Source organism: Flavobacterium sp. CSZ (assembly GCF_015350725.1).
Lineage (GTDB): Bacteria > Bacteroidota > Bacteroidia > Flavobacteriales > Flavobacteriaceae > Flavobacterium.
The window spans coordinates 173,014-230,684 of the sequence record NZ_JADKPQ010000008.1 but is presented as its reverse complement, the minus strand read 5'-3'; the positions used below and the strand labels follow the sequence as shown (position 1 = coordinate 230,684).

Annotated in this window: 39 protein-coding genes (1 of these 39 running past the window's edge); 25 read left to right on the top strand and 14 right to left on the bottom strand. The window is 36.0% G+C overall.

From position 1 onward, the window contains the following. The 9 genes from IRZ78_RS11585 to IRZ78_RS11545 all read left to right on the top strand — a co-directional run. A protein-coding gene (locus tag IRZ78_RS11585; RefSeq protein ID WP_194616696.1) for a TolC family protein crosses the window boundary here: on the top strand, positions 1 to 798 show its 3' portion. The gene continues 444 nt to the left of window position 1, outside the view; 798 of the gene's 1,242 nt are visible here — the last part of the coding sequence; the start codon falls outside the window, past its left edge; its stop codon occupies positions 796 to 798. 18 nt (positions 799 to 816) lie between these two features. Then, complete coding sequence (locus IRZ78_RS11580) at positions 817 to 1,635, top strand: hypothetical protein (protein ID WP_194616695.1); 819 nt, start codon at positions 817 to 819, stop codon at positions 1,633 to 1,635. 60 nt (positions 1,636 to 1,695) lie between these two features. Beyond that, on the top strand, positions 1,696 to 2,802 hold the full coding sequence (locus IRZ78_RS11575; protein ID WP_194616694.1) for a hypothetical protein: 1,107 nt from the start codon (positions 1,696 to 1,698) through the stop codon (positions 2,800 to 2,802). Between the two features lie 73 nt (positions 2,803 to 2,875). Then, positions 2,876 to 4,156, top strand: coding sequence for a glutamate decarboxylase (locus IRZ78_RS11570; RefSeq protein WP_194616693.1), 1,281 nt, complete (start codon positions 2,876 to 2,878; stop codon positions 4,154 to 4,156). Next, positions 4,153 to 5,175, top strand: a complete 1,023-nt coding sequence (locus IRZ78_RS11565; protein ID WP_194616692.1) for a hypothetical protein — start codon at positions 4,153 to 4,155, stop codon at positions 5,173 to 5,175. The genes IRZ78_RS11570 and IRZ78_RS11565 overlap by 4 nt, the downstream gene beginning before the upstream one ends. Before the next feature lie 88 nt (positions 5,176 to 5,263). Next, the gene (locus IRZ78_RS11560) at positions 5,264 to 5,692 is read left to right on the top strand and encodes a DoxX family membrane protein (RefSeq protein WP_194616691.1); all 429 of its coding nucleotides are present in this window, start codon (positions 5,264 to 5,266) and stop codon (positions 5,690 to 5,692) included. A 267-nt stretch (positions 5,693 to 5,959) separates the two neighbouring features. Further along, entirely contained in the window at positions 5,960 to 6,175 is a 216-nt protein-coding gene (locus IRZ78_RS11555; RefSeq protein WP_194616690.1) for a hypothetical protein, read from the top strand. A gap of 672 nt (positions 6,176 to 6,847) precedes the next feature. Then, a complete protein-coding gene (locus IRZ78_RS11550; protein ID WP_121319401.1) occupies positions 6,848 to 7,684 on the top strand; it encodes a sulfite exporter TauE/SafE family protein in 837 nt (278 codons plus the stop codon). A gap of 4 nt (positions 7,685 to 7,688) precedes the next feature. Then, complete coding sequence (locus tag IRZ78_RS11545; protein ID WP_228520443.1) at positions 7,689 to 8,078, top strand: DUF1634 domain-containing protein; 390 nt, start codon at positions 7,689 to 7,691, stop codon at positions 8,076 to 8,078. A 185-nt stretch (positions 8,079 to 8,263) separates the two neighbouring features. Here IRZ78_RS11545 and IRZ78_RS11540 read toward each other — a convergent pair whose 3' ends face one another. Continuing rightward, positions 8,264 to 9,679: a PLP-dependent aminotransferase family protein gene (locus IRZ78_RS11540; protein ID WP_194616688.1), complete on the bottom strand. Its 1,416-nt coding sequence runs from the start codon at positions 9,677 to 9,679 to the stop codon at positions 8,264 to 8,266. 63 nt (positions 9,680 to 9,742) lie between these two features. After that, positions 9,743 to 10,126 (bottom strand): hypothetical protein, encoded by a 384-nt coding sequence (locus IRZ78_RS11535; protein ID WP_194616687.1) that lies wholly within the window; start codon positions 10,124 to 10,126, stop codon positions 9,743 to 9,745. A 330-nt stretch (positions 10,127 to 10,456) separates the two neighbouring features. On the opposite strand from IRZ78_RS11535, the gene IRZ78_RS11530 reads away from it, so the two are divergent. Beyond that, positions 10,457 to 11,479, top strand: a complete 1,023-nt coding sequence (locus IRZ78_RS11530; protein ID WP_194616724.1) for an LLM class flavin-dependent oxidoreductase — start codon at positions 10,457 to 10,459, stop codon at positions 11,477 to 11,479. Between the two features lie 189 nt (positions 11,480 to 11,668). Here IRZ78_RS11530 and IRZ78_RS11525 read toward each other — a convergent pair whose 3' ends face one another. Continuing rightward, on the bottom strand, positions 11,669 to 14,059 hold the full coding sequence (locus IRZ78_RS11525; RefSeq protein WP_194616686.1) for a TonB-dependent receptor: 2,391 nt from the start codon (positions 14,057 to 14,059) through the stop codon (positions 11,669 to 11,671). Between the two features lie 302 nt (positions 14,060 to 14,361). On the opposite strand from IRZ78_RS11525, the gene IRZ78_RS11520 reads away from it, so the two are divergent. Beyond that, on the top strand, positions 14,362 to 15,642 hold the full coding sequence (locus tag IRZ78_RS11520; RefSeq protein ID WP_194616685.1) for an acetyl-CoA C-acetyltransferase: 1,281 nt from the start codon (positions 14,362 to 14,364) through the stop codon (positions 15,640 to 15,642). Between the two features lie 164 nt (positions 15,643 to 15,806). Here IRZ78_RS11520 and IRZ78_RS11515 read toward each other — a convergent pair whose 3' ends face one another. Further along, positions 15,807 to 16,418: an NAD(P)H-dependent oxidoreductase gene (locus tag IRZ78_RS11515; protein ID WP_194616684.1), complete on the bottom strand. Its 612-nt coding sequence runs from the start codon at positions 16,416 to 16,418 to the stop codon at positions 15,807 to 15,809. 108 nt (positions 16,419 to 16,526) lie between these two features. Here IRZ78_RS11515 and IRZ78_RS11510 point away from each other — a divergent pair, with 108 nt between their 5' ends. The 5 genes from IRZ78_RS11510 to IRZ78_RS11490 all read left to right on the top strand — a co-directional run bounded on the left by IRZ78_RS11510 (position 16,527) and on the right by IRZ78_RS11490 (position 24,328). Continuing rightward, a complete protein-coding gene (locus IRZ78_RS11510) occupies positions 16,527 to 16,904 on the top strand; it encodes a helix-turn-helix domain-containing protein (protein ID WP_228520441.1) in 378 nt (125 codons plus the stop codon). Positions 16,905 to 17,040: 136 nt separating this feature from the next. Next, positions 17,041 to 17,991, top strand: coding sequence for a hypothetical protein (locus IRZ78_RS11505; RefSeq protein ID WP_194616683.1), 951 nt, complete (start codon positions 17,041 to 17,043; stop codon positions 17,989 to 17,991). Positions 17,992 to 18,299: 308 nt separating this feature from the next. After that, a complete protein-coding gene (locus tag IRZ78_RS11500) occupies positions 18,300 to 21,221 on the top strand; it encodes a PQQ-dependent sugar dehydrogenase (RefSeq protein WP_194616682.1) in 2,922 nt (973 codons plus the stop codon). Positions 21,222 to 21,568: 347 nt separating this feature from the next. Further along, entirely contained in the window at positions 21,569 to 23,479 is a 1,911-nt protein-coding gene (locus IRZ78_RS11495) for a fumarate reductase/succinate dehydrogenase flavoprotein subunit (protein ID WP_194616681.1), read from the top strand. A gap of 102 nt (positions 23,480 to 23,581) precedes the next feature. Next, positions 23,582 to 24,328, top strand: coding sequence for a succinate dehydrogenase/fumarate reductase iron-sulfur subunit (locus IRZ78_RS11490; RefSeq protein WP_194616680.1), 747 nt, complete (start codon positions 23,582 to 23,584; stop codon positions 24,326 to 24,328). Between the two features lie 124 nt (positions 24,329 to 24,452). On the opposite strand, the gene IRZ78_RS11485 is transcribed toward IRZ78_RS11490, so the two are convergent. From IRZ78_RS11485 to IRZ78_RS11475, 3 genes are all read right to left on the bottom strand, one after another. Beyond that, on the bottom strand, positions 24,453 to 25,784 hold the full coding sequence (locus tag IRZ78_RS11485) for a S41 family peptidase (RefSeq protein ID WP_194616679.1): 1,332 nt from the start codon (positions 25,782 to 25,784) through the stop codon (positions 24,453 to 24,455). A 3-nt stretch (positions 25,785 to 25,787) separates the two neighbouring features. Continuing rightward, a complete protein-coding gene (locus tag IRZ78_RS11480; RefSeq protein ID WP_194616678.1) occupies positions 25,788 to 26,228 on the bottom strand; it encodes a MarR family transcriptional regulator in 441 nt (146 codons plus the stop codon). A 426-nt stretch (positions 26,229 to 26,654) separates the two neighbouring features. After that, positions 26,655 to 27,404 (bottom strand): dihydrodipicolinate reductase C-terminal domain-containing protein, encoded by a 750-nt coding sequence (locus tag IRZ78_RS11475; RefSeq protein ID WP_194616677.1) that lies wholly within the window; start codon positions 27,402 to 27,404, stop codon positions 26,655 to 26,657. A 739-nt stretch (positions 27,405 to 28,143) separates the two neighbouring features. Here IRZ78_RS11475 and IRZ78_RS11470 point away from each other — a divergent pair. The 6 genes from IRZ78_RS11470 to IRZ78_RS11445 all read left to right on the top strand — a co-directional run bounded on the left by IRZ78_RS11470 (position 28,144) and on the right by IRZ78_RS11445 (position 35,181). After that, positions 28,144 to 28,578, top strand: coding sequence for a DUF1810 domain-containing protein (locus IRZ78_RS11470; RefSeq protein ID WP_065449721.1), 435 nt, complete (start codon positions 28,144 to 28,146; stop codon positions 28,576 to 28,578). Positions 28,579 to 28,759: 181 nt separating this feature from the next. Continuing rightward, positions 28,760 to 29,077: a hypothetical protein gene (locus IRZ78_RS11465; protein ID WP_228520440.1), complete on the top strand. Its 318-nt coding sequence runs from the start codon at positions 28,760 to 28,762 to the stop codon at positions 29,075 to 29,077. A gap of 279 nt (positions 29,078 to 29,356) precedes the next feature. Continuing rightward, a complete protein-coding gene (locus IRZ78_RS11460; protein WP_194616675.1) occupies positions 29,357 to 30,052 on the top strand; it encodes an ATP-binding cassette domain-containing protein in 696 nt (231 codons plus the stop codon). A 29-nt stretch (positions 30,053 to 30,081) separates the two neighbouring features. Next, entirely contained in the window at positions 30,082 to 32,376 is a 2,295-nt protein-coding gene (locus IRZ78_RS11455) for a TonB-dependent siderophore receptor (RefSeq protein ID WP_194616674.1), read from the top strand. Between the two features lie 5 nt (positions 32,377 to 32,381). Beyond that, positions 32,382 to 33,833 carry a DUF3526 domain-containing protein gene (locus IRZ78_RS11450; protein ID WP_194616673.1) on the top strand — a complete coding sequence of 484 codons (1,452 nt, stop codon included), beginning with the start codon at positions 32,382 to 32,384 and terminating at the stop codon, positions 33,831 to 33,833. A 1-nt stretch (position 33,834) separates the two neighbouring features. Then, positions 33,835 to 35,181: a DUF3526 domain-containing protein gene (locus IRZ78_RS11445; protein WP_194616672.1), complete on the top strand. Its 1,347-nt coding sequence runs from the start codon at positions 33,835 to 33,837 to the stop codon at positions 35,179 to 35,181. Positions 35,182 to 35,310: 129 nt separating this feature from the next. Here IRZ78_RS11445 and IRZ78_RS11440 read toward each other — a convergent pair whose 3' ends face one another. After that, positions 35,311 to 37,239: a glycoside hydrolase family 97 protein gene (locus IRZ78_RS11440; RefSeq protein WP_194616671.1), complete on the bottom strand. Its 1,929-nt coding sequence runs from the start codon at positions 37,237 to 37,239 to the stop codon at positions 35,311 to 35,313. Positions 37,240 to 37,450: 211 nt separating this feature from the next. Next, entirely contained in the window at positions 37,451 to 38,500 is a 1,050-nt protein-coding gene (locus IRZ78_RS11435; protein WP_194616670.1) for an aldose epimerase family protein, read from the bottom strand. Between the two features lie 137 nt (positions 38,501 to 38,637). Here IRZ78_RS11435 and IRZ78_RS11430 point away from each other — a divergent pair, with 137 nt between their 5' ends. From IRZ78_RS11430 to IRZ78_RS11420, 3 genes are all read left to right on the top strand, one after another. Continuing rightward, entirely contained in the window at positions 38,638 to 39,546 is a 909-nt protein-coding gene (locus IRZ78_RS11430) for an AraC family transcriptional regulator (protein ID WP_194616669.1), read from the top strand. A 128-nt stretch (positions 39,547 to 39,674) separates the two neighbouring features. Continuing rightward, complete coding sequence (locus IRZ78_RS11425) at positions 39,675 to 41,084, top strand: sugar porter family MFS transporter (RefSeq protein ID WP_194616668.1); 1,410 nt, start codon at positions 39,675 to 39,677, stop codon at positions 41,082 to 41,084. An 18-nt stretch (positions 41,085 to 41,102) separates the two neighbouring features. Then, positions 41,103 to 44,414, top strand: a complete 3,312-nt coding sequence (locus tag IRZ78_RS11420; protein WP_194616667.1) for a DUF5107 domain-containing protein — start codon at positions 41,103 to 41,105, stop codon at positions 44,412 to 44,414. Positions 44,415 to 44,788: 374 nt separating this feature from the next. Here IRZ78_RS11420 and IRZ78_RS11415 read toward each other — a convergent pair whose 3' ends face one another. The 5 genes from IRZ78_RS11415 to IRZ78_RS11395 form a co-directional block, all read right to left on the bottom strand. After that, positions 44,789 to 47,056, bottom strand: coding sequence for a GH92 family glycosyl hydrolase (locus IRZ78_RS11415; RefSeq protein ID WP_194616666.1), 2,268 nt, complete (start codon positions 47,054 to 47,056; stop codon positions 44,789 to 44,791). Between the two features lie 236 nt (positions 47,057 to 47,292). Continuing rightward, on the bottom strand, positions 47,293 to 49,632 hold the full coding sequence (locus IRZ78_RS11410) for a glycoside hydrolase family 95 protein (protein ID WP_194616665.1): 2,340 nt from the start codon (positions 49,630 to 49,632) through the stop codon (positions 47,293 to 47,295). Between the two features lie 66 nt (positions 49,633 to 49,698). Next, a complete protein-coding gene (locus tag IRZ78_RS11405) occupies positions 49,699 to 52,638 on the bottom strand; it encodes a discoidin domain-containing protein (RefSeq protein ID WP_194616664.1) in 2,940 nt (979 codons plus the stop codon). 192 nt (positions 52,639 to 52,830) lie between these two features. After that, the gene (locus IRZ78_RS11400) at positions 52,831 to 54,363 is read right to left on the bottom strand and encodes a RagB/SusD family nutrient uptake outer membrane protein (protein WP_194616663.1); all 1,533 of its coding nucleotides are present in this window, start codon (positions 54,361 to 54,363) and stop codon (positions 52,831 to 52,833) included. Between the two features lie 25 nt (positions 54,364 to 54,388). Further along, the gene (locus IRZ78_RS11395; RefSeq protein ID WP_194616662.1) at positions 54,389 to 57,415 is read right to left on the bottom strand and encodes a TonB-dependent receptor; all 3,027 of its coding nucleotides are present in this window, start codon (positions 57,413 to 57,415) and stop codon (positions 54,389 to 54,391) included. Between the last annotated feature and the right edge of the window lie 256 nt (positions 57,416 to 57,671).

The following is a 57,671-nucleotide window of genomic DNA, read 5'->3' as shown; positions in this document are numbered from 1 at the left end:
CGATTTTATCATAAAGCACTACAATTGCGCTATGAGCTTTCTCAAAAAAAGATCTTTACCCTTACAGATAAAACTTTTTTTGATGCAATACTACAACAAGATCGGCAGGAAATTGAATCCTTAAGTCTGCAATACGAACTGGCATTATTAAAAATCAAACAGCTCATTAACCTGGACAGCACACCTGATTTTGATATCGAAGAAATTCCGCCTTTTGCCCCTGCTTACAAAATGCTTACAGAAGCATTTCCTAAAGCAATTCTGGCAGATCCCGGAATAAGCAGTAACAAGTTAGAAGTTGCAATTGCGGCAAAGAATATAGCTATTGCAAAAACTTTTCTTTCACCTACCATAAGTTTTCAGGGAAGTTCTTTTTATGCTTTCAATAATAACAATAATTTGTCTGGAATTCAGAACTATTTAGGCTTGCGTGTTGCTGTTGCTGTATTGAATTTAAAAGGGCAAAATGCCAATATCGAACGCGCTGTTATCAATTTTAATTACCAAAAAACGCAGCTCGAAAATCAGAAAAAGACTTTATTCAATACCGTGGTTTTTATTATAAATGAATTGACAAATAAAGAAGCTGTCTATCAAAATATGCTCATTACCCTTGATAAAACCACGCTTTTATTAAGCGAAAGCAAAAAAAATTTAGAAGCAGGAAACTCTACTTACGAATCGTATTTACTGCTCCGAAACTGGAACAGACAAAATGCGCTGCAAGCTGTTGTACTAAAATACGACACTATAACTCAGGGAAAACTGCTGGACTTTTATACAGGATCAACTTTATAACGACTAAAACGAAAAATTATGAATGCAATATTTGATAAACTAAAAAATCGTTCTCCTAATACTTCAGAAATTCCTGAACCACCAATAGAGAATGCTCCTCAAGAGATCGTAATTGTAAAACCTATAGAAGAAGATGCTTTTATTCCGGCTGAAGTGAAACCTTTACCCCTTACTACTGATACCAAAACAGCTTTTGAAACCCTGATCGAAAAAGAGATTGAAACCATGCTGCAATTCATCATTCGAAAAGGAAAAAAAATAGCAGCTGAAATAGGCTCATTGTCCGAAACCAAAAAGCTATCCCATAAAATAGTTTTGCACGAAATGCTCAGAGAAACCATACATCCGGTAACACCAAAAAGTATTGATTATGTCAATCAATATCGCGATAAATCGAATTCGAGGGTGGTATTATTAAGAATAAAAATAGTACGCCAATTTACTCTAATTGCGACAATTAGTGTTCTCCTGACCGTTTTAGGATATGGCTTAATTGAATCCGACATTTTTACAGGTAAATACACCTTTACAGATATTGCTTTATTCATTATAAATCAGCTTTATATAGTGGCTACAGCATTTTTGGGGGTAATGTTATACTTCTTTCCAAAGCTCATCAAACAATTAGACGGAAGCACTTTAACAGTACATAAAATTCCTTTTTACTGGATGGCCATTTTACTTGGCAGTCTAAGCGCGATATTATTGATCAACACAAAAGTATTTGCCCCGTATCTTATAGATGATACCCTCCTCCACAACCTTTTTATTGCGTTAGCTTGTGGTTTTGTGGCCGATATTCTCTATGGCAACATTCAGGCAATTGCACAACTATAGCTTCAGCCAAATCGGGTTTCGAAGCCTAAGATCTAATTTTTAATCACAAAAACTACAATCATGAAAAAACTATTTTTATGGTATTCAGGAACGGATACCACAGCCGAAAGTATGCGTAATTTTTTTAATATCACAGAAACAGATACTATTAAAGTTGAATACATAAATGGTCTGGGAACAGAGGGAAACATCTCTAAAACCAATACATTGCAAAATAATGATGCAGCAAATGAACCTGGACTCATTAATAAATTTACTAATTATATTTACAAACTATATACTAGAGCCAAAGGAGCGCAAGAGCATGATCAAGTGGCTCAAATTGAACATTTTTTTAAAATTACAGAAAATACAAATTCTGATGAAGAAGTCGAACTCATCATTGGCGGTCATAGTCGCGGTGCTGCTGTTGGTATCCTGGGACTTATCGCATCCTTATATGAAACGTGTAGGCTTAGTTCATTCGAAAACAGTTCAATAAAAAAAATTACATTCATTGCTGTTGATCCTGTTCCGGGTTCTTCAAAAGTTCTAGGCTCATCGGCTTTAGGTTCAAAAAACGATCTATTGGGTTTTGAAACAATAGGAGGCGAAAATAAAATTAAAACGGCATTGGATTTTATTGCAACTCGCAGCAAAAAACCAAACTTATTCAAAGTAATCTATTATCCAGCCCGGTTTGATATGAGAAACGAATTCAAAGCTGATCAATATTGGCTTGACTTTTATGAAAACCAATGTAAGAATTTAAACATTGTGAATCCTAAAAATGACAAACCTGTCATTGAAACTAAATTTTATATAGGTGGATTTAGGCATTCGGCAATGGTCGATAAAACTGAAGAAATTAGTGAACTATACGATGAAATCAATTGTCCTACCAATTTATTGAAAGAAATCGTATATCACGAACTAGAAATTTCCAATAGTGATCTTAATGCAATTCAGGAAGGCATTATAAAAACAGAAAATGATGTATTGGCTTTGGTTTCAAATATCAAAAACTTAAAATTAACAGAAAGAACCACAAAGGATTCATATCCATTAGAAATTAAGGCTGAAAAAATTCTTTATTCCGGAGAATCTCTAGAACAAATTATTAGAAATCGTGCAAAAAACAATTCCGCTAAAATTAATAAAAAGAACAACAGGTATTTAGGCCTATAAAGTTTATCAAAAATATCCCTATCCTACCCTTTTAGGGATATTTTTCTTTTTAAGATCAAAACCCCATATTCTCATGAAAAAGAATCGCAACCATTTACCAGATACCTTTCCCGAAAAAGGAAACAAAGCAGCAAAAGTTTACAACGCGATTTGCTCAGAACTTGCTATGGATGGAGACGTGCATCTGGATCTGGGCAGTTTTAGTACTACCAAAATGCATCCCTATGCAAATAAATTGATTACAGAACAATTAGGGAAAAATTTTATCGATTATGGCGAATACGCGCAAAGCAAAAAAATCCATGATAGAATCGTTGCCTTACTTTCAGGATTGCTAAATGTACCGGATCCTCATTCAATAAAAGGAACTTCTACTTTGGGATCTTCAGAAGCGATACATCTGGCCCTGCTTTCGCATAAATGGAATTGGAAAAAAAGACAACAATCCTTACAGCTCGATACAACTAAACCCAATATCGTTTACAGCAGCAATGCCCATGTTTGCTGGGACAAATTTGCATTGTATTTTGATGTTGAACCCAGAAAAATTGCCATTTCTTCTTTCCATCAATATCCTTTAGAAGAAATTCTAAAAAACATAGACCAAAATACCATTTGCGTAGGCGCCATTGCAGGAAACACCTATACCGGCAGTATTGATCCTATCGAAGAACTTAATAACAAAATCCTCGAAATCAATTCCACAAACAATTGGGATGTTGGTATTCATGTAGATGCGGCCATTGGCGGCTTTGTGCTTCCGTTTCTAAAAGAACAAAACCTGCAATGGGATTTCCGTTTGCCTTTGGTTCAAAGCATCAATCTGTCCGGACATAAATTCGGGTTGGTATATCCCGGAATTGGCTGGCTGCTTTTTAGAGATGCTTTCTTTTTACCCAAAGAACTCATTTTTTCCTCGCATTATCTTGGTAAACCTATAGACACCTACACCCTAAATTATTCTAAAGGAGCTTCGATGATTCTGGCGCAATATTTTTCGATACTTCAAAACGGAATTTCCGGCTATAAAAAAATAATAAACCGTTGCTGCAAAACAGCCCAAATTATCAGAGACCGACTCAAAGAATCCAATTATTTCGAAATAATAGACGAAGGCCAGTTACCAATTGTAGTATTCAAATTAAACACTACAAATGCAATCGACCTATACGGGTTTCAATCGCAGCTAAGAGCCAGAAACTGGATGCTTCCCGTTTATAACGCACCCGGAAATTTCGAACCCAATAAACTCATGCGAATTGTTGTAAAAGAGAATTTCGATACTACAATGGTAACACTGTTATGCGATGATCTTATTGCTATTTATCAAAACTTAAACCATTATCGTTTATGAAAAAGTTTTACTATTCAATGCTATTTTTTTTAGCCACCACATATTCTCTAAAGGCAAATTTGTACAAAGAAAACCCAAAATCCAGCAATCCGTTAGTGGTTATCGTATCCATTCATCTTAATAAAATTTATGATATCAATACCGTAAACAAAACCTATATGATCGATGCTTATTTGGTTCTTTCCTGGCGCGAAGCCACAATTTCGGATGTATTTTACCAAAATAATAAAGCCAAAATCATATACGAAAACGAAGAATTTCCTAAAAACATAATTGTTCCCTCATTCGAATTTATCAATATTCTCGGTAATCGCGAAATCATCAATAAACGATTAATCATCAATCCTGATAAAACCCTTATATACAACGAACGTTTTCACGGAAGGTTTACCTCTGTCATGGATTTTCATAAATATCCCCATGATAAACAATGTTTTACCATACAATTAGAATCATTCTCGATGGAAAAAGAAGACCTCATTTTTACCAATCCGCAGCTTTTTCCAAAAAAACTCGATCCCTCATATATGGAAGAATGGAATATTTTAGGCCAACGCGATTACGTCAATAAAATGGTTTATAATCACTTAAGTGCCAGCAAAAAAGGAGAAGAATTCTCCAGATGCAATTTTGAAATCTACGCCCAACGAAAAATAGAATATTACATCTGGAAAATAATATTACCAATCGCAATCCTGGTTGTCGCATCGTGGTTGGTTTTCTGGGTAAAAGATTTTGCAAATCAGCTCAATATCTCTTTTACATTGATGCTTACAATGGTAACATTCAATTTTTTCACCTCATCATTATTGCCAACATTGCCCTATAATACGTTTATCGAACTCGTTATAATATCCGGCTATATCTCGATTTTCCTGACCTTAATCGCCATAATTTTCAACTACGCCTATTCAAAAAACGATCGTACAACCCTAAAAATAAATAACTTTTTTCAATTATTTTTTCCTTTACTTTATATTCTTTACATCCTGATTTGCATTTATATAATTTTCTTTTAAAAAAATAATCTGGGCTGTAGTGTTTATAAAAACTGGACTATACAGTTACTTGCCATCTTATTATATTTACGTAAAAATACATCCAAAAATGAAAAGCATATCAATACCACAAGCAGGCTTAATTTTACGAATAGTGCTAGGAATCACCATGCTTTCAGCCGTTGCAGACCGTTTCGGACTTTGGGGCGCACCAGGTGATCCCGGAGTTGCCTGGGGAAACTGGGAAAATTTTATCACCTACACCCATACCCTAAACCCTTTCGTTAGTAAATCCTTTGCAGGAATATTAGGCGCTTTGGCCACATTCTTCGAAATCGCATTTGGACTCTCCTTAATCATCGGATTCAAAACTAAATATGCCGCTTTAGGAACCGCAGGATTAATGCTCCTTTTCGCGATCACGATGGCAATTTCGGTTTCTGTAAAAGCACCTTTTGATTATTCTGTGCTTACAAGTGCCGCAGGCGCTTTATTACTTTCTACAATTGGCAGAACTTCTTTTGCGCTTGACAAATAAATAAAAATTCTGGTTGAATAATTAGAAGCTAATCCAGCCATCCGCTGTATCTTTTGTGGTGAACCCCACCACAAAAGGATGCCGCTCCTGTCTGGGCTAGGGCACTCATTTTCATAAAATATTCTGAGATTTATATCGAGAAATCAAAAAACACACAAAACACTAATAATGAGTATTTTATAAAACACAATAAAGAATCATGTAAAGGATTAAAAACCTAAACCTCTAATTTTAAAATAATTAATTATTAACGAAATAAATAAAATTATGAAAACGCTAATCAAATCAAAAATCGCATTTCTTTTTATTTTAATCGGACTTTCATTTTCCTGCAAGAAAACCGACACCATTCCGGCCGATAATACCTATGTTGACTCTACCGAAACAACAATTGATAGTGTAGACGCTACAATAGACACAGCAACTGTACCTACGGATACATCTGCTATAAAAAGAGATTCTATCGCAAACGCAAAAAAATAGATCATGATCCCATTTTATAAAGGATTCAGACTATTATTTTATAAAAACTCCATCATAATGATGGAGTTTTTTTGTGTTTTTTTAGATTGTGCGTATTTTGCTTTTAATGGCGCACGGATGATACGGATTCGCTGTGGCGAAAACGCAGATTTACACGGATTTTTTATTTTACTCATGATAGCTACCCGCAATCTTGTCATCCTGAGGAACGAAGGATCACGCACGGAACTCTACAAAGATTGGCGATTTAGTTTGCAGCATTTCTCGTGCAATCTTTCGTTCCTCAAGATGACAAACTATCCGAAAATATTATTATGAAAACGAGTACCCTAGCCCCGATAGATTCTGCAAAACCTTTTTATTTTTTTTCTTTAAAAAATAAAAAGATTGGAACGGATTGCTTCGCCAATTCGCACTTTCAGGCTCGGGTCCGGGATTAGCTCCTGAAAAAAAAGATTTGGTTTTATCATGGAAATCGAAATGACAAAATTGTGCATAGTTGAAGGAACTCTTAGAAATTTAAAAACGAAACGAAACACAATATCTCATTAACTAACAACCTTTTACACTGACACAAATTAAAGACAACTCATTTTTAAGGTATATTTAAGCTCCTAAATTCTTCCCGAACAAATATCAATTCGTAAATTAGCGCCAACAAAATTTATCCCAATGACAGTACTTACATTTACCTTGATTATGATTCTTGGTGCTTTTTTAGCAGGTTTTATTGGTTCATTATCAGGCTTGGGTGGCGGAATTATCATAATTCCCCTTTTAACAGTCATTCTTGGCGTTGACATTCATTATGCAATTGGTGCAGCTTTGGTTTCTGTAATTGCAACTTCCTCAGGTTCAGCCGCAGCTTATGTCAGGGAAGGAATCACGAACATGCGATTGGGAATTTTTCTCGAAATTGCCACAACAATCGGAGCCGTTTGCGGAGCTTTACTTTCGACCATCGCTCCTACTTCATTCATAGCCGTATTATTCGGACTTACTTTGATTTTCTCGGCTATAAATTCACTTCGAAAAAAAGAAGAACATATTGTTTTAGAATCATCTCCTTTGGCTAAAAAATTACGACTTGAAGGAACTTATCCCACTCATGACGGGCAAGTAGTACATTACGGAACCAAAAACGTAGTAGGCGGTTTTGGAATGATGGGAATCGCCGGTATGATGTCAGGTTTGTTAGGTATTGGTTCAGGCGCTTTTAAAGTGATTGCCATGGACAATATCATGAGAATTCCTTTTAAAGTTTCTACCACAACAAGTAATTTTATGATGGGTGTTACCGCAATGGCAAGTTCTGTAATCTATATCCAGAAAGGATATATCGAACCTGGAATTTGTATGCCGGTCGTTATTGGTGTTTTGTTTGGCGCAATGGCTGGAGCAAAAGTACTTGTAAAAACCAACCCTAAAAAACTAAGAATCTTTTTTGCGTGCCTGATTTTTGTGCTTGCAGTAAACATGATATACAACGGACTTAATGGAAAAATCTAAGACAATGCAACACGAAAAATTTGGAGAAAAAGATTTTCAATCCATCATTGGTAATTTATTGCGCTATGGCGTCTGGATCTCATTATCTGTAGCCTTTATTGGCGGAATCGTCTATTTGATGGGTCACAGTAATGATATCGAAAACTATTCTGTTTTTAAAGAAAATGACCGTAATATATTCGAAGTAATTTCAACCATCTATAATGGAGCCATTCAGGGAAATGGAGAATCGCTAATCTTTGTTGGGATCATCTTACTTTTCCTTACGCCTGTATTACGTGTTTTACTATCGCTGTTTTCTTTTCTTTTAGAGAAAGATTATTTGTATGTAGTAATTACATTAATCGTTATTGTAATCATTTTGATAAGTGTTTCTTTTGGATTTTCGCATTAAATAACAATTCGTAATTTTTTATTAAACACATAGAAACATAGGTTTTATGTGTTTAATAAATAAGAATGCAAAAAGAAATTCATTTCTTTCACATAGCGCTAGCTATGTGAATTTTAAATAAGTGAAACGCCTTTTTATCAGTTCAAAAATTCTATGTCTCTATGTGTTTAAAAAAACACAGTTCATTAAAGACTATTTTTTACTAATTGCCCTAATCGTTTTAGATCCAGTTCTACTTTTTCTTTCCATTCTAAACCAAAATTAAGCCGCATACAATTATTGTATTGATCATGTTGGGTAAAAATTCTGCCTGGAGCAAAACCTATTTTTTGCTGGATTGCCGTATCGTACAAAACAGCCGTATCAATACTTTTATCCAGTTCAAGCCAAAGAAAAGAACCTCCCTGCGGTTGCGAAATTTTAGTGTTTTCAGGAAAATGATCTTCAATGGTACGCTGAAAATGCAATGAATTGGTGTATAATGTACTTCTTAAGTTCCTTAAATGGTGATCGTATCTTCCGTGCTCTAAGAAATCGGCAATTACTTCCTGATACAACGAAGGCATACAAACTGTCTGAGCCATTTTTTGCCTGATGATTTTATCCTTAAATTTCCCCGGTGCCACCCATCCTACACGATATCCCGGTGCCAATGTTTTAGAAACTGATCCGCACCACATGACAATTCCTGCTTCGTCATAATACTTGCACGGCTTTGGCCTGGCGGTTCCAAAAAATAGATTGCCATACAAATCATCTTCTATTAAAGGAATATTATGATGCGTGAGCATTTTTACCAGTTCTTCTTTATGTTCATCAGGCATTAAACTCCCTAAAGGATTGCTGAAATTGCTCATAAAACAGCAAACATCAACTTTATGAATCACCTTCTTTAAAGCCTCTAAATCTACTCCTGTAGTAGGATGTGTTGGTAATTCGATAATATTAAGTCCCATATTCTGGGCAATCTGAATAATTCCAAAATAAACCGGACTTTCAATCGCAATAGTATCTCCGCGTTTGGTAACGGCCATTAAACAATTAAAAATCGCATTCATAGCTCCCGAAGTAGTCACAAAATCATCTTCAGTCAATTTCCCTTCTAGTACAATGGCCCATTTTGCTACATTTCGTCTCAAATTGGCGCTTCCCTGAACAGGTTCGTAACTTGTTCCGCTTTCGGCCAGATTGCGTACGACTTTTGTAAGACCTTTATTAAGCTTCGCAATAGGCAACAAACTCGGATCAGGAACTCCAATCGAAAACCTTGTTATATCTTTATCACTTAAACTATCAAAGACCTTTGTTATCAAATCCTCAGAAGTTGTTTTTTGTTCTGATAACTTCAGTTTATTCATTGAAGGAAGCAATAATTTTCTATTTGAAGTTTTACTAACATAAAAACCTGATTTTGGTCGGGATTCTATCAACGATTTACTTTCTAATTCTAAAAATGCTTGTTTTATGGTATTCATACTTACATTGTGCAATTTCTGAAAAGCACGAATAGACGGAAGTTTATCCCCAATTTTTAAAGTTTCGGAGAAAATTTGTTCCTGAATAGTATTTGCAATTTTTAGATATAAAACCTCTTTTGCCATTTTTTTTGATCGTTATCTGTATCCTGTAAATTTACTAAAATTTAATCTGTAACCTTTATGATATTAATTGCAAACATTCAGCCAGTTGAATAATTTTTCGGCAGCATTCTGAATTTTATTGGTACGTGTTTCAGGATCTTTAAATGCGGTAAAAAAAGCATTTTGGGCATGAAATTTTAAATCCTGCTCTGCCTCAACGCTGTAAAATTCCTGCTCCCAATATGAGTTAATTTCCGGTTTTCCTGCTTTATTAATTGCAACAAAAGCATAACCAATTACGCGATTATCAAAAGAGGCAATACTTAAAGGAAGACCAAAATGGGATGATGATTTCGCAAATTTGTTTTCGCTATCCTTCACCTTACTTTGGTAAATATTTACAACAGATTTTAAAGAAGATATATTAATTGAATCAAATTGAATATTGGTAGTTTTCGTGGTATCCATTGCTGTAGTCGTTTAATTTCTTAACAAAATTAGGGAGTAAAAAAGATTAGATACAGATACAAAAATCATTTAATTTAAGGGTACAGATGACAAAATAATTATAGACTTAAAAATTGTAACTCGCAGATAAGTTTAAAATAACACGAATTTCACGAATTTGCACAAATCATAATTGGTTACCCTTAGTTTGTGAAATTAATTTCACAAACTAATTCGTGCAAATTGGTGAAATTCGTGTTTCAAATTGATTGATATTTATTCCGAATCCTACTCCTTAAAGCCGTTTTTTTGATAACAGAAAAAATAATTTTTAATACCTTTACTAGTATGATAGAAATTGGTATAGACAGTTTTGCTTCGGCGATGTACGGAGACAACAACACTTTGAGTAGTGTCGATGCGATGGAACAATTACTGCAAAGAATCGAGCTGGCAGATCAGGCCGGACTTGAGGTTTTTGGAATTGGAGAGCATCATAAAAAGGAGTTTTTAGATTCGGCTACAGCCGTAATATTAGGCGCTGCTGCTGGCCGGACAAAACGCATCAGGTTAGCAAGTGCTGTTTCGGTTTTAAGTGCCGCTGATCCCGTTCGGTTGTATCAAAATTTCTCTACACTGGATCTAATCTCAAAAGGAAGAGCCGAAATTGTTGTAGGCCGTGGATCTGCAATTGAAGCCTATCCCCTTTTTGGCTATAGCTTCAATGATTACGATGCCCTTTTTAGTGAAAAATTAGAACTTCTTTTACAAATTAGAGCTAATGAATTTATCACCTGGTCGGGAAAATTCCGTCCGGCTTTGAATAATCTCCCTGTATATCCCAGAGCTTTACAGGAAAAATTACCTATCTGGCTGGGCGTTGGCGGAACTCCGGAATCTTTTATTAGGGCAGGATCTTTGGGTTTACCTTTGATGGTGGCTGTAATTGGCGGACAAACACATCGCTTTAAACCTTTGGTCGATTTGTATCGCGAAGCCGGAAAAGCCGCAGGTTACAAACCCGAAGAACTAAAAGTAGGTTTGCACTCGCCAGGTTTTGTGGGCAATACAACCGAAAAAGCTATCGAAGAATACTATCCGGGTTATGCCGAGCTTTGGACTAAATTAGGAAGAGAACGCGGCTGGCCTCCCGTAACCAAAGACAAATTTGACGGGCTAATCGATGACTTGGGTGTTTTAATTGTGGGAAGCCCGGAAAGAGCAGCAGAGAAAATTCTGCGTCATAGCGAATCGCTTGGCGGAATCTCGAGATTTACCTTCCAAATGGATAATGCAGGACTTACACACACCCAATTAATGAACGCTATCGAACTTATCGGATCTAAAGTAATTCCGTTGATTCATAAAGGATAATATTTGCCACACATTAAAAGATTAAAAGGATTTATATATTAATAAAACTTTGAACCTCTGTCGCTTTGAACCTTAAAAAGAAAAAGCATCAGTCGGAAACTGATGCTTTTTTTGTTTTCAAATATAGATTATCACATTAAAAAAACCTGCGAAAACCCGTTAAACCCGCACAATTCGTAGGCTAAAAAATTAGAATTTATACGTTACACCCACTCTAAAGTTTCTTGGTGCTTCTGTTTGCCAGTAGTACGCTTCAAGCCACTCATAATAAGAACCGCTGTAAAGATATTTATCCAAAATATTAAACACGTTTGCAGTAATTTTTATTTTTCCTGTTTCATAAGATAAACCTCCATCAAGTTTAAAATAGTCCGGTAATCTTTCTGATGCTACACTCCAGGTATCCGTTTCACGTCCTGCAAGATAAGTACCGCCAATAGAAGCGCCTAAACCTTTTAGTTTTCCGTTTTGAACCGTATAATTTAACCATGCATTGGCTGTATGTTTAGAATATCCAGCAACAACAGAACCTTCTTTTATAGTTGTAACGTCAGATTCAAGTACAATAGATTCTGTAAAAGCATAATTAGCAATTAAATTAAGGCCATCAAAGATTTTTCCTCTTAGGTCAAATTCAATACCCTGAGCTCTTTTTTCTCCAAGGACAACACTATATTGCTGACCACCTGGAATATTATTCGGGTCAGAAGTAAGCTCATTTTTCTTTAAAATATTGTAAGCAGATAAACTGGTATTCCAAGAACCGTCAAACCAATCTTTTTTGATACCAAATTCAACATTATTTCCTGTAAGTGGTTTCACTTTACCATCTTGAACAATACCTGACTGTGGTGTAAAAGCCTGATCGTATAATCCGTAAACAGCCAAATCATCTGTTACAGAAAAACTAACTCCTACACGTGGTGTAATATGGCTGTCTTCCTGTGTTTCTCCAAAACTTGACTGAGTAATCCAGGTATATCTTGCAGCAAGTGTTAATCTTAATCTGTTTTCAAGAAAACCAAGTTCATCCTGAATATAGGCCGCTGCATATTCTGAAGTTATTTTTCCTCCAGCTCTTACCGAAAGCGGCGTTGTACGATCAAAAGCAGGCATACCATTTACTGGTGGTCCGTAATTTGGATTATAAACATTAAAAGGATTCGCTGGAGTATCAAGCTTATGAGATTGTCCCCAATCTGCCATATAATCTTTACTTCCTAAATCTACTCCACCCAATACTTTATGTGTAATTGGTCCGGTAGTGAATTTTCCGTTTACAAAAATCTGACCTAAGTACATATTGCTTTCTGCATCCCAAATACTAACATTTCTTATAATGTTGCCTACTCCTAATGCATTTTGTTCTGAACCTACAGCACTTGGCCATGAACTATATCCTTCTTGCAGATATTTAAAATAAGAAGTTTGTGCCGTCAGTTTCCAGTTCTCATCAAACTTATGCTCAAACATAAGGTATCCGTTATGATCTTGTATATTAGTATCCGGCAATCCTGGTTGTGTCATAGTAAACCCAACTGGTAAAGTGGCATATCCTTGAGATTTAGGACCAAATACATAATAAGAACCAACCTCAGTCATGTTGGCATACTGAAAATTATATTCAGCCGTAATTTTTGTTTTATCATCAACCTGATAGGTAATAACAGGAGCAATTACATAACGATCATTGTGCTCATATGCTCTGTGAGAACCTTTATTTTGTGCTGCCGCATTAAAACGGTACAATAATTTTCCTTTTTTATCCAGTTTCCCGTCAAGATCAATATTTGCTCGGTAAAAATCATAACTTCCCGCAATTACAGAAGCTTCACCTTTAGTAATTCCGGTTGGTTTTTTAGTCACCACATTATAAAGTCCGCTTGGATCACCGCTCGAAAGCATAAATCCTGCCGGTCCTTTTACAAACTCAATATGATCTACAAAGCTCATGTCTTCTGTAAGAGGTCCCCATGAAGAAGAAACTACATTAAAACCATTACGGAAAGCCTGAACCTGAGAACCACGCATTTTAATATTCGTATATAAATCTCCCCAATGTTCTGAACGTACAGCACCACTCACGTTTCTGATCACTCCATCACTCATACTTGTAATTTGCTGGTCTTTTAAAGTCTGAGCGCTCACAATTTGAATATTTTGTGGAATTTCAAGTACCGGAGTCTGAAGACGCAAGGACAAAGAAGGCTTGTCTTGCTTGTACTTATTTTTGGTAATTACTACTTCGTCAAGATCTTCCTGACTTTCAGAAAGCATAAAGTTTTTAGTTACCGTTTGTTTTGCATTTACAGTAATTTGAGCTTCTACCGGATGAATACCCATAGCGTGAATAATAATAGTATACGTAGCCGGCTTAACGTTTTTAATTTCGTATTGCCCGTTTTCACTGGTTACGGCACTATATCTTGTTCCTTTAAGAGCAACAGAAACACTTTCTGCCGGAACGTTTCCGCTCAAAGAAACTTTTCCTGTTATTTTTCCTGCGTCCTGAGCCATCATTTGCAATGAGGTTAAAAACATCAGGCAAAATAATGCCCTTTTAATAGTCAATATATTCATTTTTTATCTCGTTTTGATTTCGAGGGCAAAAGTAACAGCTAAATCCTTCTTAAGCAAAATTATTTTTAATTATTCTAAATAAGAACTCCGATTAATCTTATGATTTCCTAAACAAAATTTTTAAAGCATTATAAACATCTAATTTTCAAGCCCATTAACTTTATACAATCATTTTAAAATTATTTCGATAAAAATGAGTTTCCGGCTAAAAACCGGATATTTTTATCTAAAACATTCAAATTATAACCAACTCTGCTTATCTTTAATCTGGAAAAAATCTTCCGGAAACAAAAATCATAGCTATGAATACCACGTCTACCATTAGAAAAGTTGCCATTGTTGGGTACAACCGAATTCCGTTTGCGAGAGCGAATACAGCTTACGCCAAAGTTGGAAATACAGAAATGATGACGGCCGCGCTTGACGGACTAATCGATAAATACAATCTAAAAGGAAAACTATTGGGAGAAGTTGCTGGCGGTGCCGTAATCAAACATACTTACGATAGTAATTTGATTAGGGAATGTGTCATGAAAACAGCTCTTGATCCCGCAACTCCCGCCTGCGATTTGCAACAAGCCTGCGACACCGGGATAGAAAGCGCGATTTATATTGCCAACAAAATTGCTTTGGGACAAATAGAATCCGGAATTGCCGGCGGTGTAGATTCTATAAGTGATATGCCAATTGCGGTGAGCGAGAAACTTAGAAAAACTTTACTAAATGCCCGAAAAGCAAAATCTTTAGGCGAAAAAATAAAACTCTTTCTACAATTGCGCCCAAAAGATTTAACGCCTCTCGTTCCCAGAAATGAAGAATCGCAAACGGGACTTTCGATGGGCGGACATACAGAAATTACTGCCAAACATTATCAGATTTCGCGTGAAGATCAGGATAATCTGGCGCTTAAAAGTCACCTGAATATGGCGAAAGCGTATGACGAAGGATTCTTTGATGATATGATAACTCCGTTTCAGGGACTTGAAAAAGATAATAATCTAAGAAAAGACAGTACCATAGAAAAGCTGGCCAAATTAAACCCTGCTTTTGATAAGGTAAACGGAACACTTACGGCAGGAAATTCGACTCCGCTTACAGATGGAGCATCTTGTATCCTTTTAGCCAGTGAAGAATGGGCAAAAGAACAGGGACTTCCTGTTTTGGCTTATATTACTTTTGCCGAAGTTGCTGCTATCGAATATGTCAAAAACCAACAAAATCTCCTATTAGCGCCATTATTTGCGGCAAGCAGAATGCTGGATAAAGCAGGATTGACTTTGCAGGATTTTGATTATTATGAAATTCACGAAGCTTTTGCAGCACAAGTTTTAGCCACTCTAAAAATTTGGGAAAGTCCTGAACTTAGTGCCCAATTAGGTTTAAAGAAAGCTCTGGGTGCCATTGACAGAAATAAACTCAATGTAAAAGGAAGCAGTCTTGCCGCAGCACATCCTTTTGCCGCAACCGGAGGAAGAATCATTGGGGTTATGGCAAAATTATTAAATGAAAAAGGTTCCGGAAGAGGATTTATCTCTATTTGTGCTGCCGGAGGTCAGGGAATAACAATGATTATTGAGAAATAATACCGTAGATTTCTATGCGTAATTATCTTTGTCAAAGTTTTAAACTTTGACAAAGATTCCACAATCTAAACCTTAACATAATGTACAACAAAACCCAACATTTTTTAAAAACTGCCGGGTTTATTGCATACGAAAATGTCCAACTCCCGTACTTTATTTTCAATTTAAAAAGCGAATTCTTCTACAGCAGCCAAAGCATTTGGTAAGGCACTTTCGGCAAAATCAGGGATTGAAGTTCCTTCTACGCGAAAAGTAGTGACATCGGTAATTCCTAAAAAGCCCAAAACTACACGCAAATATGGCTCTGCAAAATCATAACTTTTGTACGGCCCATCAGAAAATACAGCTCCTGAAGCAACTGATAAGAATACTTTTTTGCCGGTTATCAATCCTTTAGGTCCATTCTCATCATAACTGAAAGTCTTTCCTACCCTTGCCACCTGATCAATCCATCCTTTTAATAATGCCGGAATTCCAAAATTATATATCGGCACCCCAATAACGATAATATCAGCTTCTAATAAATCCTGTATAGCCTCATCAGAAAGTTTAATCGAATCTGACTGGGCAGTTGTATGCGTTTCTTCAGGACTATAAAATGCGTTAAGCTGCAATTCATTCAAATAAGGTAAAGGCGTTTTAGAAAGATCAAAAGTTTGTACTTCGCTTCCCGGATATTCCTTTGCCAGTTTTTCTAGAACTGCATTAGATAATTTATTACTAAATGAAGCATCTCCTTTGATGCTCGTTACTATATTCAGAATCTTTTTACTCATTTTTATTACTATTTTGTTTTACAATACAAACTTATATACATTTGCTATCTCTTTTATAGTACTATCCTCAAAGATAGCGCTATCCTTGAGGATAGTAACATTAGAAATATGAAAACAAAGAGCGAAATAACAGCAGAAATGGGGTGTGATGGTCAACAAGAAGAATGTCTGGCTGCACTGCGTCCGGTACGGGATGCATTAGAAGTTTTAAGCGGGAGATGGAAATTGCCTATCCTGATTGCTTTATCAAACAGGCCGAAACGATTTAAGGAAATTTCTAAAGATATCAACGGAATTACAGATAAAATGCTTTCGAAAGAACTTAAGGATCTGGAGCTAAACAAACTCGTTACCAGAACCGTTTACGATACTTTTCCGCCCACTGTTGAATATGCCAGAACAGAACATAGCCAAACGTTATATAATGTCATTGGGGCATTAAATGAATGGGGAACTTTACATAGAAAAGAAATTATAGGACATTAAAAATGATTTCGCCAAACCCGACAGGTTTTAAAACCTTTCGGGTTTATTTTTTTTAATGCTACGCCAAACTGTAACAAAATCAAAAAATAAGTCTCTATAGTAAAAAGCCGTATCATTAACCTGATAATTTTTTATTATGAGAACTTTAAAACTTACAGCTTTACTTATCCTTAACTTCGTTGCATTTTCGAAAATCAATGCCCAAACCTCTCAAAATGACAGTATAAAGCTCGATTATACCAAAATTTATTCTCTGGCATTAGACGGCAATCCTAAATTGGCTTTGCCATTACTAGAAATCGATCCAGCCAAAAAAATATCGCAAAAGGATTTAAAATTCAAAACCAATTTTGAAAACCGATTTAAATTTGAAGAAGACAAAAGTGATTTTTTAGAAACCCGAAAATCTAAAATAGATCAATTACTAAAAATTTACAGGGATTACTGGCGATTCACTTTCCTGAATAAAGAAAAGAAAAATGACACCCTGATCATGAAAAAAGTGTCTGATTTTCTTAAAACAAAATTTCCTCCGGCACAAAATTTAATCGTAAATGAAGACAGCATAAATCTCTATCAAAAAAAATACATTTCCAGTTTAGGCTATCACACGACAGGATTTGGAAAAACCGGAGGCCTTTATGATTTATTGGTTTGGAAAACAGAAAAAGACACCATCTATAACCTTAATTATGATGGAAAGGAAACGCATGTAAAAGTTTATTTTATGGATGATTTTATAACTTTAGGCTGGAGCGAATATGCCACTTTAGGACGTTATTATCCTGCCGGATGGGCTACGAAAGAAGCTTTGTTTTGTGTAAAAAAATCCTATGATTTAAAATCAGAAAACTTTAGAGTGAGTTATATTGGGCATGAAGGAAGACATTTTGCCGATTATAAATTATTTCCCAATTTAAAAGGAGTGGGTTCTGCCGATTTAGAATACAGAGGAAAACTGACTGAGTTATCCCTTTACTCTGCAGAAGGACTCTACAAAAGAATACAATTTTTTATTAATAATGGTAACTACGATAGCGAAAATGGTCATTCGATCGCAGCCTTTTGTGTTATAAGAGATTTATAAAGAGTATTATTTCATAACGAATATGAAAAAGATTTAGAAAAATGGAAAGCAATTCCATCAAAAAAGATAAATGAAGCTGCTGCTAAAATTCTCGAAGAAAACACAAAATCATTACAGAAAATTCCGAATGTAGAAAAATTTATCAAACAATAATTTTAGCCAAAGAATACATCAAATCCTTACACAATTTCACATTAACACTTAACAATCAATAAATTAACCAACAAATACAATATTAGAAACTAAAATAATTATAAAGAAAAAGTTTAAATTTGGTTACCCAAATTATAAATTCATTCTTAATAATTATGAAAAAAAATCTACTTAAAAAATTTAAAGAAAGGCAATTTTCGCATGTATTCTACACATTTTTTCTCTTGCTTTCATGGCAGGGAAATTGCCAGTACATCACACAAAATATTGCTCCTACCGCTGTAATTAAAGAAGGTTTAGCACTGGAACAAGCTCCTGACGGACGAATATTTATAGCCGAAAGAGCCGGTATTGTAAAAGTGTTTCAAAACAATGCTGTTTCAACTGTTTTTACTGTAAATACTATTACAGATAAAGAACAAGGATTACTCGGTTTAACTCTACATCCTGATTTTGCTACAAACGGTTATATGTATGTATTTTATGCCATTGTTGATGGCGCAATAATCCGACATAGAATAGAAAAAGTACAAATCAGTACTGCCAATCAGGTTGTGAGCAGACAGGAAATCTTACTATTAGAACCCGTTGGTGACGGATTTCATAATGGTGGTGACTTAAAATTCTTTAACGGATATTTGTATGTAACCGTTGGAGACAGTCAGTTAAATACCAATGCTCAGAATCTTGATACGTACAAAGGAAAAATCCTGCGTCTTACCGAAGATGGATTGCCTGCGCCCGGAAATCCTTTCTACGGAAGTGGTTCTGTACAAAAACAAAGCATCTGGGTTTACGGTTTTAGAAATCCATGGAGGATTGTTGCCAATAAAACAGCCAATAAATTATTTGTTTTGGATGTTGGAACTTCATGGGAAGAAATCAATGAAATCAGTAATCCGGCTATTCGCAATTACGCCTGGGGACATCCGCAAGGTGGCGACGGAAAACAAACCGAGATTAATTTGTTTACCAACCCCATATTTACATACGCCACCGGAAGTATCGGAAATGCTTTGACCAATGGTCTTCTCTACAACCCTACTACACCGCGTTATCCTAATCTTGATGGCAAATTTATCATCAAGGATTATGTTCGAAATGAAATTCGTTCTTTCGATCCCAATATTGCTGATCCAGTTTCAACTGAATTTTATTTCGCACCACAAAAACAAGCTCTCGGAATGATGTTAGGCAATGATGGCTATATTTATTATTGCGCTTACGAAAACAACGGAGCTTTAATCAAACTTGATTATATCGCCACGGCAGCTCCCACTATTGTAAATCATCCTTTATCTCAAACAATCATGCAAACCACGCCTGTTACTTTTACAGTTTCGGCAAGCGGTGTGGGACTTGGTTATCAATGGCAATTTAATAATGTAGATATTCCCGGAGCAACTGCAGCAAGTTACACGATTCCTGCTGTTATACCGGCAAATGCAGGTGCTTATAGAGTAATAGTTACCAATACTGCCGGAAGCGCAACCAGTAATCCGGCAACATTAACGGTAACGCCTTTTAACAATACCCCAACCGTTACAATCGTTTCTCCGTTGCCCACTTTAAAATGGAATGCTGAGGATGTCGTTCATTTTGAAGCAACAGCAACAGATATCGAAGACGGAACGTTACCTGCAAGTGCGTATTCCTGGAATATTGATCTTTTTCATGAAGACGTTCCCGGAGCCGGACATTCACATCCTGGCGGAAGTCCGCAAGGCGTAAAATCCGGAGATTTTACAGCCTCTAATCAAGGAGAAAAAACACCAAACGTTTGGTACAGATTTACTGTAAAAGTAACCGATAGCAATGGATTAACAGGGACTGCTTTTGTAGATATCAAACCTAATCTGGTGGATGTAACCGTGACTAGTTCTCCGGCTTTATTAGCTTTAGAATTCAATCAAAAACCAGTTACAGCGCCTGCAACGAAACAAGTTGTGGCAAATGCTGCTGTACAAACCTTAAATGCCCCTACTCCACAATATGTTGGAAACATCAGATACGATTTTGATCACTGGAATCATGGCGGAGCTGCCAACCAAACCTTTAAAGCTCCTGCAACCGGAACAATAACTTATACTGCCGTTTATAGTGCCACTACACTACCTAATGCGCCATATTTGGGAGTGATTGCCCAGATTCCCGGATTCATTGAAGCCGAAAATTACGATATTGGCCCGGGTGCTTATTTTGATAGTAATGGCGGCGGAGATACGGCTTACAGACCTGGCGATGGCGTAGGAACTGAAGCTTGCAATGAAGGCGGATTTAATCTTGCTTATGTAGCCAAAAATGAATGGCTTAAATACACTGCAAAAGTAAACACTACCGGAAATTATAATATCAATTTAAGGATCGCATCGCCTTATGCAAACCGAAAAGTACATCTTGAAGTCGACGGCGTTAATGTAACCGGAACGATAAATATACCCAATACGACAGGTTTTCAAAATTGGCAAACCGTTACAATCCAAAATATTGCTTTAACACAAGGCACAAGGGTTATTACTTTATTTTTTGAAGAAGGCGACATCAACTTTAATAAAATGGAATTTGTACTAACCGGAAGCACAACAGCCCCAATTGCTGATTATGAGGTAAGTCCGCAAACGGGATGTTTAAATACTCCTGTTCTTTTTACCTCTGTTTCTATAGGCACGGTTGATAATTATCTTTGGAATTTTGGCGAAGGTGCGCAACCGGCAACGGCAACAGGAGTTGGTCCGCATACCGTAATTTATGGTACCGAAGGAATAAAGGCAGTTTCATTAACCGTTAGCAATACCATTGGAAGTAATACAAAAAACAACTCCCCTTTTACGGTACGTAACTGTAATCTGAGTGTTGAAAACCCGAATCAAGAATTAGGTAAAATTACTGTTTATCCAAATCCGTCGACCGGTTTATTTTATTTATCGAAAGAACTGGAATGGAGTGTTTATTCGCCTCTAGGCATCAAAATAAAACAAGGATCAGGAAATGTAATCTCAATTTCTGAACATCCAACCGGAATTTATTTTGTAAAAACAAATGCTGCTACTAAGGCTATTTCGATTAGTAAACAGTAAGATTAAATCAATCCTTAAACCCCTTCGTTGGGTATAATTTATTTTAACACATAGAAACATAGCTTTTGCTTACTTAAAAAGAGGCATTTCACTTATTTAAAATACACAAAGCTATGTGAAAGAAATGTATTTCTTTTTTGTCTTATCTATCGGGCATAAAATCTATGTTTCTATGTGTTTAATATTTTTTCGCGCAGATTTAGCAGATCGAGCAGATTTTATTTTATAATCTATTTGGTTTTAATGTGTGGATTTCTACAAATCCTTCCCGTTTATTATTCCAAAAGTCAATATTTTGTAGTAAATTACAGCTTCTTAAAGTTCAGTTTCATTTTAAATAAACAAAAATGATAGACTCCAAAATACCGGAAGGCCCATTAGCCGAAAAATGGAATAATTATAAGTCGAAAGCGAAACTCGTAAATCCGGCCAACAGAAAAAAACTCAATATCATAGTGGTAGGAACCGGTCTTGCAGGTGCTTCCTGTGCAGCATCGCTGGCCGAACAAGGCTATAACATTCAGTCCTTTTGTTTTCAGGATTCGGCCAGAAGAGCCCATTCTGTTGCGGCACAAGGCGGTGTAAATGCTGCCAAAAACTACAAAAATGATGGAGACAGTACTTATCGAATGTTCTACGACACGATAAAAGGCGGCGATTTCAGGTCCCGCGAAGCGAATGTCTACCGTCTGGCGGAATGTTCAGCAGCGTTAATAGATCATGCTGTGGCGCAAGGAGTTCCGTTTGCCAGGGAATATGCAGGATATCTTAATAACAGATCTTTTGGAGGTGTTCAGGTTTCCAGAACGTTTTATGCCCGCGGACAAACGGGGCAACAACTTTTACTGGGAGCTTACCAAGGTTTATTACGTCAGGTTTCTTTAGGAAAAGTCGCTCTGCATACGCGTCATGAAATGCTGGAACTGGTTGTAATTGATGGAAAAGCAAAAGGAATTATTGCCCGAAATCTTGAAACGGGAGCACTCGAACGCCACGTTGCAGATGCGGTAGTTTTAGCCTCGGGAGGTTATGGAAAAGTCTATTATCTCTCGACTTTGGCAATGGGCTGCAATAGTTCGGCTATTTGGAGAGCACATAAAAAAGGCGCTTATATGGCTGGCGTGAGCTGGATTCAGTTTCACCCTACTTCGCTTCCGCAACACGGCGCCAATCAATCTAAACTTACGTTGATGTCGGAATCGCTTCGTAACGACGGGCGAATCTGGGTGCCTAAAAAAGCTGCCGATGACAGAAATCCAAATACAATTCCGGAAGACGAACGCGATTATTATCTAGAACGTAAATATCCTTCTTTTGGAAATCTAGCTCCAAGAGATATTTCGTCAAGAGCGGCAAAAGAACAAATTGATGCCGGACATGGCGTTGGTCCTATGAAAAATGCCATTTATCTTGACTTTTCGGCTGCGATTAAAGCGCAGGGAAAAGATACGATCGAAGCCAAATACAGCAATCTTTTTTCTATGTACGAGAAAATTACCGGAATCAACGCTTACAAAGAACCTATGTTAATTTCACCCTCAGCACATTTCACGATGGGCGGTCTTTGGGTCGATTATGAATTAATGACTACTATTCCGGGTTTATTTGCTTTGGGAGAAGCCAATTTTGCCGATCATGGCGCGAACAGACTGGGGGCAAATTCCTTGCTTCAGGCTTGTGTCGATGGTTATTTTATTGCTCCTTATACGATTCCGAATTATTTGGCCGGTGAATTAAACGCTCCAAAACCGGATATTACTCATCCTGCTTTTGATGAAGCCGAAAAATCAGTCAGAGCACAATTAGATAAATTTTTAAACAGCAACGGAACGTTATCTACAGATTACTTCCATAAAAAAATTGGAAGATTATTATACGAGAAATGCGGACTTTCCAGAAGTAAAGAAAAACTCGAAGAAGCCTTAAATGAAATCCAATTACTAAAGGTATCTTTTGAAAAAGACCTTCTAATTACCGGAGACGATACTTTAAACAGCGAACTAGAAAAAGCCGGACGCATTGCAGATTATATAGAATTGGCCGAATTAATGTGCCATGACGCGCTGCAAAGAGAAGAATCCTGCGGGGCACACTTTCGTGAAGAATACCAAACTGCCGATGGTGAGGCGGTTCGAAACGACGCCAATTTCTGTTATGTTTCGGCCTGGGAATGGAAAGGAAAAGATCAGCGGCCGGAATTACACAAAGAACCCTTGGTATTCGAATCGGTTGAACTGGCAGTTAGAAGTTACAAATAATTATTAATTGTTAATTATAAATTATTAATTAACAATCCATAAATTTCAATTTCACAAACTACAAACAATTCATAATTAACAATTTATAATTAATAATTAGCTATGAAACTATATCTTAAAATATGGCGACAACTTAACGCTTCCGCGAAAGGAGAAATGGTAAATTATATAATTGACGGGGTTTCTGAACATATGTCTTTTCTGGAAATGCTCGATCTTTTGAACGAATCCCTACTTCAGAAAAAGGAACGTGTGATAGAATTTGATCACGATTGCCGCGAAGGAATCTGTGGGCAATGCGGCGTTGTCATTAATGGAAGAGCGCACGGACCTTTAAAAAATACCACAACCTGCCAGCTTCATATGCGAAGTTTTAAAGACGGAGATACCATTTATATCGAACCTTTTCGTGCCAAAGCATTTCCGGTTTTAAGAGATTTAAAAATCGACCGTTCTGCTTTTGATTCCATAATTGAAGCGGGAGGTTTTATTGGAGCTTCTACAGGTCAGGCTCCTGAAGCCAATAGTATCCCAATATCCTACGAAACTGCCGAAGCTTCTTTTGATGCCGCTGCTTGTATTGGCTGTGGCGCTTGCGTAGCAACTTGTAAAAATGCAAGTGCAGCCTTGTTTGTTGGTGCCAAAATAACACATCTCGCTTTGCTTCCGCAAGGAAAAATCGAGGCTTCGAAAAGGGTTTTAACCATGGTGGACCAAATGGATTCAGCAGGTTTTGGAAACTGCTCGAATACCGGAGCCTGCGAAATCGAATGCCCGCAAGGGATTTCGATTCTTTCGATTGCCAAAATGAATGCGGAATATAGTAAAGCTTTGATTTTTAGGAAGTGATTAATATGAATAAAAAAAATCTCTCGCAGAGTCGCAGAGTCGCAAAGTTTTTTCTTTTTAAGTTTTTTAAACCTGGCGTCTCTGCTCCGATAGCTATCGGGATTGCGAAATTAAATTCTAAAAACTACTCTTTTTTATAAAACTTCTCCTGCCCGTCCTGATAAATTCTTTTAAATCCTGTTACAACATTATTTTCTGAGACAATTTTTATGCGAAAATCATCTACTCCGTCAAGCAAAAATAAATCCTGTTCCAGTGGAGTCAATAGCAAAGTAGCTATATTATTCCATTTGTAATATAAGTTATCATTTTCGTATTTCAGTTCAACTTTCCCAAATTTGCCCTGGTACGACTTTAAAATTGAAGCTTCAACATTAGCCTTTTTTTGTCTGTTTTTAGCGATAGAAACATACCAATCCAGACTATTTCCTAAATCTTTATTTTTTGCCGAAAGCTTTTGCAAAGCCAGTATGTGAGAGGTATTTACTGCTTCTTCGCTTTTGCACAGAACATCGGGCATCACGCCTTTTCCTTCAAAATCCGTATTTGTAATAGGATCTTTAACTTCACCAAAAGGAATATTTACAGAAAAACCATTTGGTAATACTTTTCGATCGATCGGGTGTGCACCTCCAGCCGTTTTTTCGCCCACAATTGTAACACGTTTTAAATTTTGAAGCGAATAACTCATCCATTCAGCAGCAGAAAAAGTAGTGTTACTTGTTAGGATATAAATGTCAACATCCTCCATACGTTTTCCCGGTACAGATGGTAATAACCACATTTCTCTTTCTACTTTTTTTCTGTTTTTCTCGTTATAATAATATTTATAAAGAGGTAATTCTTTACCTGAATAAAAATAACTGCTTAAAAACTGTCCCATTTCCATAGCTCCGCCATTATTTTGGCGTAAATCGATAATTAGCGCATCAGTACTGCTTAAAAATTGCATGGTCGCTGCTGCAGTTTCACTTCCTATTGCAGGATCTTCAAAATAATCAAACTTTAAGTAGCCTATATTTCCTTCTAAAATTCGTGCTTGTTGAAAACCGAAATTTTTCTTTTTTGCTTCAGCAAATTCCTCCGCTTTAATTTTTTTCTGTACCTCTTTATCTCCTTTTTTTAGCTGATCTTCTGTCCATTCCGGATCATATCGTACTGCAAAGTGTAAATCTTTACTAGCCTCTATAAGATCTGAGCTTAGTTTACTGGCAAAATCATTTGGTTTTACAATTTCTTTGTAAAGTCCTTTTTTATAATTCTCATTCAGTTTCTTTTTAATATCTCCAACAGCATTTGGTCGTATATAGAACTCGTCAAGTTCTTTGGTCAGCGAATCAATAATTTGTTTTTTACTTAATTCAGTAAGCTTAATCTCTTCTTTTGCAACTGACTGATTTTGGGCATAGGAACCCATTGAAAATGTTAGCAACAATAAGGCAAATAGGTGTTTCATTTTTTATGAAGTTTTACAGTTTAAAATTATTTTGTTTAAGATTTTATCTAATAATTGGATTTCGTCAGGAGATAATTCGTCAAGAGCGGTTTTCCGATTGAGTTTAAAAACAGGTGTCAGCAAGACAATTGTTTTGCGCCCTTTTTCAGTGATTTCCAGCTTGGTTTTTCTTTTATCCAATTCATCTGTTTCTCTGGTCAGATAATCTTTTTTAACCATCAATTCAATGATTCTTGTAACCGATGCATTATCCTTAAAAATTAATCTGGCTATTTCTATCTGAGAAATTTTGGCATTATCGTTGAGGATAATTAATACCAAACACTGATCGACTGTAATATCACTTACAACCTTTTGAATGTTTTTTTGACAAACTTTCCTGTATTCTTTAATAGCTTGTTCTATGGTGTAGAGAACCGTTCCGGTTGGCGTTTTTTGTTTCATATAAAATTTGTTAACCTGAAATGTGTTTGATATATCAAATATAATTATTTATTTGATATATCAAGTATTTTTAAATTAATTATTATTGATATCGAATTAGCGCATACAATAAACCCGACAGTTTTTTAGACCTGTCGGGTTTGAATATTGAAGTTTTTTTTTCTATTGTTGAGGGAATTTCGAGCAATCCCGATGCTTATCGGGAGCAAAGTTGCAAAGGATTTTATTTAAGGCCACAGATTAGAAAGATTAAAAGGATGTTTTCACGCAGTCCCAATAGCTATCGGGAGCAGATTATAGCAGATTTAATTTTAAATTATTATAAAAATCTCTTCGCATATCTGCTTAAATCTTTTAAAATCTGCGTGAAACAAAAAAAACTTTGTGTCTTAACACCTTTGCGGCAAAAGCAATTAATACTAAAATCTAAACAACAAAATAAGGCGACAAAATATCTTCAAAATTGTATAATCCTTTTTGTTTGTGTTCTAAATTTTCGGCAACAAAGACTACTCCGTTTCCAAAAGCTTCTCTCGAAATCGATTCATGAATCAATCGAACCGTTTGATACGGAAAACCAAAGATTACCTCATGTTTCCCAACGATTCCTCCTGCCCTGACCGAATTGATGTTTTCTTTGTCAATATCTAAAGCTTCTGCAATTTTTACGGCCGTTCCGGATGTTCCTTCTTTCTTTTTAAAATGTTCTTCATTGACTTCGATATCCACCCAGGGCGCAATTTTCTTCAGAAATTTAGCCGCAAAAAGTAAATAATTTACGCCAAGTGTAATATTCGGCGACCAAAACACGGTGGTTTTATGCGCTAGCTTTTTTAATAATTGTAATTCTTTGTCTTTATAATGTGAAATGGCTGAGATAATTTTAATGTTTCTGCTTGCGGCAAGTTCTCCATAAGTATAAATTCCTTCATTAGACGAAAAATCAATAATTACATCAACCGGATGTTTGTCTAACAACTCTTCCATAGTCGTTTTTGAACTGGAATAGATTAATCCAGGCTCGTCTGACTGAATTCCAAAAAACTCCGGAACTGATCTGTGTTCTAAAACAGTACTTTGTCTTAAAACCCATTCCAGGCAAAATTTCTTGTTTTCAAGTAGTATTGATGCTACTGATTTTCCAGTTTTTCCAAATCCGATTAATCCTATTTTCATATTTTATTTTTTTATTGGGCAGAACGCCCGTTAACAGAAATTGACATTTTTTGAAACTAATGTCAAATCAAAACTTCAATTATTATCTAAGTCGATAATTATAGTGTATTAGTAAAAATAGAAATATTATAACAAGATTTCTAACCATTTCCCGGATTTGTAACAATAAATAGCTTTGTTAACAGGAATAATATTGTCAAAACATTTTATATAATTAGAAGTTTAGTATGATTCGATTTTTCTTAACCGCAAAGGTCGCAAAGGTTTTTCGCAAAGATCGCAAGGTTTTATTTTGCCAAAGATTAAAGGATTAAAATGATTTTAAAATCAAAATAAAAAGCTCTAAAAAAAACTCTGCGCCTCTGCGCGAGATTTTTTTTTTGAACTTTCTTTATATACGCCGACAATTTCGCTTATTTATACCATAATCTTGTCATTTCGACGAAGGAGAAATCCTCGCAAGAAACACGACAATCTTTGTCCAATAACTTGTGTGATTTCTCCCTTCGATCGAAATGACAAAAAAGCCTTATTTACATGTGATTGCAAGCTTATCTTTTTTTTTAATTCTAAAACAAACATTTCTCTCAAACCAGTAAAAATTCCCGATAAATACTACAGCTTTTTATCCGCTTAATATATAGAAAAAAAGAAACGTAAAAAAAACTTTCAGAATACTTAACTCTATTTATTTTCAGTAGTTTTACGACCTGATTGCCCCAAATAAAATCAGTACATAATGGCTTACAATAATAAAGAATTGGTTCGTTTTCTTGACGCGCAAAATAAATTATACCTGTCTGCGCTTTCAGAAATAAAAAAAGGAAAGAAGGAGTCTCCGTGGATGTGGTTTATTTTTCCGCAGATAAAGGGTCTCGGGTCTTGCGATACTTCAAAATTCTACGAAATTAAAAATGCTGATGAAGCAATCGCTTTTTTAGAACATCCAATTTTGGGAAAACATCTTATCGAAATTACTGCCGAATTAATCAAAACAGACGAAAAAACAGCTGAAGATATTTTTGGAAATCCTGATAATGAAAAATTACAATCGTGTATGACTTTATTTGCAAGTGTTCAAAATTCTGAACCGATATTTGAAGAAGTACTGGACAAGTATTTTGACGGATCTTCTGATTTTCATACACTTCAATTGTTGTATAGTAATTTTTAAGAACTTGTATTATAAAATTTCCGATTCATAATTTTAAATTATTACTCAATTCCAGTACTTTTTTAATTAAGATATCTATCTTTGCAACCGAGTTGCGTTAGTTAATAACTCCTGTACTCGCTATAAACAAAGGATTTCCAAAGTAAGAATGAAAAAGAAAATTGTATTAATTAATCTTTTTATGGCTGCAACCGTATTGTTCGCAATGCTGTTTCAAACTGTCCATTCTTATGAGCATATTTACAAGCAACTAACAGAGAAACCTTGTGATCATCACTATGTTGAAGGGCAAAAGCAAATCACGCACAGCCATGCTGTTGACAGCAATTGCCATGTTTGCCACTTTGCTTTTAGTACTTTTATTCCAAACGCATTTCAAACTTTATCTTTTCATAAGGTAAATACCGAAACTTCTTATGTATTCTTTTATACAAAAGTTGCTTCAACCTTCTTTAAAGGCAGCCTTTTTGCCCTTAGAGCGCCTCCTGCCCTAGTTTAGTTTACTACATTTTTAATTTCGAAAAATTAAAACACCTCTTACCTATTCTTTAATTGGTAAAAGGAGAATTGATTGCATTTTCATTTGACACACTCTATTCAAACAAAAATCGTATTGAATAAGAGGTAAAAATGTTATCTCATTTTCAAATACTAATTAATTTCTTTCTACAAAAAACCGTAGTAAACCATGCCTATCCTCGCAATTTAAACTGTGACTGTCACTACGACTGTGACCGCGATCAAAACAAAATTAAATCATTCCAAATACATAAAAATTATGCTTATAGCTGAAAACCTGACTAAGAAATATGGCAATCATACTGCTTTGAATAAACTGAACCTTACTATTAAAGAAGGTGAAATCTTTGCGCTATTAGGTCAAAATGGTGCCGGAAAAACAACTACAATCAATCTTTTTCTGGGTTTTATTGAACCAACAGAAGGAGAACTGAAAATCAACGATATATCGGTTATAGAAAATGCTCAGGAAACCAAAAAATATGTTGCATACATTCCCGAAACGGTAATGCTTTACCCCAATCTTACGGGTTTAGAAAACCTGAAATTCTTCTCGTCTCTTGCCGGATTTAAATATTGTACCGGCGAATTGACTTATTTCCTGACCAAAGCAGGTTTGCAAGTCACTGCACACGATCAAAATCTTGGTGGTTATTCTAAAGGAATGCGTCAAAAAGTAGGTATTGCGATTGCAATTGCCAAAAGAGCAAAAGTTTTGCTGCTAGATGAACCTACGAGTGGATTAGATCCGAAGGCTTCAAACGAATTTTCTCAAATCCTTAAAGAACTTTCTGCAGACGGAACAGCAATATTGATGGCTACCCATGATATTTTCAGAGCCCGCGAAGTTGCTACTCATATTGGGATTATGAAACAAGGAAACCTGGTTACCGTGATCGAAGCTGATAAAATCTCGGCAAATGAACTGGAAGATCTTTATTTACAAACGGTATAAAAGGAAGTATAATTTCCATCATAATAAAAATGAAACACATATATCCCTTTTTATTGTTAATTATTGGCACACAATACTCACAATCTCAAAATGTTATTAAAAAAGTAACAGACAGTATTGTATCTGATTCCATAAAAATGGCAGGCAATGAATTGCAAACCGTTGAAATCGTGGGGCGTTCATCAAAAAAGTACAATAGTGATTATTCTTTTGCTGCCACAAAAACTGCAGCATTAAACAAGGATATTCCGCAATCTATATCGACAATTACCAAAGAATTAATTGCAGATAAGGGTGCTTTTTATCTTGCCGATGCCGTAAAAATGGCAAGTGGCGTGATTCCGGCGAGTTATTACAATCAATATACAATTCGCGGTATTAGCCAAAATGAGGAAGGACAGATCATCAACGGAATGCGAACTCGTCAATATTACTTTTTACAGCCTTTAACCACTAATATCGAACGTGTTGAAGTGATTAAAGGTCCGTCGAGCGCCACATTCTCTTCTGTAGATCCGGGCGGAAGCATCAATCTGGTAACCAAAAAACCTTTGTCTGTTGATCGAAAAGAAGTAAGTCTGAGTGTGGGGAGTTTTAGTACTTTTCGCGGAAGCTTAGATTTTACAGGACCTCTAAACAAATCGAAAACTCTTTTGTATCGTGTAAACGGAGCGTATCAGGAAGCCAAATCATTTCGTGATTTAGTGAGTAATAAGTCGTTTTTGATTTCTCCGTCTTTCAGTTATATCCCAAATGAAAAAACGGCCATTAATACCGACTTGATATTGAGCAACATGACCGGAATTCTCGATCGCGGACAGCCCATTTTTGGTGCTGTTGCAGGAGTTACCAGTTTAAATAAAACACCAATTAGTTTGAATCTGGGCGCACCAAGTGATTTTTTCAAGTCGAAAGAAATGATTTTTACGACGAGTTTTGCTCATAAATTCAGTTCTAAAATTGGTTTTAATGCCCAATATATGAAACAATCCTGGACAGAGGATCTTCAGGAACACAGAACCACAAACGGCTTTGCGGTTGATATGAACAATCAGCCCGTAACCAGTCTGGCTATGATGCAATTTGTACAACGCCAGCAATATTGGGACATCGACAATTTGAGTGCGTATTTTAATTTCGATTTAAAAACCGGAAAAATCAAGCATAAGCTATTGGCCGGATACGATTTAAGTTCCTGGAATAAAACCAAAGGCGGCGGACAAAATGCAGCAAGAGGTTATTTGCTAAAAGACGGAACTGTTGCGAATACTTTTGTTGCGGCAAACGCAGCCAACTATCAAACCACGACGATTGACGGTGTGATTTTACCAAAACCCAATGTCAATTACTTCAATCTGAATAATCCAACGTATACTATCACAAGCGCAGATTATTATACACTGAATGTGAGAACGGCATTGCCATCTGCATTAACGACCACAAATGCAATTTATATTCAGGATCAGATTCAGTGGGAGAAATTCACTTTTTTACTGGGTTTGCGAAACGAATGGTTTGAAGACATTACCAATTATGAATCAAACAACGAATTGACGGTTAAAAAATCGGCGTTGTTGCCTCGTGTAGGCGTGACTTATGCGGTCAACAATGAAATTAATGTTTACACTACTTATCTTGAAGGTTATCAGCCGCAATCGAATACAGTTACTTTAATGCCGCAAACCGGCTCCTTACCGGCCGGAAGTTTATTTGATCCGCTTGAAAGCAATTTGAAAGAAGTGGGTGTAAAAGCGACTTTCTTCAATAATTCGATGAGTTTTAACGCAGCCGTTTACGAGATCAATCAGCGTAATATTTTGATGAATGCCAATGATCCGGCCAATCCTGATTTATTAGTCACCAGAGGTGCCGAAAGAAGCCGTGGTTTCGAGTTTGATCTGGCAGGATATATCACAGCCGACTGGCAAATAAACGCTTCGTACAGTTATATCGATGCCAAAATTACAAATGATCGTGACGCTTCGCTAATTGGTGCGCGAAAGCAGAATACGCCAAAAAACAGCGCCAATTTATGGACACGTTATAATTTCAATTCCGATTCGGCTTTAAAAGATTTGGCCATTGGTTTCGGGATGCAATACCAGAGCAGCAAAGTGCCGTGGTTTACAAGAACTTTTACACTTCCTGATTTTACCGTTTTTGATGCCGCTGTTTATTACAAACCCAACAAAAGCAATATGCAAATCGCCCTTAATGCAGGTAACGTATTCAATAAAACATATTGGTTAGGCGCTCAGAATTATCTGAGATTATTTCCCGGAGCTCCCAGAAATTTTAGCCTGACTGTAACTTATAAATTTTAATTGGTATGAAATCACTACACACAGAAATTTTAATCGCCAAACATTTAAAGAACTCCGTTTTTAAGAATACGGCAGTTTTTATTATCACCCTTTTTATTGGGATTATTTTACTTTATGCGGCATTTTCAGGTTGGGAAAATTATACCAATCAAAACGAAACCAGCGAAAAATACCAGCACGAATCCAGAGAAGACTGGCTAAAAAATCCGGATAAAAACCCACACCGAATGGCACATTACGGAAATTTTGCCTTTAGAAAAAGTACGCCATTAAGTGTTTTTGAATTTGGTATGGAACAATTTTTTGGGAATGCCATTTTTCTGGAAGCACACAAACAAAATACCGTTAATTTCTCTGAAGCAGGATTTTCTAATAGTATGCTTCGATTTGGAGAAATCAGTATTGCTATGGTTTTACAAATTTTATTGCCTTTATTGATCTTTTTCTTAGGTTTTAATGCAGTCGCAGCAGAAAGAGAAGACGGAACTTTAAAACTGCTTTTAAGTCAGGGAATCAGTTGGAAACAATTATTAAGAGGTAAAATACTGGGAGTCGCCAGCGTTATTATGCTGCTTTTTATCCCAACCATTATTGTTTTGGTTTTTATCTGGTTGTTGCTGCAAAATTTTAGCATTTCTGCCGATGAAACGATCAAAATGCTATTGTTTATCGGGTTTCATTTTATTTATCTGATTTTCTTTTGCGTTATCGCGGTTTTGGTTTCTGCATCCAGCAAAACATCTAAAAAAGCATTGATTTCGCTAATTGGGATTTGGTTGGTTTTTACGATTATCCTGCCACGAACCACTCAGGCAATTGGCGCTTATATTTACGAAGCCTCGTCTAAAATCCAGTTTCAGAGTGATATCGAAAAAGATATTCTTAAACAGGGAGACAGCCATAACCCGAATGATTTGCATTATAAAGCCATTAAAGATTCCCTTTTAAGCGTTTACAAAGTCGATTCAGTACAAAAACTGCCTTTTAATTATTCCGGATTTATTATGACCGAAGGCGAGAAAATAAGTTCCAGGATTTACAATCAGCATTTAGAAAAATTACTTCAGGTGTACCAAAAGCAAAATAGCTTTTCTAAAATGGTTTCTTTCTTAAATCCATATATCGCGATGAAAAACTTATCGATGGGATTATCGAATACAGATTATGATTCGTACATCGATTTTCAGAAACAAGCCGAAGATTATCGCTACAACATGGCGCAAAAAATGAATGGTTTACAGGTAAAATATATTAGTAATAAAAAGCCCGGCCCCAACGACAAACCTTTGACTATTAATAAAGAACACTGGGCAGATGTAGCCGAATTTCATTATGAACCAAAGGGAATTTGGGACGTTTTAAAATCCGAAATTATTTCTGTTATATCTATAATTCTCTGGATAATATTGCTTTTTGTTTTCATTCGAATTGCAGCTAAAAACCTTAAAGCCATCTAATATGTTAGCATTACTTTTTAAAAATTTCATACGCTCTAAAGGAACCAAAATTGGACTGATTTTCCTTTTAGTAATTTGTTTTATAAGCCTTTTAATTGGTCAGCAATTTCAGCAAAAGCAACAGAATAATATTCAAGAAGCGGCACTTTATCAAAAAGAACATATTGCCAGAAATGCCGCTTTTCATAAAGATGAAATGGGGCTTCTGCTCTACTACATCAAATTTTCATTGGTGAATGCAACTTTGCCAGTTAATAGTTTGGCAATTGGCCAGAGAGATGTAAACCCGTCGATACAAAGTGTTACGATTCGTGGTTTGGAAGGACAGAAATACGACTCAGAGCTTAATAATCCTAATAATCTTTTGTCCGGAAATATCGATTTTAGTTTTGTATTGATTTATCTTTTTCCGCTTTTAATTGTTGTGTTTTCTTATAATCTGGTTTCAGAGGAAAAAGAAAGCGGTACCTGGAAAATTGTGGCTACACAAAGTCAGAATACTTTTTTATACATCCTGAAGTTATTCTATATTAGAATTTTAAGTTTAATTGCGCTTTTAACAATGGTACTTTTTATAGCAATTCTATTTTTGAATATTCCACTTAATCAAGCACTTTTCACCTTTTACGGTCTCGGAATTTTGTACATTCTTTTTTGGTTTGCCATAAGCTTTTTTATAGTTTCATTACAGAAAAATTCAAACTTTAATGCAGTTATTTTATTGACGATCTGGTTGTTTTTGATTATTATTTTACCAGCTACAATCAATACTTATATTGTCAATAAATTTCCAATTCCTGAAGCTCTGGAATTAACCGTAAAACAACGAAATGCCTATCATGAAAAATGGGATATGGATAAAAAAATAACGATGGATAAATTCTATAATCATTATCCGCAATTTAAAACTTATCCTTTGCCGGATAAAGAATTCAGCTGGCTTTGGTATTATGCCATGCAACAGGCGGGAGATGATGATTCGGCAAAGCAATCCCAGGAACTGGAGTATAAATTACAGCAACGCAATAAAGCGAGTCAGCTTATCGCGCAATTTATCCCTACGATGCATACGCAGATACAGCTGAACGAAATTGCCCAATCTGACTTAGGAAATCAGCTTTTATTTTTGAAAGAAACTAAGCAGTTTCACGAAAAAATGCGTTTGTATTTCTATCCAAAAATCTTTGACAATGCCGATGTGAGCAAAGAAAACTGGTCTAAATTTAAAGTGGAAACCTTTCATGATTCATCTAAAGTAAGTTTTGCAAAAGCATTTTTGCCTTTACTGTTTTTCAATTTACTATTGATGGGTTTTGGGTGGCGAAATTTTAACCGCAGGGTATTTTAACCGCAAAGCACGCAAAGGTTTACGCAAAGTTCGCAAAGGCTATATGCAAAGCTTTGCGAACTTTGCTTTTTTATAAAACCCTGCATAACAAAAAAACTTTGCGTGCTTTGCGGTTAAAAAAAAACTTACTTACTTTATAAACTGAATAATAAACCCACCTTTTGGAGCTAAATTATAATGCCATTTTGAAGTTATAGGATGAGTTTCTACTTTAAATTCCATTAAAGAATCTTTTCCTTCGGAGATAATTCTGAATTTTGAGAAGCCTTTGCCGTATTTTTTGAGATCTATAGAAATTGGCTCTGCTGCATTTGTACCATTTATCCCTACGATATAAGAAAGGTTGTCTTTTTGGCGAGCCAAAACTATCGATTTCCCGGGATCTGCAATAATATATTCTGTTCTATCCCAGGTTGCCGGCATTTCTTTCAATAAATTTTTAAGCGCATCAGGAAGTGAATTAAAAACCTCTTCCGAATCGGCAAAATGGATAATTCCTGATGTATAAATCATCGCCATAGCCAACTCATGTGTTGCCGTATTTAAACGTGTGTATTTTCTAAAAGTCAATGCAAAGGGCGTATAATCAGCAGGTCCGGCTACATTTCTTGTAAAAGGTAATACTGTATTTTGTTCTGCTGCTTTTTCAGGGAATCTTGGTTCATAAAAATAACTTTCGGTTCCTAAAATAGCTTCTGCCGTTACAAAATTCGGCCATGTTCTATGCCAGCCTCTTGGTATTGTTGTACCATGTAAATTAACTAACAAATGTTCTTTGGCAGCATCTTCAAAAACACCTTGCAGTGCAGCCATAACCTCTTGGCGATCTGAGCACCAAAAATCTATTTTAACGCCTCTTACGCCCATTTGAGCCAATTCTTTGAACCTGTTTTTTCTTTTTCCCGAATCAAAATACTCCGCCGAATATCCCCAAACTAATGGTTGAACTCCTTTTGATAATGCATAATCAATAATCTTTCCTTCTTTATTCGCTTTTTCCCATCCGGCATCAAAAAGCGTATATCTAAACCCAAATGAAGCCGAAACATCCGTGAATTTATTATACATTTCTGGCGTAAAATCTTCAGGATGTGACCACCATGACCATGCCGCTTTTCCGGGAATGATCCAGGAAGTATCTTCAATTTTTGAGGCCGGAGCTAAATCTGTAATCATAGTCGACAATAATATATCTCCTGCTTTATCGCCAATCATGATGACTCTCCAGGGCATTGTCCATGGCAAACTTGACTCAGGATAAACCTCTTTATCTGCTAAAGGCAACGTAAATTTTTCGTCTTTTTTAGCAAATCCTATGCTGTAAATTCCGCCCTTAGAATCAGGTAATAAATGACATCCGGGGAATGTACCGTCTGCTCCTGATTCTGCAATCAGCACCCAGTTTTTAGTATCATTTACATTAAAAAGTGCCGGCATACACCAACCCACAGATTCATTTCGCGCACCACTTATTGGATCTCCGGATTTTACATTTACATAAAAATCCTCATAACCTGGCGTATAATCTCCTGCTTTATTATAAGGTTGAAGCCAGCCTTTTGCATTTTGTTCGATATGAAATCCTGTAATTTCATTGGTAACAACTCTCTTTTGATTTTCCTTTTCAGTGAATTTATATCTAAAAGCAACGCCTTCTGAGCCTGCAATTAAATCTATTGTCATAAAAGCACCTTGTTTGTTTTTGAATGTTACGCTTTTGCTTTTAAAGACATGATCTGCGACTTTATTATTAGCCACTTTAAGTTCATATTTTTCACGCTTTTCTTCAACAGGCGAAACTTTTTCAACCGACAAACCAGCTGTAAAATCATTATTTTCCAAACTCAAACCAAGTGGAGAATCCAGAATTATCGTTTTATCCTTGCGCGTAACGGTATAAGACAACTTTCCATCTTGACTTAAAGACAAAGTAATCTTATTTAGATTGTCCTTAGACTTCAGGTCAAGTGCAGTATTTTGGGCTTTACCACTTGTCAGCACAAAAAATACTGCGGGTATTAGCAAATTTAAAGATCGATGAAGAATCATTTTTTTCATTATATAGTTTTTAGAGATTAGTTTTTAAATTTTATTGTTTCGTAAAGTTTTTTAGTCACGAATTCACGAATTATTTTCTTCACGCAGATTTAAAAAGATTTAAGCTGATAAGTACATATCTATTTAATAAAAATCTAAAATTAAATTTGCTCTAATCTGTCACCCGAGCGATAGCGAACAGACGAAGTAAATCTGCGTGAAAAAAATCATTTTAATCCTCATCATCGGTGGCATATTTTAGATTCATGACATCAAAACTATAGGTAATCGTTTCATTATAAAATTCTCCGGATCCGAATATAGTATTCGAAAAATGCTCGTGATTTGGACTATCCGGATAATATTGGCATTCTAAACATACTCCGTCAAAAGGTTTGTACAACTTAGAATGTTCTCCCATTATTTTACTGTTTAAATAGTCTCCTGTATACAATTGCACGCCGGGATACGAAGTCTGTACACGCATTTTTCTTCCTGATTCTTCTTCTGATAATTCGCAAACAAAATCAGGTTGTGTTTTATCTTTATCAAAAATGTAAAAAACATTCAGTCCCTTGTTTTGCATGACTTCACCTAGCTTTTTATTTGAAAATGAAAGTTTATCTGCAGCAACAATTTCTCCTGTAGGAATATAATCAGGCGTACTTTCTAATATAGAATTTGAGCGAATGGTAAGATGATGGTTCTGTATTTTATCCCTGCAGCCTGATAAATTGAAATACGAATGATTGGTGAAATTTAGTAGAGTTTTTTCATCAGAAATAGCCAGATATTTGATTTTTAATTCATTTCTGTTGGTCCAATTATAAATAACTTCGGTTTTTAAATTTCCGGGGAAACCTCCTTCTCCATCTTTGCTGTCAAGCGTAAAAATTACGTCATCATCTATTACAAGAAAATCAAATACTTTGCTGTTGAATCCTGCTGAACCGCTGTGATTATTGTTTTTGCCATCATTTTTATCCAGATGATAAATTTTATTTCCAATAGAAAATTCGGCATTATTGATTCGGTTAGAGAAACGTCCGATGGTTGCACCTATATAACAGTTATCATTTATGTATCCTTTTAAAGTTGGAAATCCCAAAACCACATTTTCCTTCTTTCCGTTTTTGTCCGGTACTACTATGGACTTTACTATGGCTCCATAGTTAAGTAGTTCAACGTAGTTTCCGTGAACATTGGTTAGTTTGAATTTAAAGATTTCTCTGCCATCGCATACGCCAAAAGGTTCGCATACAATCTTATTAATAGGATTCATATTGTTTTAAAAAAGGGATTGAAAACATCATTGTTATTCTAATGTTTCAAATGTAATCCTGATTATTTTTATCAAAATGGACATTTTTTCTAAAAACATGGATTAAATTACGATATTTGAAAAATAGTCTCATCCAAATGAAGAATTCATCACAAAAGGAAAAAATAAAAGTTAGAGAAGGTTTTTTAGGACAACGCATGATCGTGATCCCTAAAAACATCCTTTCGAGCATCAAAAAGAATGCGCTTATTGCCAGTTTGTATTTTACGGATATTGGCGTTTTCCCTAATGCAAGCCACCACTCGATGAAACGAAAACACGGAAGCAAACAATACATCCTGATTTATTGTTATAAAGGCGAAGGTATTATCAGTAAAGAAAATAAAACCATAACGCTAAAAGCGAATACCTTTTATATAATACCTCCTGAAGTGGCGCATGACTATTATGCTTTGAAACAAAATCCGTGGAGTATTTACTGGATTCACTTTACCGGGCCTCAAGCACCGCATTTCTATGAGAAATTCATCACCGAATTTCCAGACACAGCGCCGCAATTATCACTGGAAGAAAGACGTATCGAACTTTTCGAAAATATACTGGATGTTATGGAAGACGGTTACAGTGCCAGTAATCTTGAATATGCCAATCTCTCGTTATGGCAACTATTGAATGCTTTTTTATATGAGCGATTTTTCATCAAAAAAAACAAGATATTTTCAGAGGATAATACTATTGAGTCCTCCATTGACTATATGAAAAAACATTTGGATTTATCCTTAAAAATCAATGATGTAGCGGCTTATTTCAACTACTCGTCATCGCACTTTTTTACCTTGTTTAAGAAGCAAACCGGCTACTCTCCTATACATTATTTCAACTATTTAAAAATGCAGAAAGCCTGTCAGTACCTCAGCTTTACCACTATGAGTATAAAGGAAATAAGCTTTGCTTTAGGGTTCAATGATCCGTTGTATTTCTCTCGTTTATTCAAAAAAATAATGAGTACTTCACCCATACAATACCGTACTGAATACAAGCAGTAACGCAATTGTTTTCGTATTTTAGCCCAAAGCATCAAAAAATCGTATTATAGTCCATCTATTCAAAAAAAATATCCATAAATCAAAGGTTCCTATTCCGCTAATTTTACAAAAGCTATTAAAACCTTTTTATGAAAAATTATAATTATACCTTTTTACTATCAATTAGCCTTGTTGCAGCATTGGGTGGTCTACTCTTTGGTTACGACTGGGTTGTAATAGGTGGTGCAAAACCATTTTACGAAATTTATTTTGGCATTTCAGATTCTCCGGCTTTACAAGGCTGGGCCATGAGTAGTGCCCTTGTAGGCTGTGTTGCGGGAGCAGCAGTTGCCGGAAAACTGGCAGATACCTACGGAAGACGCCCAATGTTGATTGTTGCCGCAGTATTATTCTCTATATCGGCAATTGGTACCGGAGCTTCAGAAACCTTTACCATATTTATTATCTGGCGTATTATTGGCGGTATCGGGATTGGGATCGCCTCTACAATTTCGCCCTTATATATTGCCGAAATCGCTCCGCAGGAAACACGAGGCCTTTTTGTATCGATCAACCAACTTACTGTAGTAATAGGTATTCTTGCCGCACAAATTACCAATATGTTGATTACCGAGGTTATTCCTGCAGGTTATACGCATGCCGAAATTTTGGCTTCCTGGAACGGACAAACCGGCTGGAGATGGATGTTTTGGGCAGGATTTTTCCCGGCCGTTTTATTCTTTATTCTAATGTTTTTAATTCCTGAAAGCCCCAGATATCTGGCTAAAAAAGGAAATTACGATTCGGCAGAAAATACACTTACAAAAATTGGAGGTTTGGCCTACGCCAAAGAAGCTTCTGTAAAAATAAAAGAAACTTTTACGCATGAAACCGAGAAAACCGATTTCAGAATGTTGCTGGACAAAAAAGCTTTACCAATACTTGTTATAGGGATTGTATTAGCTGCTTTTCAGCAATGGTGCGGTATTAATATCATTTTCAACTATGCTCAGGAAATCTTTGTTTCAGCGGGTTATAGTATCAATGATTTGTTCATGAATATTGTCATTACCGGAAGCATCAACCTTATTTTTACTCTTGTTGCGATGGGAACTGTAGACAAAATTGGTCGTAAAAAACTAATGCTTTTTGGTTCCGGTGCACTTGCTGTAATCTATGCTTTATTGGGTTATTTTTATTATACCAATGTAACCGGTTTCCCTTTATTATTACTAGTATTGTTAGCCATCGCTATTTATGCAATGTCCCTCGCTCCTATTACCTGGGTAATTTTATCTGAAATTTTCCCTAACCGAATCAGAGGTGTTGCGATGTCTGTAGCCACATTTGCACTCTGGATCGCCTCTGCGCTTTTAGTACAAACCTTCCCTATTTTCAATGAATATCTGGGTACATCAGGCACTTTCTGGTTGTACGGGATTATCTGTGCCTTAGGATTCGTGTTTGTATTTAGAAAACTTCCTGAAACCAAAAACAAAAGTCTTGAAGAGATTGAAGAACTGATGGTTTCTGATAAAAATTCAAAGAATATTCAATAATTTAAATTTCATTACATCATGCAAAAAGTAAATGTTTGGAAGGAAAAAATAATCCTACCAACCTATGAGGTGGGCAAACCTGAAAAAAATCCTGTATTCATTGAAAAAAGAGTTTATCAGGGAAGTAACGGATCTGTATATCCTTATCCGGTTATTGAAAAAATCGCAGACGAAAAAGTCGATAAAGAATATCAGGCCGTTTATCTTGAAAATGAGTTTGTTAAAATAATGATCTTGCCTGAACTTGGCGGACGTGTGCATATGGCGTACGACAAGACCAAAGAACGTCATTTTGTATATTATAATCAGGTTGTAAAACCAGCATTAGTAGGACTTACAGGCCCTTGGATTTCGGGCGGAATTGAGTTTAACTGGCCGCAACACCACAGACCAACGACTTTTGATCCGGTAGATTTTACCATCAAAGAACATGAAGATGGAAGCGCAACAGTTTGGTGCAGCGAGGTTGAACGTATGTTTAGAACCAAAGGTATGGCAGGATTTAGATTATATCCTGACAAAGCATATTTAGAAATCAAAGCGCAATTGTACAACAGAACTTCGTTCCCACAAACCTTTTTATGGTGGGCAAATCCTGCGGTTAAAGTAAACGACGATTATCAATCGGTTTTTCCACCGGATGTAAATGCTGTTTTTGACCACGGTAAACGTGATGTTTCGTCTTTTCCAATTGCAAAAGGAACATATTATAAGGTAGATTATTCACCAGGAACTGATATTTCGCGCTATAAGAATATTCCAGTTCCAACCTCTTACATGGCGATTGCGTCTAAATATAATTTTGTGGGCGGATACGAAAATGATTCAAAAGGCGGATTATTGCACGTAGCCAACCACCATGTTTCTCCGGGAAAAAAACAATGGACTTGGGGACATGGCGATTTTGGTCGTGCCTGGGATCGTAACCTTACCGATGAAGATGGTCCGTATATCGAATTGATGTGTGGAGTTTACACGGATAATCAGCCTGATTTTACGTGGATTATGCCAGGTGAACAAAAAGATTTTACACAATATTTTATGCCATACCGTGATTTAGGTATTGTGAAAAATGCGACCAAAAATGCAATGGTTAATCTGGAAAGTATCGACAATAAATTAGTGATTAAAGCCTATACAACGGGCGTTTACCCAAATACTACTGTTACTTTAAAAAATAACGACACTGTTTTATTCCAAAAACAATACGATGCTTCTCCCTACAATTCATTCGAAGAAACGATTGATTTTGAGAATACTTCTTTAGAAGGATTATCGATTTCAGTAACTGATGCTGATAATAAAGTTTTGGTTGATTGGATTTATGAAGGACAAAATGAAGACGAAATTCCTGAAGCCGCAAAACCTGCCCTTGCTCCGGAAGCTATCGAAAGTAATGAGCAATTGTTCCTTACAGCGCAGCATTTAGAGCAATACAGACACGCTACTTATAGTCCGATTCCGTATTACAAAGAAGCTATAAAACGTGATGCTGGCGACGTTCGTTCGAATAATGCAATGGGATTATGGTTGATGCGAAGAGCTAAATTTACAGAAGTTGAACCTTATTTTAGAGCGGCTATCAAAACTTTGACGCAAAGAAATCCGAATCCGTATGATGGAGAACCTTATTTCAATTTAGGTTTATGTCTTAAATATCAAGATAAAAACAAAGAAGCTTATGATGCTTTTTATAAAGCAACATGGAATGCGGCCTGGCAAAATCAAGGTTACTTCTATGTAGCCCAACTTGACGCATTAAATGGTGATTATGAATTGGCTTTAACACACATCAAAAAAGCAATTTCTAAAAACACCGAAGATCATAAAGCGTTGCATTTACAAGTCGCTTTCCTTAGAAAATTAAACCAAAAAGAAAAAGCGCTTGAACTTGCGAATAATTATCTAGAAAATGATTGTTTCAATTTTGGATTACTTTTCGAGAAATATATTTTAAGCAATGACAAAAAAGACCTTGCGTATTTTAATTCATTAATCAGAAACAACATTCATACGTATATAGAATATGCATTAGATTATGCTGCTGCAGGTTTCTATCAGGAAGCTGTAAGTTTATTAACCGAAGGGTTAAAAGACGAAGAAACGTATCCAATGGCGTGGTATTATGCAGGTTCGTTCTATGAAAAATTAAATGATTTCGGTCAAGCCGAAAAATGCTTCAAAATGGCGTCTCAGGCAAAACCAGATTATTGTTTTCCAAATCAGCTTGAAGCTGCATTGGTACTTCAAAATGTAATTGAGAAACAAACCAATGATGCAAAAGCTTTGTATTATTTAGGAAACTTCTGGTACGCTTCTAAATATTATGATGATGCAATTTCTTGCTGGGAACAATCGGTAGCTATCGATGATACTTTCCCGACTGTGCATCGTAATTTGGCTTTGGCGTATTACAATAAATTAGAAAACGAACAAAAAGCGCTTGCCAGTTTAGAGAAAGCATTCTCATTAGATTTAGAAGATTCAAGAATCCTAATGGAATTGGATCAATTGTACAAACGTTTGAACAGGGATTTGGTTTTCAGACTGGCTTTCTTAGAGAAACATTTAGAATTGGTGATTCAGCGTGATGATGTTTATTTAGAAAGAGTGGCTTTGTACAACCTTTTAGGTAAACACGATAAAGCCCTAACTTTATTACAAAACCGAATTTTCCATCCGTGGGAAGGTGGCGAAGGAAAAGTAAGCGGACAATATCTCACCAGTTTAACTAAAATTGCCAAACAACAAATCTCAGAAGGCAATTATGATAAAGCCATTGAGCTTTTAGAACAAGCGCAAACTTATCCTGATAATCTTGGCGAAGGAAAATTACCGGGCGCTCAGGAAAATGATATTCATTACTGGTTAGGTGTTGCTTTCGATAAAAAGAACAATCAAGAAGAAGCCAATAACTGGTGGCATAAAGCCACTCAGGGATTAGAAGATCCAACGGCAGCGATTTTCTACAACGATCAGCAACCGGATAAAATTTTCTATCAAGGTCTGGCTTTCTTAAAATTAAATGATCTTGCTGAAGCCAATAAACGTTTCGAAAAGCTGGTGGCTTACGCTCAAAAACATCTAAACGATCATGTTATGATTGATTATTTTGCGGTATCACTACCTGATCTTATGATTTGGGAAGATGACTTAGACAAACGAAATAAAATTCACTGCTTGTACATGCAGGGATTAGGGCTTTTAGGTTTGGATAAAAAAGCAGAAGCTGAAGAAACTTTTACAACCGTTCTTTCTGAAGAAAAAAGCCATTCAGGCGTTACCATACATTTGTCTTTATTGAAAAATGAAGAATCCGTTTCTGTTTAAGTTAGTATAGGTATTTTAAACAGTTAGACCTGAAAGGCTTAAAATATTTCGGGTCTTTGGGAATAAAAAAAGGTTTGATGATTAATTTCATCAAACCTTTTTTGTTGTTTTTTTTTGAGTACTGAATATGGTACGCGGATGATACGGATTCGCTTCGCGAAAACGCGGATAAAAACGGATTTTTTATTTTACTTTCATATTAGCTACTCGCAATCTTGTCATCCTGAGGCACGAAGGATCACACACGTAGCTCTACAAAGATTGGTGATTCAGATTGCGGAGTTTCTAGTGTGATCCTTCGTGCCTCAGGATGACAAACTGTATGCGCAAATAATAGAATTAAAATCTGTGGGCAATTTTTGCAAAATATAAATCTATTTAATCGGTCTATCTTCTAATTTACTCCCCCATTGCTTATTAGGCTTTCCTCCCATAACAAATTCTAAAGTTCCTCCGGCATCAATATCTGCTTGATTAATAAAGGTTTTGTTATAACTTTTCCCATTCAGTTTGGCGCTTTGGATATAAATATTTTTATCAGAAACGTTCTTGGCTATAACTTTAAAAATCTTTCCATCTTTCAATTGAATAGAAGCTTCTTTAAGTAAAGGCGATCCAATAACATAAGTACTACTTGCAGGATTAACAGGATAAAAACCAATGGCACTAAATATATACCAGGCCGAAAGTTCTCCACAATCGTCATTACCGGAATAACCGGATGAAGTGGTATTGTACATTTTATTCAAAATTTCGGCTACGTATTGTTGTGTTTTCCAGGGTTGTCCTGCGTAATTATACAAATAAGCGATATGATGACTTGGCTCATTTCCGTGTGCGTATTGACCGATGAAACCTGAAGCGTTGTCATTTACTTCTTCGGGTTTGTCTTCTAAGGTGAAAAAAGTATCTAGTTTTTTGGTGAAAACATAATCGCCGCCCACTAAACCTACAAGTCCTTTTACATCTTGCGGAACATACCAAAAGTATTGCCAGCCATTGCCTTCTGTAAACGGATATCCGCCATTTGCGCCGTATTTTAAAGGATCAAATGGACCAATCCAATTGCCTTTGTCGTCTTTGGCTCTAAAAAATCCTATTTGTTTGTCGTATAGATTTCTATAAAATTGAGAACGTTTTGTAAAATGATTGTAATCATCTGTTTTACCCAGTTTTTTCGCTAATTCGGCCACGCACCAATCATCGTAAGCCATTTCTAAAGTCAATGAAACCGACTGGGATTTTAGATTCTCAGGAATATAACCGTACTTTTCCCAAAGACTAAATGGTGATCCCGGATGTTCACGTGTTGACGAATTCTTTACAGCTTCGAACGCTGCTTCGGTATCAATTCCTTTTAGATTTTTAAGAACGGCATCAACCACAACCGGAATGGCGTGATTGCCTATCATACAGTAATTCTCCTGTCCCCACAATTGCCAGATGGGTAAATAACCAAAGACTTTATAATATGCCAACATACTATTTACAAAATCAACCGAACGTTCTGGCTGCGTTATAGTGTATAATGGATGTGCACCACGATAGGTATCCCATAAAGAGAATGTTGAATAATAAGGTTTGGATGAATTTCTGGTGGTAAAATCGGCTGCGGGGTAATCTCCGCTCAAATCTGATAAAGTATTCGGCTGGATGAAAGTATGGTACAAAGCAGTGTAGAAAATTTGCTTTTGCTCTGGTGTTCCGTCAATTTTTATCTTGCTGAGTTCTTTTTCCCAAACGGCATCGGCAGCATTTACGGTTGCATTAAAATCCCAATTAAGAATTTCAGCCTGAACATTCAAACGTGCATTTTCGATACTTGTGGCAGAGATTCCAACTTTTACCAAAACTTCTTGTTGTTTTGAGGTATCAAAATCTAAAATAGCTCTAATTGCATTTCCGTTGACTATTTTAGCATTATCATAAATATTTCCGCCATCTCTAACATGATTACGGATTATAGGTTGCGAGAATTCAGCGTGAAAAAATACTTTTCGCATTGGCGCCCAGCCCGTGATAACGCGATATCCTTCGATCGTATGATCATTAGGAAATGAAAGCTGTGATGCAATAATACGTGTATTCCAATCTGATTTTTTCATCGAATGATCTAAATCGATCACGATATGAGCTTCTTTACTTTTAGGAAAACTGTATTTATGAAAACCGGCGTGTGTAGTTGCAGTAAGTTTTGCTCTTATCTGATAATCTAACAATTCTACACTGTAATAACCGGGTTTAGCCGATTCTTTTTCATGAGAAAATTTAGACTGATACGCATTTTGTCCGGCTTCTTCTTTGACTATTGCGCCACTAAATGGCATCAACATAACATCAAATAATTCGGCTACTCCGGTTCCGCTTAAATGGGTGTGACTGAAACCTGCAATAGTGGTGTCGTTATAATTATAACCGCTGGCAACGCTCCAATCCGGAGTATTTCTCGTGTCAGGACTCAATTGCACCATCCCAAATGGAACTGTTGCTCCGGGATAATTATTCCCCGAAAGCGGCGAACCATGTGCTGCTCCCGTACCTATGAAAGGGTTTACGTGCGAGGTTATTTTTTCTGTGGTTTGTGCTCCCAGGACTATTGAACTTAATAGTGTTCCAAAGAGCATTATTTTAGTAAAATTCATTGTTTAGAATTAAATTAGTAAAACATGATTTCATTCTTTTATTGAATAGGCTCCAGCTTTAGCTGGAGATTTTAAGAATTGAATATAATAATGGCTTTAGCCAAAATACTTTAAGATTTCGGCTAAAGCCATATTTGAGATGAATTTCTATTACCTTCAGCTAAAGACGGAGTCTATTCAATGTAGTAGACCTAACAGGTTTTAAAAACCTGTTAGGTCTACTTAAATTCTACAAATTATAATTTAGAAGATGTAATCTCTTTCATTTCTCCGTTTACCTTCACTTTTACCTTTGTTGGTACAGGAGATAAAACTTCATATTTCGTTACTTTACCTTTTTCCCATTTAATGTTTATGGTAAAGTTTCCTTCGGCTTTAAGTCCTTTTACTTCTCCTTTGTTTAACCAGGCATCCGGCATTGCAGGCAATAATTCTATAAATCCGGCGTGACTTTGAATTAGCATTTCACCAATTCCGGCAGATGCACCAAAGTTTCCATCAATTTGAAATGGTGGCCCTGCAGAAAGTAAATTGGCATACACACCGCCACCAGGACCATAGTTAATATTGGTATCGCGTGTTTGTCTAAGTATTGTTTTAAATAATTTATAAGCTTTGTTTCCATCTTTTAAACGAGCCCAAAACAGCATTTTGTATGCAATTGACCAACTTGTTCCATCATCTCCTCTTACTTCAAGCGTTTTTTTAATTGCGTCAACCAATTCTGGTTTGTTTTCAGGAGTAATCAAAGATCCCGGGTATAAACCATATAAATGAGAAATATGACGGTGTTGAGGATCTTCTTCTTTATAATCTTTCAACCATTCCATGATTCGTCCGTCAGGGCTAACAACTCCCGGAGGCGGTAATAATTTTAATTGTTTGTCTAATTCAATACTCAAATCATTATCTAAACCAAGTTTTTTAGAGGCTATTATCACGTTATTAAACAATTCGCGAATAATTTGATTGTCTATTGTAGGTCCCATACAAACGTGCGACGCATCACCATTTGGCAATAAAAATGAATTTTCCGGCGATACTGATGGCGATGTTACTAACCAGCCCGTTTCAGGATCTTTTACCAACATATTTTTATAAAATTGTGCTGCTCCTTTCAAAATAGGATAAATTTCAGCCAAATATGCCTGATCATTGGTATACAAATAGTGGCTCCATAAATTGTTGCACAACCAGCCTGAACCTGATTTTGTGATTCCCCATGAAGCACTTTCTCCCGGCTCTGTAAAACCCCAAACATTTGTAATAACGTGTGCAACCCAACCATCAGCATTGTAATAAGCTTTGGCTGTTTTTTCTCCATTTGGTACCAAATCTTTAGTCAAATCTTTTAATGGAAGATTCAATTCTGATAAGTTTGCGGTTTCTAAAGCCCAGTGATTCATCTGAACATTTACATCCAGATGATAATCGGCGTTCCATGGTGTTTGTACATCTTTCGCCCATAATCCCTGCAAGTTTGGAGGCAACAATCCTAGTCTGGTGCTGCTGATACTTAAATAACGTCCGTATTGATAAAACAAAATTGGAAGCGCTGTATCTGCATCTGGTTCTTTTACAAAAATATCCAGGCGCTCATTGGTTGGTAATGTTTTCTTTGCGCTTTTTCCGAAATTTAAAGTCAAACGATTGAATAACTTTTGGTAGTTTTCAACATGTTTTTTCTTCTGATCCTGATATTTCGTTTGCATCGCTGCATCCAAAACTTTATCTGTAGTAATTTCGAAATTTTTATCTTTATAATCTGTTCCTGCAGAAATAAAAATCACAACTTCTGTAGCATTTTTTATTTCAATTTTATTGTTAGTATATAAAGCATTTCCATCTACTTGCTGAGTTTTTACTTTTGCTTTATATTTCATTCCTTTTCCGTCGGTTCCGTTGTTAAGCTGACCTGTCATAACCAGCGAATTATCAGAGCCATTTACAGTTTTAAAACGTTCTGGTCGATCTAACTGAATAGTAAAATTTAGTTTTCCTTTTTTGCTCGAAGTTAATTTGATAAAACCTGCATCGTCGCCAAATCCTGTAAAATATTCACGCTTATACGTCACGCCGTCAATTGTAAATTGAGTTCCGGCAACTGCGGTTTGAATATCCAGATTTCTGCTGTAATTAACCGGTTTTGACTGGGTTTTATAATCAAATTTCAGTGTCAGATCTCCCAAAACCTGATATGCTCCAAAGGGTACATCAGCTCCATTTCCGCTTCCGGAACCTGCTCCTGTACAGATAAAATGCTGATCGATTAGTTTTTGAGCTTCCTTATTTTTATTCTCCAATAACAATTGTCTTATTTGTGGCAAAAAAGAATATGCTTTGTAATTGTTGGCATCTTGCGGGCCTCCGCTCCATAAGGTAATTTCATTCAAAACCAATTTTTCGGTTGTTACTCCGCCGTCCGGCATAATTCCTAAACGTCCGTTTCCTAATGGCAATGTTTCTTCCCATTGAGAGGCTGGTTTGTTATACCATAATTCTAGTGGGTTATTTTGCGAATAGCCTAACAAGGGCAATAGTATAAAAAGCAGTGCTTTAAATTTTTTAATGTTCATAATTCTATTTTTAAAGTATTTTGCAATGTTTATTAAACCTGTCAGGTTTGTGTTTAGAATAATTTCTTATTTATTGTATGGAATAGCTTTTATAACCGGTTTTTCTCCATTTTTCAAAAGTGCTTCATCAAATTCTACGGTAATTTCTTTGCTTTCTCCTTTTAGTAAAGTAAAATAACTATCGCTTACAATTGCTGGTAAAATCTGAGCTCCGGTTTTATCATTTAATGCCTGAATGTGCACTCCAAATGCAATTCCTGACGGACTTGAAACTTTAGCTTTTACAAAATATTTCCCATTTTGCTTTACGACTTTACTGGAAACATTTACGTTTGCTTTTGGCAATGTATTCAAATCGGTGAAGTCTTTCATGTTGATTCCTCTCCAATAAAAATTCTCACTAATTAATTTGTTTTGGGCGTCTTTTAATTTTAATCGAATAAAATGTACCGGACTCAACTCTGAAGTATTGGCATCGGCACCAAAAACTTTAAAATCATAAAGTGAATATCCCCAGCCTGAGCCGCGTTTTATGCCTAACATTCGAACATAACGGGTTTTTATTTCATCAAACGAAATGGTTTCGATTCCTTGTTTTCCCTCTTTTATAACGCTGGCATCTGCCCAGTTTTTAGCATCTGTACTTACCTGAATTTTATATTCTTTTCCGTATGCATTTTCCCAGTTTAAAACCACTCGGTTTACGGTATATTCGTTTTCCAGATCAACGTAAATCCATTCGTCGTCTGTTGATTTACTTGCCCAACGGCTGTTAGAATCTCCATCTGTAACGTCTCTGGTATTTCCTCCATCTGTAGAAGAAGCTGTTGCATTTTTCTGAAAAGCAAGATCTTTTTGATTCGAATAAAACGGAATCACAAAACTTTCTGTCGCTGTATTCGAATACGAATCTACTACGGCCTTTTGGTTGAATTTTGCTGCCGATTTTCCATCCAGATTATAAACCGTTGCTTCGGCATTTAGATTTTTGAAATCAGTTCCTGTAGTATTAATTACTTTAACCGAATTATTCACCGAATTCCACTGAATGTGCATAGGCTCACAAGCCGATTTTACGCCCCAATATGCTCCTGTCAGATCATAATAATAATCATACGTTTGCCAAACCATACTAGGATAAGAGGATTGACTCATCCAGATCATAATCCCTGATGCATCTTCCCACATATGATCTAACCAGCCTTCGTACATGGCTTTGTTGGTTTCGATATTTAACAACTGGCCTTTTGTGGTATATTCTTCGAGATTATTTGGTTTTCCGTAACGTTCTGTGATGCTTTTATCATAATTATCCGGTGATGCATTAAAGGCTTTTTGCCCAAAGAAATGTTTGTCCCACATATCGTTTCTTGGCCACCAGTCTTTTTCAGGAATAAATTTCTTGAAACTTTCGATGTTTGGAAAAACAGCTGTACCAATTTCGGTTCTTAAACCCCAACTTGGTCCGTCTCCCGTACCTACATAAGCCGCAGGATATTTGGTAAAATAAAACCTCGGATCTTTATTGCCCCAAAGTCCGCTACCGCTTAGGTTTCCGGTGTTTGAACATGGCTGATAATATCTGTCGTTATTATCAAACGTTTTAATGTTTTCAGCAATCCAGCCATTAAGCGGAGGTTGTGGTAATCCTTCGTTATTTCCGCACCAAACGGCAATACTCGCATGATTTCTTACTCGTTTTATTTTCTCAATTACATTGCTATTAAAAACATGAATGTCTAATGGCAGGTTTGGATTTGCATTGAGCCAAAAATCATCCCAAACCATAATTCCATATTTATCGCAGGCCTGGTAAAACTCATCATCTGTAGTCGAACCTAACCAGTTACGAATGATGTTGTAATTCATTTCTTTGTGGAGTTTTACTTTTAGATCGTATTCTTCTCCTCTGCAACGAAGCATATATTCGCTCATTCCCCAGTTTCCTCCTTTTAGAAAAACGCGTTTTCCGTTTATGGAAACATGCAAAACACCGCCTTCTGTATCGTAGGTATATTTTTTAATTCCGAAAGTTATTTTTTGCTCGTCTGAAACTGTATCACCTATTTTAAAAGTAAACCGACACGTATACAAATTAGGATCTCCGTAACCATTTGGCCACCATAATTTCGGGTTCTGAATAGAAAGTTCCGGAAATTGTTCTTTGCTTAAATTGACACTTGTAATTGCGTTGGCCTCTAAATTAATCTTTTTAGAAAAAGTAATGTTTCCGGGCATAATTACACCCGTAAGAACTCCTTCCTGATTTTGTGCCGATGAATTTTTAAGCTCTACTTTTACTTCAAGATCTGCGCGTGCGTTCGAAGGTAAGTTGGTGTGAATCCACGGATCTACAATTCTTACTTTGTCTGTATTGCTTAGAAAAACATCATCTGTAATACCGGAATTTAATCCTGGTACATAAGGCATCCAATCCCAACCGGCGCTTGAAATATAAGTTGGACTTCCGTAATTATTTAAGGGCAGCTTTGGGATACTTACCAAAATTGCCAATACATTTTTATCGTTGCGATGTACCAATTTTGTAATGTCAAATTTACCGCGTTGCATCATACCGCTTAATGTGGCCAGTTTTTTTCCGTTAAGGTAAACATCACCTTCACGATTGATTCCTTCAAAATTGAGCCAGATAATTTCTTTTGTAAAATTTGCAGGTACTTTAAACTCTGAACGGTACCAAAAACTACGATCGTATTTTGTTTTATCAACCTGATAAATATTGTCGCCGTAATTAGGATCTTTCTCTAATCCGCTTACGACATAAGAATTGAAAATAGTACCTGGAACAACGGCATTTACCCAATTGGTTCCGGAATAATTTGGGGAGAATATTTTAAGACTGTCCTGCCCTATTTCTGCTTGTGGTTTTACTTTCCAAACGATATCAGAAGAGTTTAAACTGACTTTGTTTTGAGCATAAATACTTAACGAAAAAGCATTTAAAACTAATAACCATATAAAAAAGTGAATATTATTGAACTTCATATTACTATTTGATTCGTTTACATTTTTGTAAACATTAAAAAAAAGAATGCCATTTTGGACTAAGTTTTTTCTAACAGAAAACTTCGTACTGTTATTACCTAAATCCAAAATGGCATTACAATCAAAACTGTGACTAACCAAAATCACATGACCAAAAAATAAAAAATTACATTATAACTGCATTCAAAAACATTAATATCCTGGGTTTTGATTTTCCGGACCAATCTCATCGTTGAGCTTAATCTCGCCGATAGGAATAGGATAAAGGTTATGAAATGTAGCTATTGTACCGTTTTGTTTTGCCCATTTGTTGCGGGCTTTTACTAATTCTACCATTTTTCCAGTACGAATAAGGTCCATTCTTCTCCAGCCTTCAAAAGCTAATTCACGCATACGTTCATCCAGAATTTGATCTCTGAACTGAGCTTGAGAAAGTCCGCTCCACGCCATTCCTGCTGGTAATGTTCCTCCAAAAGCTCTTGTACGAACCTGATTCACATATCCTTCTGCTTCTGTTGTATTTCCTAATTCATTCAAACATTCTGCGTAGTTAAGTAATACATCCGAATATCTGATATAGGCTTTATTTTTACCTGAATTCCAAAATGACTGTTTTCCTTCTACACGAATATCTTCAAACTTTTTAATGTGCGGATCCAACTCATCACCCCCAAAACCTGCAGGAAGTGTTGGTTTAACTCCTTTATAAGTAAAATCATAACGAATACTTGCGTCTTTACGCATATCACCTGGTTCCCAAATTCCGCCATCCGTTTTATCTTTATAACAATATTGAGTAGGAAGTATAAGATCATAACCTCCAAAATAAGCATATTGGTTTATGTTTGCCAAAACTCTTGAACCTGTCTGCCATTGTATCTGGTTATTATCAGGCCAGTTATTATTATACTGCCATTCGTATAACGATTCTGAAGAATTAGCGTGATCCGGACTAAAAACATCTGCGTAGTTAGCCAATAAACTATATTTACCAGAAGTAATAACGGCTCCAAACCATTGCTTTGCTTTAGTATAATCACGGTATCCTGATGCTTCAGGAGCATATAAATATACTTTTCCTAAAAGTGCCTGAGCAACGCCTTTTGCAGGAAATGCAGGATTGCTTTGTGATGCAGGAAGTTTTTCGATTGCTCTTTCTAAATCGGCAACGATATAAGAATAAACCAAAGGCAGCGGCTGACGTTTTAAACCAAATTCTGCCGTTTTTGCTTTATCATTAATCGGTATTTCTCCCCAATATTGTGTAAGCTCAAACATTAATGTTGCTCTTAAAAAACTGGCTTCACCCAACAAAAGATCACGTTTTGCACTATCATCTTCGGTATTGGTTCCTAATGCTCTAATAGTTTGTGCAGCTACTTCAATAACTGGCCATCTGTCATTCCACAATTGCCCAATTGCCTGATTTTCCTGACTTAGAAAGCCATTGTATAAATCAAGTCCAGCCTGGTTAGCATCACCCGTTACCTGCAAAGCTCCTTGTTGTGCTTCGTCAGTACCAAGAGAGGTATAAAGTCCTGCACGGTCTTTTTGCATATTTCTCCAATTCGTTATGGCTCCCAAAAGAACAGGCTCAATTTTACCTAAACTGCCATAAGCCTGAGCAGCAGTAAGTGAACTTTGAGGTTCTTCCTCTAAAAAATCTGAAGAACAGGAGGTCGATAATATTGCCAGAGCCATAAAGGCTATAATTTTTGCTTTCATAAAATAATTTTTTAAATTAATTTGATTAAAGAGATACATTTAATCCCAGAACTACCATTCTGGATATAGGATAAGAATCTCCTCCCTCAGGATCATAACCTTTGTATTTCGTTACAATAAATAGATTCGATCCCGTTACATAAAACCTTACATTTTTAAGAAAAACACTTTCTGCAACCTTATCTTGTAATGTATACGATAATGTAAGTGCATTTAATCTTAAGAATGAAGCGTCTTGTATTGCCTTATCTGTCTCACCTAAAGTATATCTTCCTCCTCCAAAATAAGCTCTTGGTACATCTGTATTGGTATTGGTAGGAGTCCAACGATCTAATAGATCTGTATGTGCTGCACTCATTCCTCCTGAGTTCATATAGCTTTCGTATGTACCACTTGGTCTTTTACCTCCTATTGAATAAGAGAACACTGCGTTTAATGCAAAACCTTTATAGTTAAGATCTGTAGAAAAACCTCCGTAATAGTCAGGATTCAAATCACCAACCACATATCTGTCCTGATCGTTTATTACACCATCGCCATTACGATCTTTAATTTTAATATCCCCAGCCTGAACAGTTCTACTTCCGTAATTTACTCCAGTAAGGTTTTCCCCCTGTTGAGCTATACCATCATATTCAAACACATAAACTGTGTTTACCGATTTGCCTAAGAAAAAGTTCCCTGTACGTTGGATCTCATTGTTACTGTAACCACCTAAATTGTATATCTCTGTAGCATCTCCATAAAGTTTTGTAACCTTATTTTTTGCCGATGATATGTTGGCAGAAACATTCCACTTAAAGTCCTTGTTTCTGATAATGTCACCTCTAAGTTCTAATTCTATACCTTCATTAGTGGTAGCACCAATATTATCCAGCTTATATTTATATCCTGATGAAACCGGCATATTACGCAACATTAAAAGGTCGTCATTATTTATATGAAAATAATTAGCACTTGCAGTCAGCCTGTTTTGAAAGAAACCAGTATCTAATCCAACATTAAATTGCTTTTGTTTTTCCCATCTTAAATCAAAATTATCAATATAATTATCAGACACATAAGTCCCTGAATTATTACTAACTTGTGCATTGTATAATGCAAAATACCTGTAAGCATCTACATTTTGATTCCCCACCATACCATAACCTACACGAAATTTAAGCTGATCTAATTTTTCAAATCCTGAAAGGAAATTTTCTTTAGCAATATCCCAACTTCCTGCTATTGAAGGAAACGTTCCCCATTTGTTATTAGGACCAAATTTAGAAGAACCATCTCTTCTTACTGTACCGGTAATAGTGTATTTACCATCATAAGTATAATTAGCTCTTGCGAAATACGATTGGTTAGAATAATCTGTAAAATTCGAGCTTAACTGCGCATTATCTTTTTGATATGCACCTGATAATGCCATATAGGTCAAATCATCACTAACAAATCCGCGAGCTCTTACATCAGTACTATTACCTGAATTACTCATTACAGAAAATCCTCCCATAACACTCACGTCATGCTTTGCAGCAAAAACTTTACTATAACTAACGGTATTGTCCCACTGATAATTGAATTGTGAATATCTATAATGATGCGCTTCCCCATTCATAGAATTTCTAAGTGACTGTCCTGTGTAACTTGGCACATAATCAAAGTTTGCCTGATCTGCAATATCTACAGACAAAGTAGTTCTGATATCAAGTCCTTTTAGTGGTTTTGCACTTAAAAAATTACTACTTGTAAGTCTGTTACGTGAGCTTGAATTTATAATATCAAGACTTCTTATTGGGTTATAAAGATTCTGGTCAAACACTTCACCATATCTAAGATAAGTAGTCTTAGGGTCTATAGGCAATAGCGGATTTGCTCCCAATGCCACACCAAAGGCGCTACCTTCCTGATAATTGCTCTTGCTTCTTGAAAAAGTAGTATTGGTACCAAACTGCAGCCATGATTTTAAATCCTGCGTAAGGTTAATTTTTCCATTATATCTTTTAAAATCAGAGTTTTTAAGAAGTCCCTCCTGATTAACATAATTAAAACTTACAAAATAAGTCCCTTTTTCTCCACCTCCGCTAAAACTTAAATTATGATTCGTTTGAAAACCTGAACGTGTTACCTGATCTAGCCAGTTGTAACTTTTACCTGTTCTGTAAGATTCCAATTCATAAGGCGCAAATACAGTCGAGCCATTTGACTTAATTTGATTAACATAAGCAGCACGATCAGCCCCAGGATTCTCATCCATATAACGATTCGCGTAAGCATCAACCCTAAGATCAAATAATTGTTGGCCATTCATCAACGGGATAGTTCTTGCAAATTCAGACACCCCTGTCCATGTATCATACTGTATTTTTGCTTCTCCCGATCTTGAACCTTTTTTTGTCGTAATTACAATTACTCCATTAGCAGCTCTTGAACCATATAATGCAGTAGCCGAAGCATCTTTAAGAACTTCCATACTCGCAACATCGTCAGGGTTAATGTTTTCAAAATTGCTGTCGGTAATCAAACCATCTATTACAAATATTGGGTTACCGCCAAAGTTTAGAGAATTATTTCCCCTAATTCTTATGGAGCCTGACTGACCAGGTACAGCGCTTTGTTGTACATATACACCTGAAGCGCGCCCTTGTAGCGCCTGCACTACGTTTGGCGTAGGAACCTCTCTAAGTTTATCACCAGAAACACTACTTACAGCACCTGTCAGATCTCCTTTTTTCATTACAGCTCCAACTATTACAACTTCATTTAATTCCTGAGAGCTTGGTTTTAGAGACGCATTTACAACCGCGTTATTGGCCGAAACACTTTGAGTATTAAATCCTATGAAACTAAATTCTAAAGTAGATCCAGTTTTAACATTGGCTAATTTGTAACTTCCGTCAATGTCAGTTACAGTTGAGTTCTGTGTACCCTTTACTACAACTGTAGCGCCAGGCAAGGGTAAATTTTCATTATCTGTAACTTTACCGGTGATGGTTTGGGAATAAAGTGTACCGGCGGACATCATAACTACTAAGAAGCATAAGTATCTTATTGCAATTCTCATAATGATTTGGTTTTTAGTTAATAAAATATTGAGTTGGTTTTTTTGAATTATTGAGCATTTAAAATACGAGAAAACGAATTGACTTATACTATACTATACTACAACAATACAAACATACAAATATTTTCATAACAACCAAATTTATGTTTTAAGAATTTGTTATTTTTTTCGGCCTTTTATTTCGGCTTTACCATAAATAACAACCTTTAAAAAGGAAAAAGAAAAAAAATAAAGCAATAAAATAAAGAAATCTCAC

Excerpts from the sequence above, each read along its gene's own strand:
- IRZ78_RS11580 (WP_194616695.1), top strand. The coding sequence starts at position 817 with ATGAATGCAATATTTGATAAACTAAAAAATCGTTCTCCTAATACTTCA.
- IRZ78_RS11575 (WP_194616694.1), top strand. The coding sequence starts at position 1,696 with ATGAAAAAACTATTTTTATGGTATTCAGGAACGGATACCACAGCCGAA.
- IRZ78_RS11570 (WP_194616693.1), top strand. The coding sequence starts at position 2,876 with ATGAAAAAGAATCGCAACCATTTACCAGATACCTTTCCCGAAAAAGGA.
- IRZ78_RS11565 (WP_194616692.1), top strand. The coding sequence starts at position 4,153 with ATGAAAAAGTTTTACTATTCAATGCTATTTTTTTTAGCCACCACATAT.
- IRZ78_RS11560 (WP_194616691.1), top strand. The coding sequence starts at position 5,264 with ATGAAAAGCATATCAATACCACAAGCAGGCTTAATTTTACGAATAGTG.
- IRZ78_RS11555 (WP_194616690.1), top strand. The coding sequence starts at position 5,960 with ATGAAAACGCTAATCAAATCAAAAATCGCATTTCTTTTTATTTTAATC.
- IRZ78_RS11550 (WP_121319401.1), top strand. The coding sequence starts at position 6,848 with ATGACAGTACTTACATTTACCTTGATTATGATTCTTGGTGCTTTTTTA.
- IRZ78_RS11545 (WP_228520443.1), top strand. The coding sequence starts at position 7,689 with ATGCAACACGAAAAATTTGGAGAAAAAGATTTTCAATCCATCATTGGT.
- IRZ78_RS11540 (WP_194616688.1), bottom strand. The coding sequence starts at position 9,679 with ATGGCAAAAGAGGTTTTATATCTAAAAATTGCAAATACTATTCAGGAA.
- IRZ78_RS11535 (WP_194616687.1), bottom strand. The coding sequence starts at position 10,126 with ATGGATACCACGAAAACTACCAATATTCAATTTGATTCAATTAATATA.
- IRZ78_RS11525 (WP_194616686.1), bottom strand. The coding sequence starts at position 14,059 with ATGAATATATTGACTATTAAAAGGGCATTATTTTGCCTGATGTTTTTA.
- IRZ78_RS11520 (WP_194616685.1), top strand. The coding sequence starts at position 14,362 with ATGAATACCACGTCTACCATTAGAAAAGTTGCCATTGTTGGGTACAAC.
- IRZ78_RS11515 (WP_194616684.1), bottom strand. The coding sequence starts at position 16,418 with ATGAGTAAAAAGATTCTGAATATAGTAACGAGCATCAAAGGAGATGCT.
- IRZ78_RS11510 (WP_228520441.1), top strand. The coding sequence starts at position 16,527 with ATGAAAACAAAGAGCGAAATAACAGCAGAAATGGGGTGTGATGGTCAA.
- IRZ78_RS11505 (WP_194616683.1), top strand. The coding sequence starts at position 17,041 with ATGAGAACTTTAAAACTTACAGCTTTACTTATCCTTAACTTCGTTGCA.
- IRZ78_RS11500 (WP_194616682.1), top strand. The coding sequence starts at position 18,300 with ATGAAAAAAAATCTACTTAAAAAATTTAAAGAAAGGCAATTTTCGCAT.
- IRZ78_RS11495 (WP_194616681.1), top strand. The coding sequence starts at position 21,569 with ATGATAGACTCCAAAATACCGGAAGGCCCATTAGCCGAAAAATGGAAT.
- IRZ78_RS11490 (WP_194616680.1), top strand. The coding sequence starts at position 23,582 with ATGAAACTATATCTTAAAATATGGCGACAACTTAACGCTTCCGCGAAA.
- IRZ78_RS11485 (WP_194616679.1), bottom strand. The coding sequence starts at position 25,784 with ATGAAACACCTATTTGCCTTATTGTTGCTAACATTTTCAATGGGTTCC.
- IRZ78_RS11480 (WP_194616678.1), bottom strand. The coding sequence starts at position 26,228 with ATGAAACAAAAAACGCCAACCGGAACGGTTCTCTACACCATAGAACAA.
- IRZ78_RS11475 (WP_194616677.1), bottom strand. The coding sequence starts at position 27,404 with ATGAAAATAGGATTAATCGGATTTGGAAAAACTGGAAAATCAGTAGCA.
- IRZ78_RS11470 (WP_065449721.1), top strand. The coding sequence starts at position 28,144 with ATGGCTTACAATAATAAAGAATTGGTTCGTTTTCTTGACGCGCAAAAT.
- IRZ78_RS11465 (WP_228520440.1), top strand. The coding sequence starts at position 28,760 with ATGGCTGCAACCGTATTGTTCGCAATGCTGTTTCAAACTGTCCATTCT.
- IRZ78_RS11460 (WP_194616675.1), top strand. The coding sequence starts at position 29,357 with ATGCTTATAGCTGAAAACCTGACTAAGAAATATGGCAATCATACTGCT.
- IRZ78_RS11455 (WP_194616674.1), top strand. The coding sequence starts at position 30,082 with ATGAAACACATATATCCCTTTTTATTGTTAATTATTGGCACACAATAC.
- IRZ78_RS11450 (WP_194616673.1), top strand. The coding sequence starts at position 32,382 with ATGAAATCACTACACACAGAAATTTTAATCGCCAAACATTTAAAGAAC.
- IRZ78_RS11445 (WP_194616672.1), top strand. The coding sequence starts at position 33,835 with ATGTTAGCATTACTTTTTAAAAATTTCATACGCTCTAAAGGAACCAAA.
- IRZ78_RS11440 (WP_194616671.1), bottom strand. The coding sequence starts at position 37,239 with ATGAAAAAAATGATTCTTCATCGATCTTTAAATTTGCTAATACCCGCA.
- IRZ78_RS11435 (WP_194616670.1), bottom strand. The coding sequence starts at position 38,500 with ATGAATCCTATTAATAAGATTGTATGCGAACCTTTTGGCGTATGCGAT.
- IRZ78_RS11430 (WP_194616669.1), top strand. The coding sequence starts at position 38,638 with ATGAAGAATTCATCACAAAAGGAAAAAATAAAAGTTAGAGAAGGTTTT.
- IRZ78_RS11425 (WP_194616668.1), top strand. The coding sequence starts at position 39,675 with ATGAAAAATTATAATTATACCTTTTTACTATCAATTAGCCTTGTTGCA.
- IRZ78_RS11420 (WP_194616667.1), top strand. The coding sequence starts at position 41,103 with ATGCAAAAAGTAAATGTTTGGAAGGAAAAAATAATCCTACCAACCTAT.
- IRZ78_RS11415 (WP_194616666.1), bottom strand. The coding sequence starts at position 47,056 with ATGAATTTTACTAAAATAATGCTCTTTGGAACACTATTAAGTTCAATA.
- IRZ78_RS11410 (WP_194616665.1), bottom strand. The coding sequence starts at position 49,632 with ATGAACATTAAAAAATTTAAAGCACTGCTTTTTATACTATTGCCCTTG.
- IRZ78_RS11405 (WP_194616664.1), bottom strand. The coding sequence starts at position 52,638 with ATGAAGTTCAATAATATTCACTTTTTTATATGGTTATTAGTTTTAAAT.
- IRZ78_RS11400 (WP_194616663.1), bottom strand. The coding sequence starts at position 54,363 with ATGAAAGCAAAAATTATAGCCTTTATGGCTCTGGCAATATTATCGACC.
- IRZ78_RS11395 (WP_194616662.1), bottom strand. The coding sequence starts at position 57,415 with ATGAGAATTGCAATAAGATACTTATGCTTCTTAGTAGTTATGATGTCC.